Genomic DNA, 45,177 nt, shown 5'->3' on the forward strand with positions numbered 1-45,177 from the left:
GCCGCCCGGTATCTCGGTGATGGGGGAGCGGCACGACCTCGACCTCGTCCGCATCGCCGAGGCGGCCGGCGAGCGACTGTTCCCCGTGCATCGCATCGACAAGGCGACCTCGGGCCTGATCCTGTTCGCCCGCGAGCTGCGCTTCCACGGCGACCTCACCCGCCAGTTCGCCCGGCGCACCGCCGGCAAGCGCTACCTGGTCCTCACCCGCACCCGCGGCCTGCCCGTCGCCGGCACCATCGACCTGCCGCTCAGCGTCGGCCGCAAGAACCGCGTCCGCGTCGCCGCGAACCGCGCCGACATCGCCGCCGACCGTTCTTCCGATTCCGGGGAGGGATGCTGGTCGGTGCCGGCGGGCGCGGTGTTCGACCATGTGCCGGTGTACCCGTCGGTGACGACGTTCGTCCGGCTCTGGGAAGGCGGCGAGTTCACCCTGCTCGCCGCGACGCCGGTGACCGGCCGGCGCCACCAGATCCGGGTGCACCTGGCCTGGATCGGCCACCCGGTCGACGGCGACCCGCTGTTCGACCGCGCCGCAACGTCGCGCACCCTCCTGCACTCCTGGCGTCTGGCGATCTACGACATCGCCGGCGAGCGCCTGCGCCTCGAGGCCCCGCCAGGCCCCGGCTTCTGGACACCCGCCGCCGCCCTGATCCCCGCAGGCATCCCCGCCACTCTGCCGGACCTCGTCCCCTGGGATCCGCCCGCGTCGGACTGTGCCCCGGGAACGCCAGAAGACGGGCGCACGTCGTCGCTGCCGTCGTCGCCGCGCCCCGCTGCCGCGAGGCGGCGTCGATCGGGTGGACGAGGGCTGGGGCGCTGACGGCGTCGCGATCCCCGGGCGCCCGTTCGCCCGGATCGCCGGCGTCCCCGCGGCCACGGAGAGCCACCATCACCGCGGCCCTCCCCGCAGTCCCGCCGGCGGTCTCACGCACCGCGACCCGACACCGTACAAGCATGATCATCGACGGTGTGGGCGTCGACCAGAAGGGACGGTGTGGGCGTCGACCAGAAGGCCGAGGGCGGCGCGGACTTCCCGCGGAGGGGAAGAGCCTGCGGGGGACGGCGGTGCCGTGTCGCGAACTCGGGGCGTCGTGTCCGGTTTGCCCCCTACTTCGCGACACGGGCCGCTGTGACGTTGTCGGAACGCTGTCACGACACGCCGCGGCAGCGCGGCAACGCGGCATGAAGATCAGAACTCGAGGCGCCGCCTAGCCAGTGGGGCCGTAGGCGGCGGCGTTGAGGTCGCCGTAGACGCGGGCCAGGTCGGGGAGCTGGTAGTGGGCGTTGAGGCCGCTCGGGTTGGGCAGCAGCCAGATGCCGGCGGAGCCCAGGGTCTCGGGCTGGCGGCCGACCTTCGCGGCGCGGCGCCGGAAGCTGACGCGGTAGGCGGCCAGGCCCAGGAACGCGACCCAGCGCGGCGAGATCCGCTCGACCAGCTCGGTCAGCCGGGGGACACCGGCGCGCACCTCGTCGTCGTCGATTTCGTCGGCGCGGGCGGTGGAGCGCTGGACCAGGTTCGTGATGCTGATGCCGCGGCTGGTCAGCTCGCCGGTCTCGCTGGGGTGCAGGCGGCGGGGGGTGAAGCCGGCGAGGTGCAGGACGGGCCACAGCCGGTTGCTCGGCGTGCCGAAGTGGAAGCCGGTCGCCCCGGACTCCAGGGACGGGTTGATCCCGCAGAGCAGCACGACGGTGCGCGGCGCGAGGAGGTCGGGGACGGTGGTGCCGTAGGCGGCCTGCAGCTGTGCCCGGGAGGGCCTCGGCGGGAGGGCGGTGCCGGGACGTTTGGGCGGTGCCTGTTCGCCGACTGCGTCAAACATGTCCTCGAGGGCCTCCGTTGCCGGTATCGTGCTGTCTGGTACAGCGTGCCAGCGTCAGGGCGGCGGTGGTTCCCGGGGTCACCTGGGTTCCAGGGGGTCTGTGGCTCCCCGGCCTCCACTCTGCGGGCCGGAGCGGGGTGCTCGGGCCCGGAGGTTCGTGGTCGAGGTGTCGTCCGCGATCCCGCGGCTGCGCCCCGCTGCCCCGGTGAACGATGTCGCCGCCGGAGTCCGGCCGCCCCGCAGCGCGGGTAGTGATCGTCGGCTTCGGTGTAGGGCATCGGTTTCGGCGGCGCCGTCCGCCTGGTCGGGCCTGATCAGGCGTTGTCGGGCCGCCGCGGGGCTGGGGTTGTCTGCGCGGGAGGTCGGCCGATACCCCGTTCGACACGTGACGCGGCCGTGGAGTACTGTTGATGACCGTGGCCGGAGTCCGCGTGACTCTGGCGTGCGTCTCGCACTTCGATGTGGCGCCGTGGTGTCGGATCGGTTGACGAAAGGTCACCATCCAGCAGCCGTCGGCGACTGTCGGGCTCGGTTTCCGCGAAGCGGCCGGGCGGGCTGACGCGCTCTCCACCGTGGTGGATCTTCGTATCCGGAGATCTGACGGTCGAGATGGCGCGACACGCCCGACCGCGTGGGTCGGAGCAACCGGTCGCGGGTCACCGAGAGTGGCCCGGGTGCGGATCGCAAGCAATGCAGGTAGGCCGGCGTACCGGTCTGGTTGCCCAAGGCAGTACGACGAGGCGTCACAGGAACGGGAGCGGCGTTGCCCACGATCCAGCAGCTGGTCCGCAAGGGCCGGCAGGACAAGGTCGAGAAGACCAAGACCCCGGCACTCAAGGGGAGCCCTCAGCGTCGTGGTGTGTGCACCCGCGTCTACACGACCACCCCCAAGAAGCCGAACTCGGCGCTGCGCAAGGTGGCGCGAGTCCGGCTGAACAGCGGGATCGAGGTCACCGCCTACATCCCCGGTGTCGGCCACAACCTGCAGGAGCACTCGATCGTCCTCGTCCGTGGTGGTCGGGTGAAGGACCTCCCGGGCGTCCGCTACAAGATCGTCCGCGGCGCTCTCGACACGCAGGGCGTCCGTAACCGCAAGCAGGCTCGCAGCCGCTACGGCGCGAAGAAGGAGAAGGGCTGATGCCGCGCAAGGGGCCCGCGCCCAAGCACGCCGTCGTCGTCGACCCGGTGTACGGGTCGCCGCTGGTGACCGCGCTGGTGAACAAGGTGCTGATGAGCGGCAAGAAGTCCGTCGCGGAGCGCATCGTGTACGGCGCGCTGGAGGGCGCGAAGAACAAGACCGGCAACGACCCGGTCGTCACGCTCAAGCGGGCGCTCGACAACGTCAAGCCCACGCTGGAGGTGCGCAGCCGCCGCGTCGGTGGCGCCACCTACCAGGTCCCGGTCGAGGTCCGCGCCGGCCGCAGCACGACACTGGCGCTGCGCTGGCTCGTCGGCTACTCCCGGGCTCGCCGCGAGAAGACGATGACCGAGCGGCTGATGAACGAGCTCATCGACGCGAGCAACGGCCTCGGCGCGAGCGTGAAGCGCCGGGAGGACACCCACAAGATGGCGGAGTCCAACAAGGCCTTCGCCCACTACCGCTGGTAGCTCTCCATGGCATCTGACGATCGTTCCTTGCTGGCCAGGACCCGCAACATCGGGATCATGGCCCACATCGACGCGGGCAAGACCACCACCACCGAGCGCATCCTCTTCTACACCGGTGTGAACTACAAGATCGGTGAGGTCCACGAGGGCGGCGCCACGATGGACTGGATGGAGCAGGAGCAGGAGCGGGGGATCACCATCACCTCCGCGGCCACCACCTGTATCTGGCGCGACCACACCATCAACATCATCGACACGCCCGGCCACGTCGACTTCACGGTCGAGGTCGAGCGGTCGCTGCGCGTCCTCGACGGCGCCGTGGCGGTGTTCGACGCCGTCGCCGGCGTCGAACCGCAGAGCGAGACGGTCTGGAAGCAGGCCGACCGCTACGACGTGCCGCGCATCGCGTTCGTCAACAAGATGGACCGGGTCGGCGCGGAGTTCCACCGCTGCGTGGACATGATGGTCGACCGGCTCGACGCCACGCCTGCCGTCATCCAGCTCCCCTGGGGCGTGGAGTCGGACTTCCGCGGCGTCATCGACCTGATCCGGATGAAGGGCCTGCTCTGGCAGAGCGAGGACAAGGGCGCTTCCTACGAGGCGGTCGACATCCCGGGCGACCACGCCGAGGCCGCGCAGGAGTGGCGCGACAAGCTCATCGAGACCGTCGCCGAGAACGACGACGAGCTGATGGAGCTCTACCTCGAGGGCGAGGAGCCCTCGGAGGAGCAGCTCGTCGCCGCGCTGCGGCGGGGTACGCTGGCGAGCAAGATCAACCCGGTGCTGTGTGGCTCCGCGTTCAAGAACAAGGGCGTGCAGCCCATGCTCGACGCGGTCGTCAACTTCCTGCCGAACCCGCTCGACATCGGCGCCACCGTGGGTCATTCGGTGAGCGACGAGTCCACGGAGGTCCGGCGCGAGCCGACCGAGGACGAGCCGTTCTCCGCGCTCGCGTTCAAGATCATGAGCGACCCGTACGTCGGCAAGCTGACCTACATCCGGGTGTACTCGGGCAAGCTCACCGCGGGCTCGCCGGTCCTGAACTCGACGAAGGACCGCAAGGAGCGCATCGGCCGCATCCTGCAGATGCACGCCAACCACCGGGAGGACCGGGACGGCGTCGGTGCGGGTCAGATCGTCGCCGTGGTGGGCCTGAAGAACACCACCACCGGTGACACGCTCTGCGACCCGAACGCTCCGGTGATCCTGGAGTCGATGACGTTCCCGGCGCCGGTCATCCACGTCGCGATCGAGCCGAAGACCAAGGCCGACCAGCAGAAGCTGGGCACCGCGATCCAGCGGCTCGCCGAGGAGGACCCGACCTTCCAGGTCCGCACCGACGAGGAGACCGGTCAGACGATCATCGCGGGCATGGGCGAGCTGCACCTCGACGTGCTGGTCGACCGGATGCGACGCGAGTTCTCGGTCGAGGCGAACGTCGGCAAGCCGCAGGTGGCCTACCGCGAGACGATCCGCCGCAAGGTGGAGAAGGTCGACTACACCCACAAGAAGCAGACGGGTGGGTCGGGCCAGTACGCCCGGGTGATCATCAGCCTGGAGCCCTCCGGCGGCGACGGCGGTGGCTACGAGTTCCAGAACAAGGTCACCGGTGGCCGCATCCCCAAGGAGTACATCCCCTCGGTGGACGCCGGCTGCCAGGAGGCCATGGAGTTCGGCGTCCTCGCGGGCTACCCGCTGGTCGACGTCAAGGTGACCCTCCTGGACGGCCAGTTCCACGACGTGGACTCGTCCGAGCTCGCGTTCAAGATCGCCGGTTCGATGGCGTTCAAGGACGCGGCCCGCAAGGCGGACCCGGTGCTGCTGGAGCCGCTGATGGCCGTCGAGGTCACCACGCCCGAGGACCACATGGGCGACGTGATCGGCGACCTGAACTCGCGGCGCGGGCAGATCCAGGCCATGGAGGAGCGCGGCGGCTCCCGCATCGTGCGGGCGACCGTCCCCCTGTCGGAGATGTTCGGCTACGTCGGCGACCTGCGGTCGAAGACGTCCGGCCGGGCCAGCTACTCGATGCAGTTCGACTCCTACGCCGAGGTTCCCGGGAACGTCGCCAAGGAGATCATCGCCAAGGCGAGGGGGGAGTGACCGCGCCGTCGGCGTGATCACCACCCCAACCTGACTACACCAGCACGACACCACCCGTCCTTGGAGGGACACCCGTGGCGAAGCAGAAGTTCGAGCGGACGAAGCCGCACGTCAATATCGGCACCATCGGTCACATCGACCATGGCAAGACCACGCTGACCGCTGCGATCACCAAGGTCCTGCACGACGCGCACCCGGACCTCAACCCCTTCACGCCGTTCGACCAGATCGACAAGGCGCCGGAGGAGAAGGCCCGCGGCATCACGATCTCGATCGCGCACGTCGAGTACCAGACCGACGCCCGGCACTACGCGCACGTCGACTGCCCGGGTCACGCGGACTACATCAAGAACATGATCACCGGCGCCGCGCAGATGGACGGCGCGATCCTGGTGGTCTCCGCGACCGACGGCCCGATGCCGCAGACGAAGGAGCACGTGCTGCTCGCTCGTCAGGTCGGCGTGCCGTACATCGTCGTGGCGCTCAACAAGGCCGACATGGTCGACGACGAGGAGATCCTCGAGCTCGTCGAGCTCGAGGTCCGAGAGCTGCTGAACACCTACGAGTTCCCCGGCGACGACGTTCCGGTCATCCGCGTCTCCGCGCTCAAGGCGCTGGAGGGTGACAAGGAGTGGGGCGCCAAGCTGCTCGAGCTCATGGCGGCGGTCGACGAGTCGATCCCCGAGCCGCAGCGTGACATCGACCGGCCGTTCCTCATGCCGATCGAGGACGTCTTCACGATCACCGGTCGCGGCACGGTCGTCACCGGCCGCGTCGAGCGCGGAATCGTCAAGGTCAACGAGACCGTCGAGATCGTCGGTATCAAGCCGGAGACCACCTCGACCACCGTCACCGGTGTCGAGATGTTCCGCAAGCTGCTCGACGAGGGTCGCGCCGGTGACAACGTCGGCCTGCTCCTGCGCGGCATCAAGCGCGAGGACGTGGAGCGCGGCCAGGTCATCGTGAAGCCGAAGTCGATCACCCCGCACACGGTGTTCGAGGCTCGCGTCTACATCCTGAACAAGGACGAGGGCGGCCGCCACACCCCGTTCTTCAAGAACTACCGGCCGCAGTTCTACTTCCGCACCACCGACGTGACCGGCGTCGTGACCCTCCCCGAGGGCACCGAGATGGTCATGCCGGGCGACAACACCGAGATGACGGTCGAGCTCATCCAGCCGATCGCCATGGAGGAGGGTCTGCGCTTCGCCATCCGCGAGGGTGGCCGGACCGTCGGCGCGGGCCAGGTCACGAAGGTTCTCAAGTAGTACGTGCGGGCGGTGGGTCTGCGATCACGGACCCACCGCCCGCATTGCTGCCCGGGACGGCGATCGTCGCCCCGGGTGGCACCGGCTGCCGGTGGTCCCGGCCGCCGACGTGGCAGGCAATCCGGCTCCGACCGTCGATCCGTCGGCGGGGGACCGGCACGAGACAGCGGTGGAACCGGCAGATCCGCACCGCCGGCGGTGGACAGCGCGAAGGCGCGCGGTCCGCGGCGCGCGGATCTACGGGCGGTGACCCGGTAAGCGGTACCGGCCGGACGAGACAGACAGGACAGGCGAAGCCCACCATGGCGGCACAGAAGATCCGCATTCGGCTCAAGGCCTATGACCACGAGGTCATCGACAGCTCGGCGAGGAAGATCGTCGAGACGGTGACCCGGACGGGTGCGCAGGTCGCGGGACCGGTGCCGCTGCCGACGGAGAAGAACATCTACTGCGTCATCCGGTCGCCGCACAAGTACAAGGACAGCCGCGAGCACTTCGAGATGCGGACGCACAAGCGGCTGATCGACATCCTTGACCCGACGCCGAAGACGGTCGACTCGCTCATGCGCCTCGACCTCCCCGCCGGCGTCGACATCGAGATCAAGCTGTAAGAGGGGCCGGCGCAGTCATGCTCATCCGCAACTACAGAGGGCTCCTGGGCACCAAGCTCGGGATGACCCAGGTATGGGACGCGAACAACCGCGTCGTGCCGGTCACCGTCATCAAGGCCGGACCCAACGTCGTCACGCAGGTCAAGTCGCCCGACGCCGACGGCTACTCGGCCGTCCAGCTCGGCTACGGCGAGGTCGACCCGCGCCGGGTCAACAAGCCGGCCCGCGGGCACTTCGCCACCAGTGGGGTCACGCCGCGGCGCCACCTCGCCGAACTGCGCACCGCCGACGCGGGCAACTACCGCCCCGGCCAGCAGCTGACCGGCGAGGTGTTCGCGCCGGGTGTCGTCGTCGACATCACCGGCACCTCCAAGGGCAAGGGCTTCGCCGGTGTCATGAAGCGCCACGGCTTCAAGGGCCTGGGCGCCGGGCACGGCGTCGAGCGCAAGCACCGCTCGCCGGGTTCGGTCGGCGGCTGCGCCACCCCCGGCCGGGTCTTCAAGGGTCTGCGCATGGCCGGCCGCATGGGCCACGCCCGCACGACCACCCCCGGCCTGACCATCCACGCCGTCGACACCGAGCGTGGCTACCTGCTGGTGAAGGGCGCGGTGCCCGGCCCGGACGGCGGGCTCGTCTTCGTGCGCAGCGCGGCCAAGCGCCCGGCGCCCGAGAACTTCGCCCCGGCCGCGGCGACCGGCGCCGCTGAGGAGGTCTCGGCATGAGCCCGGCGGCGATCGCATCCGAGTCGGATGCCATCACCCGCACAGTCGAGGTGCACGGCGGGGACGGCGGCAGCGCCGAACTGCCCGCCGGCGTGTTCGACGTGCCGCTGAACGTCCCGCTGATTCACCAGGTCGTCGTCGCGCAGCTCGCGGCGGCCCGGCAGGGGACCCACGACACCAAGACCCGCGGCGAGGTTCGTGGCGGCGGCCGTAAGCCCTACCGCCAGAAGGGCACCGGCCGCGCCCGGCAGGGCTCGCTGCGCGCCCCGCAGTTCGCCGGCGGTGGCGTCGTGCACGGCCCGACGCCGCGCTCGTACGACCAGCGCACCCCGAAGAAGATGAAGGCCGCCGCGCTGCGCGGTGCCCTGTCCGACCGGGCGCGCAACAACCGGGTGCACGTAGTGAGCTCGCTGGTTTCCGGCGACGCGCCGTCGACGAAGGCCGCGGTCACGGCGCTGCGCGCGATCGCCGACACCCGCCGGGTGCTCGTGGTCGCCAGCCGCTCCGACGAACTGATCTGGCTGAGCCTGCGCAACGTCGCCGCGGTGCACCTGCTCGACCCGGGCCAGCTCAACACCTACGACGTCCTGGTCAGCGACGACGTCGTGTTCACCAAGGAGGCGCTGGCCGCGTTCGTCAACCGTGACAGCAAGCCGGCCCGCGGCAACCAGCCGAGCACCACCGGGGCGGAGGAGGACAAGTGATTCCCGACCCGCGTGACGTGATCCTGCGGCCGGTCGTCTCGGAGAAGAGCTACGGCCTGCTCGATGAGAACGTCTACACGTTCATCGTCCGCCCGGACGCGAACAAGACCCAGATCAAGCTCGCCGTCCAGCAGATCTTCAACGTGCGGGTCCTGCGGGTGAACACCATCAACCGGCAGGGCAAGCGCAAGCGCACCAAGCATGGCTGGGGCCACCGGGCCTCGACCAAGCGCGCGCTGGTGAGCCTCGCGCCCGGTGACACGATCGAGATCTTCGGAGGTCCCGGTGCCTGAGCGCGCGTGCCGCGCGACGACGGCGGCGGGCCAGGGACGGTAGGAAGCCATGGGTATTCGTAGATACAAGCCGACGACCCCGGGCCGTCGCGGCGCGAGCGTGGCCGACTTCGTCGAGATCACGCGGGACCACCCGGAGAAGTCGCTGGTCCGCCCGCTGCACTCCAAGGGCGGCCGCAACGTCCACGGCCGGATCACCACCCGCCACCAGGGCGGCGGCCACAAGCGCGCCTACCGGATCATCGACTTCCGTCGGGACAAGGACGGCGTGCCGGCCAAGGTCGCGCACATCGAGTACGACCCGAACCGCACCGCCCGGATCGCGCTGCTGCACTACGCCGACGGCGAGAAGCGCTACATCCTCGCCCCGGTCCGGCTCAAGCAGGGCGACCAGGTCAGCTCCGGCATCGGGGCGGACATCAAGCCCGGCAACGCGCTGCCGCTGCGCAACATCCCGACCGGTACCGTGATCCACGCCATCGAGCTGCGGCCCGGCGGCGGCGCGAAGATCGCTCGCAGCGCCGGCGCCAGTGTGCAGCTCGTCGCGAAGGACGGCCCCTACGCCCAGCTGCGGATGCCCTCGGGCGAGATCCGCAACGTCGACGTCCGCTGCCGCGCAACGGTCGGCGAGGTCGGCAACGCCGAGCAGAGCAACATCAACTGGGGTAAGGCCGGCCGGATGCGCTGGAAGGGCCGCCGGCCCACCGTGCGCGGTGTGGCGATGAACCCGGTCGACCACCCGCACGGTGGTGGTGAGGGCAAGACCTCCGGTGGTCGCCACCCGGTCAACCCGAAGGGCCGTCCCGAGGGCCGGACCCGGGCCCACAAGAAGTCGTCCGACGCGCTGATCGTGCGTCGTCGCAAGCAGAACAGGCGGCGGTAGTGACCTCACGACACCGGACCCACGCTCCCGTGAGCCACCCGTCGCACCGCGTCAACCAGATCTGAGCAGGAAGGAGGAGACACAGCCATGCCACGCAGTCTGAAGAAGGGCCCGTTCGTCGACGACCACCTGCTCAAGAAGGTGGACGTGCAGAACTCCAAGGGCACCAAGCACGTCATCAAGACCTGGTCGCGCCGCTCGACCGTGATCCCCGACATGTTGGGGCACACGATCGCCGTGCACGACGGCCGCAAGCACGTGCCGGTGTTCATCACCGAGGGCATGGTCGGGCACAAGCTCGGCGAGTTCGCCCCGACCCGGACCTTCCGCGGGCACGTCAAGGAGGACCGGAGGTCGCGCCGTGGCTGACGATCTCGTCGACGGCCTGACCCGGGCCGGCCTGCCCGGCGCCAAGGCCAGCGCGCGCTACGTTCATGTGTCGCCGACCAAGGCCCGCCGGGTCGTCGACCTGGTCCGCGGTCGTTCCGTCACCGAGGCCCTGGACATCCTCCGCTTCGCCCCGCAGTCCGCCAGCGACGACGTGTTCAAGGTCGTCGCCAGCGCCGCGGCGAACGCCGAGAACAACCACAACCTCGACCCCGCCACCCTGTGGGTCGGCGAGGTGTACGTGGACGAGGGGCCGACGCTCAAGCGCATCCGCCCCCGTGCCCAGGGACGGGCCTACCGGATCCGCAAGCGCACCAGCCACATCACCGTCGTGGTGGAGAGCCGGGAACCGGTCGCCGCGGCCGGCCGGGGCGCGAAGACGACTAGGAGGGCCCGGTAGTGGGACAGAAGGTCAACCCGCACGGGTTCCGGCTTGGCATCACGTCGGAGTTCACCTCCCGCTGGTACGCCGACAAGCAGTACAAGGCGTACGTCGGCGAGGACGTGAAGATCCGCAAGATGATGTCACGGGGCATGGAGCGGGCCGGGATCAGCCGGGTCGACATCGAGCGGACCCAGGGACGGCTGCGGGTGGACATCCACACCGCGCGCCCGGGCATCGTCATCGGCCGCCGCGGCGCGGAGGCCGACCGCATCCGCGGCGACCTGGAGAAGCTCACCGGCAAGCAGGTGCAGCTGAACATCCTCGAGGTCAAGAACCCCGAGGTCGACGCACAGCTCGTCGCCCAGGGCGTGGCCGAGCAGCTGTCCAGCCGGGTCAGCTTCCGGCGCGCCATGCGCAAGGCGATGCAGACCGCCATGAAGGGCGGCGCCAAGGGCATCCGGGTGCAGTGCTCCGGTCGCCTCGGCGGCGCCGAGATGAGCCGCTCGGAGTTCTACCGCGAGGGTCGGGTCCCGCTGCACACGCTGCGCGCGGACATCGACTACGGCTTCTACGAGGCCCGGACGAACTTCGGCCGGATCGGCGTCAAGGTCTGGATCTACAAGGGCGACATCGTGCAGAGCCGCGCCGAGCGTGAGGCGCAGGAGGCGCTGCAGCGTCAGTCCCGCCGGGACCGGCCGCGGCGCGGGCCGCGCTCGGGTTCGTCCGGCACCACCCAGGGCGGCACCGACGCCGGCCGCGCGGCGGCGCGCAGCGAGCGCCGGGGACGTGGCGGCGGTGGCGGCGGCAACGCGCCCGCCCCCGAGTCCACCTCGCCCGAGACGGCTCCGGCGGACACGGCTCCGGCCGAGACGGCTCCGGCCGAGACGGCTCCGGCCGAGGCCGCTCCGGTGGAGGCCACGGCGGCGCAGGCGCCCGCCTCGACCGCCCCGGAGTCGACCAGCGCGCCGACCGCGGGCACCGCGGAGAAGGCGGAGGAATAGATCATGCTGATTCCCCGGAAGGTCGCGCACCGCAAGCAGCACCACCCCAGGCGGACCGGCGCGGCCAAGGGTGGCACCAAGGTCACCTTCGGTGAGTACGGGATCCAGGCGCTGGAGTCCGCGTACGTGACGAACCGCCAGATCGAGTCGGCGCGTATCGCGATGACCCGCCACATCCGCCGTGGTGGCAAGGTGTGGATCAACATCTACCCGGACCGGCCGCTGACGAAGAAGCCGGCCGAGACCCGGATGGGTTCCGGTAAGGGCTCGCCCGAGTGGTGGATCGCGAACGTGAAGCCGGGCCGGGTCATGTTCGAGCTGTCCGGTGTCGCGGAGCCCGTGGCCCGGGAGGCGATGCGGCGCGCCATCCACAAGCTGCCGATGAAGTGCCGGTTCGTGGTTCGTGAAGGTGGTGCGTGATGGCTGTCGCTACCGCGGACGAGCTGCGGAGCCTGTCGGGCGACGAGCTCGTTGACAAGCTCCGGGAGGCCAAGGAGGAGCTGTTCAACCTCCGGTTCCAGGCGGCGACCGGGCAGCTGACCAACAACCGCCGGCTGCGGTCGGTGCGGCGCGACATCGCCAAGATCTACACGGTGATGCGCGAACGGGAGCTGGGAATCACCGGCGATCCGGCGCTGGTCGCCGGCACGGCGGACGATGACGCGACGCAGTCGGAACGGGCGTGAGGGCAGTGGCAGACGAGACGGCCTCGCAGCAGGCCAGTGAGCAGGACGGCGCCGCGGGCGCCGACCGCGGCTTCCGCAAGGTCCGTGAGGGCCTCGTGGTCAGCGACAAGATGACCAAGACCGTCGTGGTCGCCGTCGAGGACCGCGTGCAGCACCCGCTGTACGGCAAGACGATCCGCCGGACGAAGAAGATCAAGGCGCACGACGAGCACGGCACCACCGGTGTCGGTGACCGCGTGCTGCTGATGGAGACCCGGCCGCTGTCGGCCACCAAGCGGTGGCGTGTCGTGCAGGTGCTGGAGAAGGCGAAGTAGGTCCTCCGGGCCGCGTGACCCCCCCCGGGGCGCGACCCGACCAGGCAGTACCGGTTGATCAGTAGTACCGGGTGATCAGGAGCAGAAAGTGATTCAGCAGGAGTCGCGACTTCGGGTCGCCGACAACACCGGGGCACGGGAGATCCTCTGCATCCGGGTGCTTGGCGGCTCTGGGCGTCGTTACGCGGGGATCGGCGACATCATCGTCGGCACGGTCAAGGACGCCCTGCCCGGCGCCGGCGTGAAGCGCGGCGACGTGGTCAAGGCGGTCGTGGTGCGCACCACCAAGGAGCGCCGGCGGCCGGACGGCTCCTACATCCGGTTCGACGAGAACGCCGCGGTGCTGATCCGGGACGGCGGCGACCCGCGGGGCACCCGCATCTTCGGCCCGGTGGGCCGCGAGCTGCGGGACAAGAAGTTCATGAAGATTATTTCCCTGGCGCCGGAGGTGCTGTGACCGTGGCCACTCTGAAGATCAAGAAGGGTGACACGGTCCAGATCATCACCGGCAAGGACCGTGGCCTGAAGGGCAAGGTCATCCGGGCGTTCCCGGAGCAGAACAAGGTCCTCGTCGAGGGCGCGAACCGGATCACCCGGCACACCCGTGTCCAGCAGAGCGCGCGAGGCTCGCAGTCCGGCGGCATCATCACCCAGGAGGCGCCGATCCACGTGAGCAACGTGATGATCGTCGATCCGTCGGACGGCAAGCCCACGCGCATCGGCTACCGCGTCAACGAGGACGGCACCAAGGTCCGTATCTCCCGGCGCACCGGCACCGAGCTGTAGGCCGAGCGAGCAGTCGAGCAGTTTGGGAATCGAGATCAGACAATGACTGTGACCACCGAAGACCGGACCACCGGTGACCGGCCCGAGGCTCGTCCCGTCCCCCGGCTCAAGCAGCGGTACCGGGCGGAGATCGCGCCGGCGCTGCGGGAGGAGTTCTCCTACCGCAACGTCATGCAGATCCCCGGCGTCGTGAAGGTCGTCGTGAACATGGGTGTCGGCGACGCCGCCCGGGACGCGAAGCTCATCGACGGCGCCGTGCGTGACCTCGCGGCCATCACGGGCCAGAAGCCGGCCGTGCGCCGGGCGAAGAAGTCCATCGCCCAGTTCAAGCTGCGCGAGGGCATGCCGATCGGCGCGAAGGTGACCCTGCGCGGCGACCGCATGTGGGAGTTCCTCGACCGGCTGGTCTCCATCGGCCTGCCCCGCATCCGTGACTTCCGTGGGCTGTCCCCGAAGCAGTTCGACGGCGCGGGCAACTACACGTTCGGCGTGGTCGAACAGTCGATCTTCCACGAGATCGACATCGACCGGATCGACCGGGTCCGGGGCATGGATATCACGGTCGTCACCACGGCGACCACCGACGACGAGGGCCGGGCGCTCCTGCGAGCGCTGGGCTTCCCCTTCCGGGAGAACTAGACAGATGGCCAAGAAGGCACTGATCGAGAAGTCGAACCGCAAGCCGAAGTTCGCGGTGCGCGGCTACACCCGCTGCCAGCGCTGCGGCCGGTCCCGCTCGGTGTACCGGGTGTTCGGGCTGTGCCGGGTCTGCCTGCGGCAGATGGCGCACCGCGGCGAGCTGCCGGGCATCACCAAGAGCTCCTGGTAGAACCGGAGCTCCTGGTGGACCAGGCGCCACCGGTGGTCTGACCACCGGCATCGCACCACCTCCGAACCACCCCCGCAGTCCACCCGATCGCGGCAGGCCCGAACCCCGGCAGCCAGGGCGCCCAGCCCGGAGCCGATGGGAACCGCCGTGAGAAAGGCGTCAAGCCCATGACGATGACCGACCCGATTGCGGACATGCTCACCCGTGTCCGCAACGCCAGCCGGGCCTACCACGACCGCGTGGTGATGCCCCACAGCAAGATCAAGACTCACATCGCCGAAATCCTCCAGCAGGAGGGCTACATCTCCGGCTGGCACGTCGAGGACGCGACCTTGGCCGGCGGTGTCGGCAGCACGCTGGTCATCGATCTGAAGTACGGCCCGAACCGCGAGCGTTCGATCGCCGGGATCAAGCGCATCAGCAAGCCGGGCCTGCGGGTCTACGCCAAGGCGACGACTCTTCCCAAGGTGCTCGGTGGCCTGGGTGTCGCGATCATCTCGACCTCGTCGGGGCTGCTGACCGACAAGCAGGCGAGCAAGCGGGGCGTGGGCGGAGAAGTCCTCGCCTACGTCTGGTAAGGAGGGCGAGCGATGTCACGGATCGGGCGCCAGCCCATTCCCGTCCCCAGCGGTGTCGACATCACCGTGGAGGGGGCCACCGTCACCGTCAAGGGGCCCAAGGGCACCCTGAGCCACACCGTCGTCGACCCCATCGTGGTCAACAGCGAGGACGGCAAGCTCGTCGTGGTCCGCCCCGACGACGAACGCCGCTCCCGGGCGCTGCACGGCCTGACCCGCACGCTGGTCGCGAACATGGTCACCGGCGTCACTGCCGGGTACTCCAAGACGCTGGAGATCGTCGGCGTCGGGTACCGCGTCCAGGCGAAGGGCTCGGACCTCGAGTTCGCGCTCGGCTACAGCCACCCCGTCCCGGTCAAGGCCCCCGAGGGCATCCGCTTCGAGGTGCAGACCCCGACCCGCTTCGTCGTCCACGGGATCGACAAGCAGCAGGTCGGCGAGGTCTCCGCGAAGATCCGCGGATTGCGCAAGCCCGACCCGTACAAGGGCAAGGGCGTGCGGTACCAGGGCGAGGTCGTCCGCCGCAAGGTCGGGAAGACCGGGAAGTAGGAGATAGATCATGGCAGTGAGCCTTGGCGCCAGCGCGAAGCGACGGACCTCGAAGCTCCGTCGGCACGCCCGCGTGCGCAAGAGGGTGGTGGGCACCCAGTCCCGCCCCCGGCTCGTCGTCACCCGGTCCTCGCGGCACATCTACGCCCAGGTCATCGACGACGCCGCCGGCCACACGCTGGCCTCGGCGTCCACCCTGGACGTGACCCTGCGCGGCGGCGAGGGCGACAAGTCCGCCCTGGCGCGCAAGGTCGGCGAGCTGGTCGCGCAGCGGGCGAAGGCCGCCGGCGTCGACGCCGTCGTGTTCGACCGCGGCGGGCGGACCTACGCCGGGCGGATCGCCGCCCTCGCGGACGCGGCCCGGGAAAGCGGGTTGAGCTTCTGATGACCCGCCGGCACGGATTCCAGGACAGCCAGAACAGGGAGATGTTGTAGATGCCAGGCCAGCAGCGCCGCGGCGGCGGCTCCGGCGGCTCCGACCGTCGGGAACGCCGGGACCGGTCGGGCGGCGGCCCGGCCCAGGAGAAGAACGCCTACGTCGAGCGGGTCGTCGCGATCAACCGCGTGGCCAAGGTCGTCAAGGGCGGTCGCCGGTTCAGCTTCACCGCGCTCGTCGTGGTGGGTGACGCGGACGGGACCGTCGGCGTCGGCTACGGCAAGGCGAAGGAGGTGCCGGCCGCCATCGCCAAGGGTGTCGAGGAGGCCAAGAAGCACTTCTTCAAGGTGCCTCGCATCGGCTCCACGATCCCGCACCCGGTGCAGGGTGAGGAGGCGGCGGGCGTCGTCCTGCTCAAGCCGGCCTCGCCCGGTACCGGTGTCATCGCCGGCGGCCCGGTGCGTGCCGTGCTGGAGTGCGCCGGCGTGCACGACGTGCTGTCGAAGTCGCTCGGCTCGTCGAACCCGATCAACATCGTGCACGCGACGGTGGCCGCCCTGCGCGGCCTCATGCGGCCCGAGGAGATCGCGGCCCGGCGTGGCCTGCCGCTCGAGGACGTCGCCCCGCCGGCCATGCTGCGCGCCCGCGCGGCGGCGGCGGGAGCGGGGGCGAGTGCGTGATGGCGAAGCTGCGCATCACCCAGATCCGTTCGGGCATCGGCGGCACCCACAACCAGCGGGCGACGCTGCGGACCCTCGGTCTGCGCAAGATCAATGCGTCGACCGTCCGTGAGGACCGTCCCGAGGTCCGCGGGATGATCAGGACTGTGACCCACCTTGTCCGGGTCGAGGAGGTGGACTCCTAGCCATGGCCGAACTGACGAAGACCGACGCGGGCGACACCGAGGCGGCGGGGACCGAGCGTGGCCGGGGCCTGAAGGTGCATCACCTGCGCCCGGCCCCCGGGGCGCACCGCAAGAAGATCCGGGTCGGCCGCGGTGAGGGCTCCAAGGGCAAGACGGCCGGGCGCGGCACCAAGGGCTCCAAGGCCCGCAAGCAGGTGCCGGCCCGGTTCGAGGGTGGCCAGATGCCGCTGCACATGCGGCTGCCCAAGCTCAAGGGCTTCAACAACCCAGCCCGCGTCGAGTACCAGGTGGTGAACGTCGCCACCCTCGCGCAGCTGTTCCCCGAGGGCGGCGAGGTCACGAAGGCCGATCTCGTGGCCCGGGGCGCCGTGCGCGCCAAGTCACCGATCAAGGTGCTCGGCACCGGCGACATCGCGGTCGCGCTGCACGTCAGCGCGGACGCGTTCTCGGCCTCCGCGCGTGAGAAGATCGCGGCGGCCGGGGGGAGCGTCACCGAGAGTTAAGACGGCGGACGGGGGTGGCCTTCGGGCCGCCCCCGTCTCGTGCGTCCGCGGACACCCGGGCCGGCGGCCGGTGCGCACCGACACCAGCCAGTCCATCCCGGCTACCGACGCTCACCGGACGTGATGTCCGGACGAGTGGACCGGGTGTCCTGTTACAGTCGCCTAACCGACGTCGGCCACCGGCCGGCATCGGCGCTCCGCACCGGGCAGGATGTCCACTACCCGTCGGTCGCAATCCCAAGCAGGAGGAGCCGTGCTCACCGCCTTCACGCGGGCATTCCGCACTCCTGACCTGCGGAAAAAGCTGCTGTTCACCGTCGGGGTCGTGGTGCTGTTCCGGTTCGGCAGCGTCATGCCCTCGCCCGGGGTCTCGACCCGCGCGGTCAACACCTGCCTGAACGCCGCGAGCGCCAGCAACAGCAACGTCTACTCGCTGATCAACCTGTTCAGCGGCGGCGCACTGCTCCAGCTGTCGATCTTCGCGCTGGGCATCATGCCCTACATCACCTCGAGCATCATCATCCAGCTGCTCGTCGTGGTGATCCCGCGGCTGGAGCAGCTGAAGAAGGAAGGCAGCTCGGGCGAGCAGAAGCTCACCCAGTACACCCGCTACCTGACGATCGCCCTCGGCGTCCTGCAGGCGACCGGGATCGTGGCCCTGGCCCGCAGCGGCCGGCTGTTCCCGAGCTGTACGGCGGCCATCATCCCGGACACGAGCCTGTTCCGGATCACGACGATCGTCGTCACGATGACGGCTGGTACCGCGGTCATCATGTGGATGGGTGAGCTGATCACGGCTCGCGGCGTCGGCAACGGCATGTCCCTGCTGATCTTCACCTCCATCGCGGCCCGGCTGCCCTCGGAGGGCACGAGCATCCTGCAGGTCGCCGGTGGCGTGGTGTTCAGCCTGGTGCTGCTGCTCGGGCTCGCGATCGTGGTGTTCGTGGTGTTCGTGGAGCAGTCGCAGCGGCGGATCCCCGTCCAGTACGCGAAGCGGCTCATCGGCCGGCGGATGTACGGGGGCACCTCCACCTATCTGCCGATCAAGGTGAACCAGGCTGGCATCATCCCGGTCATCTTCGCCTCGTCCCTGCTCCAGCTCCCGCAGCTGGTGGGGCAGGTGTGGAGCAACCAGGGCTTCCAGGACTTCGAACAGCGATATCTCTCCCGCGGTGACCACCCGCTCTACCTGGTCACCTATTTCGCGCTCATCATCTTCTTCACCTACTTCTACGTCGCCATCACCTTCAACCCGACGGAGGTGGCCGACAACATGAAGAAGTACGGCGGATTCATCCCCGGGATCAGACCGGGCAACCCGACGGCGGAGTACCTCAAACACGTCCTGGACCGGATCACGCTGCCAGGCTCCCTGTTCCTGGGAGTGATCACCGTCCTTCCGTTGGCACTGTTGAACCTGACCAAGGACCAGCCGTTCCCGTTCGCGGGCACCTCGGTCCTGATCATGGTGGGGGTTGGGCTGGAGACCGTGAAGCAGATCGAAAGCCAGCTCATGCTCCGCAACTACGAAGGTTTCCTCCGGTAGTGCGAATCGTACTGGTGGGACCGCCCGGTGCCGGAAAGGGTACGCAGGCCGCGTTCATCGCCCAGGCGCGGTCCATCCCCAAGATCTCGACTGGGGACATCTTCCGAGCGAACGTGCGACAGGGAACGGAGCTGGGCGTCAAGGCCAAGACCTTCATGGACGCCGGCGACCTCGTGCCGGACGAGATCACCATCGGCATGGTCCGCAACCGGCTCGCCGAGGACGACGCGGTCAAGGGCTTCCTGCTCGACGGCTTCCCCCGCAACGTCCCGCAGGCCGAGGTTCTCGGCCAGATGCTCGACGGCATGGGGACCCGGCTCGACGTCGTGCTGGAGCTCGTCGTCGACGACGACGAGGTCGTGCGGCGGCTGTCCGGCCGGCGGACGTGCCGCAACTGCGGTCACATCTGGCACCTCGACTTCGACCCGCCGTCGGTCGAGGGTGTGTGCGACCGGTGCGGCGGCGAGCTGTTCCAGCGCGACGACGACCGGTCGGAGACCGTGCGCCACCGGCTGGAGGTCTACGCGGACCAGACGTCCCCGCTGGTGGCCTACTACGCCGAGAAGGGCATCCTGATCGGTATCGACGCCACCGGGCCGGTGGACAACGTCACCGATCGCGCCCTCGACGCGCTGCGCCACTACGGAGACTGACGCCCGAGGGCCCGCCGGCGCCGGGGGCGGAGCCCGGTCACGTCGGTGATCATCCGCGTCGTCGGCGCGGGGGCGGCTAGCATCGGGAAACGGACCAGTACACGGACACAGACCGGGGCGAGAGCGTGGCGCGACGAGAACACGTCCAGATCAAGACGGCGGCGGAGATCGCCAAGATGCGAGTGGCCGGCCTGCTCGTCGCCAAGACGCTGGCCCGCCTGCGCGAAGCGGTCGCCCCCGGCGTCAGCACAGCGGATCTGGACGCCCTCGCCGAGAAGACGATCCGTGCCGACGGTGGCATCCCGTCGTTCAAGGGGTACGCCCAGCCGCCCTATCCGGCGTCGATCTGCAGCTCCGTGAACGACGAGGTGGTCCACGCGATCCCGTCCCGCAAGCGGGTGCTTCGCGAGGGTGACATCATCTCGATCGACTGCGGCGCGATCGTGGACGGCTGGCACGGCGACGCGGCGATCACGGTCCCCGTCGGCGAGGTCGGGCCGGACGTCCTCGCCATGATCGAGACCTGTGAGGGCTCGCTGTGGGCGGGCCTGGCCGCGGCGCAGCTCGGTGGCCGGCTCACCGACATCAGCGCCGCGGTCGAGCGGCACATCAAGCCGCACGACTACGGCATCGTCGACCACTACGGCGGGCACGGCATCGGCACCGAGATGCACCAGCCGCCGCACGTGCTCAACTACGGCCGGCCCGGTCGCGGCATCCGACTGGTCGAGGGCCTCGCGCTCGCCATCGAGCCGATGATCACGATGGGATCGGCGGACACGACGGTGCTGTCCGACGACTGGACCGTCGTTACCCGCGACGGCAGCCTCGCCGCCCACACCGAGCACTCGGTGGCGATCACGCATCGGGGCCCGTGGGTGCTGACCGAGCCGGACGGCGGGGTGGCCCGCCTCGCCGCGCTCGGCGTCGCCTGCGGCCAGCCCGCCGACGCCCCGACCGGCATCGCCTGAGCCTGGTTGGCCCTTGACGACTGGGCCACGTACACTCTTCAGTTGGCGGTCTTCTCACGCCGGTGTGCTCCACCGCGTCGATAGCAGTCCTGTTACGTGGCAGTTGCGGTCGGTGGCAGTGTGGTTGGTCGGTCGGGTCCCCTCAAGGGTGGTCAGGCCGCTGACCTGGGTTGTTCCGGGCTCGTCCCGGACCACTTGACCGGTCGCGGCCGAACCGCCGGCTCAGTCGTCGACGTCAGGACAGCGGAGGACATGCCGAAGAAGGACGGGGCCATCGAGATCGAGGGCCGAGTGGTGGAGCCGCTCCCGAACGCCATGTTCCGGGTGGAGCTCCAGAACGGTCATCGCGTTCTCGCCCACATCAGCGGGAAGATGCGCCAGCACTACATCCGGATCCTGCCGGAGGACCGCGTCGTGGTCGAGCTCTCGCCCTACGACCTGTCCCGTGGTCGCATCGTCTACCGCTACAAGTAGTCGATAACCAGTAGTCGATCACCGCTCGGCGATCGCTACGCTGCATCCATCGCCCTACGTTCACCATCGCCACGCGCGGCCCGCGGCTGCGCAGGAGGTTCGCAACAGCCGTGAAGGTCAAGCCCAGCGTCAAGAAGATCTGTGACAAGTGCAAGGTGATCCGCCGCCACGGGCGTGTCATGGTCATCTGCGACAACCTTCGTCACAAGCAGCGTCAGGGCTGAGGACCTGGCAGGACCCGCACGGCCATACCCGGCCGAGCGGATCCCGACAGTAGTCCTGCTCCTGACGGGTGCCCCGCACCCGCTCACAAGCCGACGCGCGCGGCCCACGCGCCGTCGGCGCCGGGCCCGGTGCGAGGATCACCACCACCACGCGATGCCAGACGTCCCGCGAGGGATGTTTCACCCCCGGTCGGAGGCCGGGGCCCGGCCGGCCCGTTCGCCGGCCGGGGCGGCATCGCCCGAGACCTCCGGTCGCAGGAAGGAAACATCGGTTCATGGCACGCCTTTCCGGCGTCGACCTGCCCCGCGAAAAGCGGGTCGAGATCGCTCTGACCTACATCTTCGGGATCGGCCGCAGCCGCTCGCGAGACACCCTCGCCGCCACCGGGATCAACCCGGACACGCGGGTGCGGGATCTCAGCGAGGAGGAGATCGTCCGGCTGCGCGAGTGGATCGACGCGAACTACCGGGTCGAGGGTGACCTCAACCGGGAGATCAAGCAGGACATCCGCCGCAAGATGGAGATCGGCTGCTACCAGGGTCTCCGCCACCGGCGCAACCTGCCCGTCCACGGTCAGCGCACCCACACCAACGCGCGCACCCGCAAGGGCCCGCGCCGTGCCATCGCCGGCAAGAAGAAGGCCGGCAAGAAGTAGTCAGGGTGCCCGGCGGGCCGGCCAGGTCCGCCCGCGGACGACCCCTGATCGACGACCTCGACCTCGCACACGGAGACCACACGCGAAGATGCCTCCCAAGACGCGCGCAGCCGGCGCCAAGAAGGTCCGGCGCAAGGAAAAGAAGAACGTCGCCCACGGGCACGCTCACATCAAGAGCACGTTCAACAACACGATCGTCTCGATCACCGACCCGACCGGGAACGTGATCTCCTGGGCCTCCGCCGGCCACGTCGGCTTCAAGGGCTCCCGCAAGTCGACCCCCTTCGCCGCGCAGATGGCCGCCGAGAACGCGGCGCGCAAGGCGCAGGAGCACGGCATGCGCAAGGTCGACGTGTTCGTGAAGGGCCCGGGCTCCGGCCGGGAGACCGCGATCCGCTCGCTGCAGGCGGCGGGCCTCGAGGTCGGGGCGATCCAGGATGTCACCCCGACCCCGCACAACGGCTGCCGTCCGCCGAAGCGGCGCAGGGTGTGACCATGCGACACGCCGACCCGGTCCGGGTCGCGGCGTCGCGCTCGAGTTCGCGCCAGGAAACGAGAGAGAAGGAATAGATGGCCCGTTACACCGGCGCGGACTGCAAGCGTTGCCGCCGCGAGAAGACGAAGCTGTACCTCAAGGGCAGCAAGTGCGACACCCCGAAGTGCCCGATCGAGATCCGGCCCTACCCGCCGGGCGAGCACGGCCGGGGCCGCACCAAGGACTCCGAGTACCTGCTGCAGAAGCGTGAGAAGCAGAAGTGCGCCCGGATCTACGGCGTGCTCGAGAAGCAGTTCCGCGGCTACTACGACGAGGCGAACCGCCGCGCCGGCAAGACCGGTGACGAGCTGCTGAAGATCCTCGAGTCGCGGCTCGACAACGTCGTCTACCGAGGCGGCTTCGCGCCGTCGCGGGACGCCGCCCGTCAGGCGGTGCGGCACGGCCACGTCCAGGTCAACGGGCGCAAGGTCGACATCCCGAGCTACCGGGTCAGCGAGAACGACATCGTCGAGATCACGCCGAAGGCGCGCGAGCTCACCCCGTTCGTCATCGCCCGGGAGACCGCGGGCCAGGGCCGGGCGGTCCCGGCCTGGATCGAGGCGATCCCGAGCCAGATGCGGATCCTGGTGCACTCGCTGCCGGCCCGGCAGGTGATCGACACGCAGGTCCAGGAGCAGCTGATCGTCGAGCTCTACTCCAAGTAGGTCTCGGCCGAGCGGCCACGGCCGGCCCGCCGCGACCTCGCGGTGGGCCGGTTCCGTCGTCCCGCCAGAGTGTCCCCGCAACGTGCCGCTTTCCGGTGGCGCCCGCGCGGAGGCACACTGGAGGGGCGTACGGGCGTAATCGCACGGACGGGACGGACCGATGTCCCGTCCGCCGGCTCCCCGGCGGGGAGCCAGCACCACACGGCGTCATATGGCGGGCGCCGTGGGCGGAAGGAATCCACCATGCTGATCGCTCAGCGTCCCACCCTCGTCGAGGACCCGATCTCCGAGTTCCGGTCCCGGTTCGTGATCGAGCCGCTGGAGCCTGGTTTCGGCTACACCCTCGGCAACTCGCTGCGCCGGACCCTGCTGTCCTCCATCCCCGGCGCCTCGGTCACCAGCATCCGCGTCGACGGGGTGCTGCACGAGTTCTCCACCGTGCCCGGCGTCAAGGAGGACGTGACCGACCTGATCCTGAACCTCAAGGAACTGGTCGTCAGCTCCGACAACGACGAGCCGACCGTGATGTACCTGCGCAAGCAGGGTCCCGGTGAGGTGACGGCGGCGGACATCGCCCCGCCGGCCGGCGTCGAGGTGCACAGCCCCGAGCTGCGCCTGGCGACCCTCAACGACAAGGGCAAGCTCGAGATCGAGCTGACCGTCGAGCGGGGCCGCGGCTACGTCAGCGCCGCCCAGAACAAGCAGGCCGGCCAGGAGATCGGGCGCATCCCGATCGACTCGATCTACTCGCCCGTGCTCAAGGTGACCTACAAGGTCGAGGCCACCCGCGTCGAGCAGCGCACCGACTTCGACCGGCTCATCGTCGACGTCGAGACGAAGCCGTCGATCTCGCCGCGCGACGCGATGGCCAGCGCCGGCAAGACCCTCGTCGGCCTGTTCGGGCTGGCGCAGGAGCTCAACGCCGAGGCCGAGGGCGTCGACATCGGCCCGTCCGCCGCGGACGCGGCGCTGGCGGCCGACCTCGCCCTGCCGATCGAGGAGATGGACCTGACCGTCCGCTCCTACAACTGCCTCAAGCGCGAGGGCATCCACACGATCGGCGAGCTGGTCTCGCGCAGCGAGGCCGACCTGCTCGACATCCGCAACTTCGGGCAGAAGTCGATCGACGAGGTCAAGACGAAGCTCGGCGCGATGGGTCTGCAGCTCAAGGACTCCCCGCCCGGATTCGACCCGCGCCAGGCCGTCGACACCTACGGCACCGACACCTACAACGCACCGTTCTCCGACCCGCACGACGACGGCGCGGAGTTCGTCGAGACCGAGCAGTACTGACCAGCACGAGGGCCCCCGCGGGCGACCGCGGGGGCCCTCGACGACCTCCGGTGGCGCACGCCGCCGTCCCTGTGGGCGGGCAGCCTGGCGGGACAGTGAAAGGAACGAGGAGCACTCATCATGCCCACGCCAACCAAGGGCGCCCGGCTCGGCGGCAGCCCCGCACATGAGCGGCTGCTGCTGGCCAACCTCGCCACCGCGCTGTTCGAGCACGGCGGCATCACCACCACCGAGGCGAAGGCGAAGCGGCTGCGGCCCTACGCCGAGCGGCTGGTGACCTTCGCCAAGCGCGGCGACCTGCACGCCCGTCGCCGGGTGATGCGCCAGGTGCGGGACAACTCGGTCGTGCACACGCTGTTCACCGAGATCGGCCCGCGGTACGCCAACCGCAGCGGTGGCTACACCCGGATCATCAAGCTCGGCAACCGCAAGGGCGACAACGCGCCGCTGGCCCGCATCGAGCTCGTCGAGGCGCTGACCGTCGGCCAGCAGGCCGTCGGCGAGGCCGAGCGGGCGCGCGGCACCCGCTTCCAGGAGCGGCGCACCCCGACCGGTGCCACCGCCGAGGCCGCGGAGGACCTGGCCAAGGAGTCCCCGACCGCCGCCGCCGTGGCCGCGCAGGCCGCCGAGGCCGAGGCCGGGACCACGCGGGCCGCGGCCACCGAGCCCGAGGTGGCGACCGGGGCGGACGCGCCCGCGACCGACGAGCAGGGCTCGGGCGGCGCGAGCTCCTGACCCGCTCGGCGGGGAAACACCCGCCGACGAGTAGATCGCTGAAGGCCCGCCGCCCCATGATGGGCGGCGGGCCTTCGACGTTGCTGATCCCGGCCTCGACCCGCCGGGCCGCGTGGCCGTTGCGTCCACGGGATCCCTGTCCCATCGCCCGGGGGAGATGCAGATGTCCGACGATGTGCGAGCCCGCCCGGACCCACCCCGCGCCCTGCCCGCGGTGGCGGGCACCGCCGGGGCGCTGGTGCGGCTGCGGCTGGACATCGCCTACGACGGCACCCCGTTCGCCGGCTGGGCCCGCCAGCCGGGCCGGCGGACCGTGCAGGGCGATGTGGAGGACGCGCTCATCCGGGTGGCCCGGCTCTCGGCGGTCCGACTGACGGTGGCCGGGCGCACCGACTCCGGTGTGCACGCCGTCGGACAGGTGGCGCACGTCGACCTGCCGGCCGAGGTTCCGCTCGGCGGGCTGGCGCGGCGGCTCAACGGCGTGCTCGACCGGTCGATCCGGGTCACCGGCCTCGCGCCGGCGCCGGCCGGGTTCGACGCCCGCTTCTCCGCGCTGTCCCGCCGGTACGCCTACCGGATCACCGACGCCGCCCACGGGGCCGAGCCGCTGCGCCGCTACGACACCCTGGCCTGGCCCCGGCCGCTCGACGTCGGCGCGATGGCGGCGGCGGCGCTGTTGCTGGTCGGCGAGCATGACTTCGCGGCCTTCTGCCGGCGCCGGGAGGGCGCGACGACCGTGCGGACGCTGCTGCGCCTGGACGTGTCCCGCCGCCGCCCGGACGGCGTGGTGGTGGCCGACGTCGAGGCCGACGCCTTCTGCCACTCGATGGTGCGCGCCCTCGTCGGCGGACTGCTGGCGGTCGGCGACGGGCGCCGGCCCGTCGGCTGGCCGGTGGCGGTGCTGCGCCGCGGGGTGCGGGACCCGGCGGTCACGGTCGCCCCGGCACACGGGCTCACGTTGATGGAGGTGCGCTACCCGCCGGACGCGGAGCTCGCCGCCCGGGCCGAGGTGACCCGGGCCGTACGCGTCCCCACCACCCCTTCCGGCTGATCCGTCCGGGCCGTCAGCGGCGTGGGCCGTGGCCGAGGACGGCGCGGTCGCCGATCGGCTCGGTGGCGAGGACCGCCAGGTCGTTCTGCGCGTTGCGCAGCGGCGTGTCGGCGGCCGCGCCCTGCGTGCCGTCGACGTAGGCCACCTGGGTGTAGATGAGGTAGTGGCCGCGGCTGATCGCGCCGCGCCAGGAGTTGTTCCCACCCGGCCCGGTGATCTGGGCGCCGGTCAGGGCGCCCGCCGGAATCGGCAGCGGCATGATGCCGCCGCGCCCCTGGTTGAGCACCTGCGCACCCTGGGTGGCCGTCGTGCTGGTGTCGAGGTTGAAGACGGTGGCGCCGACGAGCACCTGGCGCTCCCCCTGGCGCGGGTTGGTGAGGAACAGCGAGCGCACCACCTGCCGGCAGTGCGCCGCGGTGAACTGGGCCGCCAGATCGCCGGTCAGTTGTGGGCAGCCGGAGTCGAGCCGCTGCGCGATGCGGCGATAGCCGCGCGCGTTGACGTCGACGGACGCCTCGGGAAAGAACTCGTTCGCGACGATCGGATCGGAGTCCGTGGTCACGCTGTCGAGGAAGTTCGGCGGAATCTGCGGCAGGGCCGCCGACGCGACCGGAGCGGGCGCCTGCCCCCCGTCGCCGCCTCCGCCTCCGCCCCGCAGCGCGACCACGGCCACGGCCGCGATGAGCAGCAGGACGGCACCGGCGACGACGACGAGCATCCGCCGCGGCCGCCGGGCGCGATCGCCGGACCGCCCGTCCTCGTGGTCCCCCTCGCCACTCCCGCCGCCACCGCCTCGCGGGGCGCCGTCGTCGAAGGCTCCACCGTCATAGGCCCCACCGTCAGAGGCCCCACCGCCGAAGCGGCCATCCTTGCCGTAGCCGTCGTCGTCGAACCCGTCGTCGTCGAACCTGTCGTCGAACGGATCGTCGGTGCCGTCGTCCGGGGCAGTCTTCGCGCCGCGGCCGGTGGGCAGGGCGTCGAGGTCCGGGTCGTCGAATCCGTCGCCGCCGAAACCGCGTACCCGAGGTAGTGGAGTGATGTCGCCGGGGCCGCCGGGTTCACCCGACCAGCCGCGCAGGCGCCAGCCCTCGCCGGGCCGCGTCGGCCCGACCGGGTCGGGGCCGGTCGGCGGGTCGCCGTCGGCCATGCGTGAGGCCGGGCGCTCGTACCGGCCGGGCCATCCCGGGCCGGTCGCCGCCGCGGCGCGACCCGGGCCGGTGGGCGTGCGGCCAGGGCCCGCCGGAAGTCCCTGACCGGTCGGCGTCCGGCCGGGCCCGGCCGGTGTCCGGCCAGGGCCGGTCGGCATCGCCGAGGTGACGGGCAGGGGGGAGGTGGTCGGCGAGGCCACGGGCGCCGTGAACGCCCCGGTTGACCCGGGCGACGCCGGCCCGGACGGCCGCGGCGAACCCGGAGCGACCGGCGAACCCGCCGCGACCGGCTGGTCATCCGTGCCGGGCGGAACAGCCGACGACCCGCCGGCTGCCAGGGCCGCGCCGGGCCGCGGGGCGGGGTCGTCGCCGTCGTCCGGGGTGAGGTGGTCGAAGGAGAACGAGTAGGTCCGCGGGCCACCGAACAGCGGGTCGTCGGCGGGTGGCGTCCAGCCCTCGTAGGTGACGTGGCGGCCGCGCAGGTCGAGACCCGACGTCAGCGGGCCGCCGCGGGTGGCGGGGCTCGGCGTGTCGTCCGCGGGACCGCCGGACCCCGCGGGCTCCTCGTGTCCCCCGCCATCCAATTCAGTCATCTCGGTCAGAATAGCCAGCGCAGCTGGCTTGGCCAGTCCATCTGGGTGTCCTGGCGGTGGGGAGTCCGCCGCGCGCCGGGGGGAGTGCGCGCTGGTTACACTCAAGGTGGCGAGGTTCCGGAATGCCCGGCCAGGCGCTCCGCGCGTGGTGCGCGGTAGCCGGTCGGCGGTCAGCCTCCATCGCCTGGTAACCTCAAAGACTGCTGCGCGTGACACGTTCCGTCTGCGCGCTCCACATTCTTGACGCGCCCAGCTCGCCGGCTACTCGGGAGCCGCCGGGCAGGCCGTCCGAACGAGAAGGCAGACCTGTGCGCACGTACCAGCCCAAGCCCGCGGACGTTCAGCGCGTGTGGCACGTCATTGATGCCACCGACGTGGTGCTCGGTCGGCTGGCGACCCAGGCCGCCAACCTGCTCCGGGGCAAGCACAAGGCGTACTACGCGCCCCACATCGACACCGGCGACTTCGTCGTCGTGATCAACGCCGGCAAGGTGGCGCTCAGCGGCAACAAGCGCGAGCAGGCGCAGTACCACCGCCACTCGGGCTTCCCAGGCGGTCTGCGCAGCACCTCCTACGGGGAGCTGCTCGACACGCGCCCGCAGGTCATCGTCGAGAAGGCGATCAAGGGCATGCTGCCGAAGAACAAGCTCGGCCGCGCCCAGGGCACCAAGCTGAAGGTCTACGCGGGTCCGACCCACCCGCACCAGGCCCAGCAGCCCACCCCGTTCGAGATCATCCAGGTCGCGCAGTAACCGCGGACCTCCTCCGGCCGGCCGGCGGGCAGCGCCCGCGGGACCGGCTTTGGGAACCACGCATCAACCGAGGAAGGAACGCGACGTGGCTGTCGTGACCGACGTACAGGGCAACCCCCGCGCCACCGGGCGGCGCAAGGAGGCGGTCGTCCGGGTTCGGCTGCTCCCGGGCACGGGGCAGTGGACGCTCAACGGGCGCTCCCTTGAGGAGTACTTCCCGAACAAGGTGCACCAGCAGCTCGTCAACGAGCCGCTGAAGGCGCTGGACCGGGCCGAGTCGTATGACATCGTCGCCCGGCTGCACGGCGGCGGCGTGTCCGGCCAGGCCGGCGCGCTGCGACTCGCCCTCGCCCGCGCGCTGACGCTGGCGGAGGAGGAGTCCCGGCCTACTCTGAAGAAGGCCGGCTTCCTGACCCGTGACGCCCGGGTCAAGGAGCGCAAGAAGTACGGCCTGAAGAAGGCCCGTAAGGCTCCGCAGTACAGCAAGCGTTGATCCCGCGTCCCCGTCCCATGCGCGTCCCGAGAGGGACGCGCGGGGCGGGGACGGACAGCGCCGTCGGCGCGTGCCCGGGTCTCCGCCTGCCACTTCGACACCATGGGAGACCTCAGTGACGAGGCTCTTCGGCACCGACGGGGTTCGGGGCGTTGCCAATGTCGACCTGACCGCGGAGCAGGCGCTCTCGCTCGCCTCCGCGGCCGCGGAGCTGCTCGGCGGGCCCGGCCGGGCCGCCGGATCGGGTGAGCGGCGGCCGCTCGTCGTGGTCGGGCGGGACACCCGGCCGTCCGGCGAGTTCCTGGAGGCGGCGGTCGTCGCGGGACTCGCGGCCTCGGGTGCCGACGTCGCGCGGATCGGGGTGGCACCGACACCGGCCGTCGCCCACGCGGTGGCCAGCAGCGGGGCCACGTTCGGCGTGATGCTGTCCGCCAGCCACAACCCGATGCCCGACAACGGCATCAAGCTGTTCGCCGCCGGCGGCCTGAAGCTCCCCGACGACGTTGAGGACGCCATCGAGCGGCGGATGGCGCAGCCCCCGGGCCATCGGCCGGTCGGCCGGCAGGTCGGGCGGGTCCGGGACGAACCCGGCCTCGTCGACGCCTACGCCCACCATCTGCTCGCCGCGCTGCCCGGGCGCCTCGACGGCCTGCGGGTCGTCGTCGACTGCGCCCAGGGCGCGGCCTCGGCGCTCGCGCCCCGCGTGCTGCGCGCCGCCGGCGCCGACGTCATCGCCCTGCACGCCGACGGCGACGGCAACGCGATCAACGACGGCAGCGGGGCCACCCATCTGGACAGCCTGCGGGCCGCCGTGCTGGCGCAGGGCGCCGATGTCGGCATCGCGCACGACGGTGACGCGGACCGCTGCCTCGCCGTCGACGCGAGCGGGGAGGTCGTCGACGGCGACCAGATCCTGGCCGTCTGCGCCCTCGCCCTGGCCGAGCGCGGCGAACTGGCCCACGACACCGTCGTCGTCACCGTCATGTCGAACCTGGGCTTCCACCACGCGATGCGCGAGGCCGGCATCACCGTCGTCTCCACGCCGGTCGGCGACCGGTACGTGCTGGAGGCGATGCGGGCCGGCGGCTACGTGCTCGGCGGTGAGCAGAGCGGGCACGTGGTCTTCCTCGATCACGCCACCACCGGCGACGGCCTGCTGACCGCACTGCGGCTGCTCGGCCGGGTCGCCGAGACCGGCCAGCCCCTCGGCGAGCTCGCCAAGGCGATGACGCGCCTGCCGCAGGTGCTCGTCAACGTCCGCGGGGTGGACCGCACCCGGGTGGGGGCCTCACCCGAGCTGCACGCCGCCGTCGCCGCGGCCGAGGCGGAGCTCGGTGACGCCGGCCGGGTGCTGCTGCGGCCCAGCGGGACCGAGCCGCTGGTACGGGTCATGGTGGAGGCGGAGACCGACGCCGTCGCCCGGGAGACCGCGCAGCGCCTCGCCGCCGCGGTGCGCGGCGCGCTGCCCGCGGTGGGCTGAGCGAGACCATCCGCGCCCCGCGGGCCACACGAGGACAACTCGTCGTGGGTTCGCACCGGGTGTTTCGGTGTGCCATCCGCAACCTGCGTACGCTGAGCGCATGTGCGGGATCATCGGGTACGTCGGTGACCAGTCGGCCCTGGATGTCGCTCTCGGCGGCCTGAGGCGGCTGGAGTACCGCGGCTACGACTCGTCCGGTGTCGCCGTCGTCGGAGCCGGCGCGCTGCGCACGGTCCGCCGGGCCGGCAAGCTCGCGAACCTCGAGAAGCTGCTGTCCGAGGGCCCGGAACGCGACCCGATGCCCGGGACGACCGGGATGGGGCACACCCGGTGGGCCACCCACGGCGGTCCCACCGACCAGAACGCCCATCCCCACACCGACTGCACCGGCGCGATCGCCGTCATCCACAACGGCATCATCGAGAACTTCGCCGCGCTGCGCGCCGAGCTGGAGGGCATCGGCCACGAGCTGACCAGCGAGACCGACACCGAGGTCGTCGCGCACCTGCTGGAGGTCGAGCTCGGCAACGCCGCGGCGGCGCAGGCCGGCGCGGTGCCCGAGGATGTCGCGCCGGGCGGGCCCGCGGCGTCCGGAGCCGCCGGCGTGCCCGTCGCGCAGCATCCGCTCACCGCCGCGCTGCGGCGGGTCTGCCGCCGGCTGGAGGGCGCCTTCACCCTGGTCGTGCTGCACCGTGACTTCCCCGAGGTCGTCCTCGGCGCCCGGCGCAACAGCCCGCTGGTCGTCGGGATCGGCCAGGGTGAGACGTTCCTCGCGAGCGACGTGTCGGCGTTCATCGCGCACACCCGCGAGGCGATGGAGATCGGGCAGGACCAGATCGTCGAGGCCCGGCGCGACGGCGTCACGGTGACCGACTTCGCCGGCGAGATCGTCGAGGGTCGTCGCTATCACGTCGACTGGGACGCGAGCGCCGCCGAGAAGGGCGGCTACCCGTACTTCATGCTCAAGGAGATCAACGAGCAGCCCACCGCGCTGGCCGACACGCTGCGCGGCCGGCTGTCCGCCGACGGGGCGATCGTGCTCGACGAGGAGCGGCTGTCCGCCCAGGACTTCCGCGACGTCGACAAGGTCTTCATCGTCGCCTGCGGCACCGCCTACCACGCCGGGCTCATCGCGAAGTACGCCGTCGAGCACTGGACGAGGCTGCCCTGCGAGGTCGAGATGGCGTCGGAGTTCCGCTACCGCGACCCGGTGCTCGACCGGTCCACTCTCGTCATTGCGATCAGCCAGAGCGGGGAGACCCTCGACACGCTGATGGCGGTCAAGCACGCCCGCGAGCAGAAGGCCCGGGTGCTGGCGATCTGCAACACCAACGGGTCGACGATCCCGCGCGAGTCCGACGCGGTGCTCTACACCCGCTGCGGGCCCGAGGTGGGTGTCGCCTCGACCAAGACGTTCCTCGGGCAGGTCGCCGCCTGCCTGCTCGTCGGGCTGTACCTGGCGCAGGTGCGCGGGGTGCTCTACGGCGACGAGGTGGCGGCCTACGTCGAGCGGCTGCAGCGGATGCCCGACCTGGTGGGCCGCACGCTGCACCGGCTCGAGCCGATCCGAGAGCTGGCCCGTGGCCTCGCCGACGCGAAGGCGGTGCTCTTCCTCGGCCGGCACGTGGGCTACCCGGTGGCGTTGGAGGGCGCGCTCAAGCTCAAGGAGCTCGCCTACATGCATGCCGAGGGCTTCCCGGCGGGCGAGCTCAAGCATGGGCCGATCGCGCTCATCGAGCCCGGGCTGCCGGTGATCGTCGTCGTGCCCTCGCCGCGGGGGCGGGCGCACCTGCACGGCAAGGTCGTCTCGAACATCCAGGAGGTCCGGGCCCGCGGCGCACGGACGATCGTGATCGCCGAGGACGGCGACGTCGCGGTCGAGCCCTACGCCGACCATCTGATCCGGGTGCCGGCGACGTCGTCGCTGTTCGCGCCGCTGGTGACCACACTGCCGCTGCAGGTGTTCGCCTGTGAGCTCGCGCTCGCCCGCGGCCTGGACGTCGACCAGCCCCGCAACCTCGCCAAGTCCGTCACCGTCGAGTAGCGGGGAGCGGCAGGCAGGCCAGGACGGCCGCGGGCCCGCGGCCTCGGTGACGCCGCCGAGCCTCGACGGTGGCCGCGGTGACACCCGCCACCGTCTCGCCGCTCTCGCCCCGCCCACCGGTCGCGGCTGTCGGCGGCCAGGGACGGCTGCCGGTGGCTGTCGCTCAGGCGGAGGGGGCGGCGCCGTGCTGGCGGCCGTGCCAGGCGACCGTCGCCTCCCACAGCGCGTCGGCGACGGCCTCGTGCTCGTCCGCGGCGTCGAGCAGGGTCTCGACCAGCTCGGCGCGGGGCACCCGGCTGAGGAAGACGCGCATCGCCGCGTGCACCGGGTCGTCGGCGAACAGGGAGCCCTCGACGACGATGCCCTCGCCGTCCTCGTCCCCGTCGTCCTCGGCGAGGCCGGCGGAGCCCGTGGCGACCAGTGCGAGGGCGACGGCGTGCCGGCAGAAGGCGCCCGCGGAGCCCTCGGCGCAGGTACAGCCGGTCCGCGGCTCCTCGTCGGTCGCCTCCAGCCTGACCTCGTGCGGCCCGTCGTCGTCGACGGTGCCGGAGGCGTTGGTGGGTCGGATGCGCAGCTGATCGACCCGGCCGAGCAGTGCCAGGTTCACCCCTTCGAGGAACACGTCCGTGCCCGCGCGCTGCGCGCAGGCACGCTCCTCGAAGGCTGCTTCGAGCGGGGTGACGGCGTCCCCCTCGTGCCCGTTCTCCCCGGACACAGAAATGATCACCGGCCAATCCTACGGAATCGGCGCGCGAACAGTACTGCTCAGGCGTCCGACATCGTCCTGACTGGGTTGCCTGACGTACGCTCGCGATATATCGTGAACGTACGTCAGGGGGTCGGGATGACTCCCGTTGTCAATCTGTAGCTCCCCGGCCGCCACACAGGCGAGGCGGGAGCGACACCCCTCAGTACCGAAAGGAATGATCATTATGACGTCGCAGGCGATTCCGGGCCCCTGGGGCCGCGGAGAGTGGGGCCCGCTCGATCCGGCCCGGTTGGCGCGGTTCTTCGAGGCCGCGGCCGGCTGGATGGAGCGTGAGGGCCTCACCGGCGAGGAGCGCTGTGGGCCGGGCCGTGGATGGACCAGTCGGGCCACCCGTGGCGAGTCCGGCGGGCGGCACGAGCACGGTGGCCGGCACGAGCATGGTGGCCGCGGCGGTCGCGGCGAGCCCGGTGGTCGCGCCGAGGGCCGCGGCCGCGGGCGCCGCGGCGGACCCGGCTGGCCGTTCGGCGGATTCCCCGGTCCGGGCTTCGGCGCCGGTTTCGGCCCGGGTTTCGGCGGCCCGGGTTTCGGCCGGGGGCCACGGGTGGGGCGAGGTGACGTCCGGGAGGCGTTGCTGGCCCTGCTGGCGGAGGAGCCGATGCACGGCTACCAGATGATCCGTGAGCTGGCCGAGCGCAGCGGCGGCACCTGGCGGCCGAGCCCCGGCTCGGTCTACCCGGTGCTGTCGATGCTGGCCGACGAGGGCCTCGTGCGGGCCGAGGAGGCCGACGGCAGGCGGGTCTTCCACCTCACGGACGCCGGGCGCGCGCACGTCGAGTCCCGCGCCGGTCAGCGCAGGCCGTGGGAGACGGCGGCGGACAGCGCCGACGACGACATGGCGAGCCTGCGCTCGCTGGCCTTCGCGGTCGGCGCCGCGATCGTCCAGGTCGCCCAGGCAGGCGACGAGGCGCAGCTCGCGGCGGCCCGCGGGCTGCTCGCGGAGACCCGCCGGGGTCTTTACCGGATCCTCGCCGACGACGGCGAGGATGATGCGGCCGGTACCGGCTCTTCCGGTGACGAGCCGGGCGCCGCGGGCGGCAAGGACGGCGACCGGGGCGGCGTGGAGGGCACCGAGGGAGACGATGGGCCGACCGGCACGCAGGACCCGACGGACCCCTTCACCAAGTCCTGACCGAGGCAGGCGCCGGGCCGGGCCGTCCGGTGCGCGCCGAACCACGGCCATACCGCGCCGCCGGCCGCGTACGCACGCCACCACCGCGCCGCGCGGTGGTCAGCGCGGCGCACCGGCCCCGCATCGTGCCGTCCCCGGCATCCGGGCGTCGGGGCGCGGCCCGGTGTGGGAACCTTGGCCGATGGCGGTGGTGGGCATCGGCGTCGACGTCGTGGACGTCGATCGTTTCGCCGCGACGCTGTCCCGGACGCCGGGCATCGCCATGCGGCTGTTCACCCCCGCCGAGCGCGCGCTGACCCGGCCGGAGCGGCTCGCCGCCCGGTTCGCGGCGAAGGAGGCCGTGGCCAAGGCGCTCGGCGTGCCCCCCGGCCTGGAATGGCATGACGCCGAGGTGATGATCGCCCCCGGCGGCCGCCCGCAGCTGCGGGTCGGCCGGACCGTCGCCGCGGCGGCGACCCGCCTCGGCATCGCGTCCTGGCATCTCTCTCTCACCCACGACGGCGGCGTCGCCATCGCCATGGTCGTCGCCGAGAGCTGAGCGCGCGGCGGGCGCCGCGCGGTGGGCGACGCGCGGGCCCACGCCGGTGGAGCATGGCGGCATGCCGAACGCGCACACGGTCGATCAGGTCCGCGCCGCCGAGGCGCCGCTGCTCGCCGGCCCGCCCCCAGGGATCCTCATGCAACGGGCGGTGTCCGGGCTGGTCGCGTATGTCGCGCGCCGCCTCGGCCGGGTCCACGGCGCGCGGATCGTCGTCCTCGCCGGCGGCGGGGACAACGGCGGCGACGCGCTGTGGGCGGGCGCCCGCCTGGCCGCCCGCGGAGCCCGGGTCGACGCGCTCGCGCCAGGCCGTACCCATCCCGAGGGCAGCGCCGCGCTGCTGGCGGCTGGCGGCCGGCTGCATGGCCCCGACCCGGCGCCCGCCGACGAGGTCGCCCGCGCCCTGGTCGGCGAGGCCGACCTGGTGCTCGACGGCCTGCTCGGGATCGGCGGGCGCGGCGGCCTGCGCCCGGCCCACGCCCGGCTCGCCGCGTTCGCCCCGCCGCGGCGCACGGTCGCGGTCGACGTCCCCAGCGGTGTCGACGCGGACACCGGCGAGGTGGCCGGAGAGGCGGTGCGGGCCAGTGCCACCGTCACCTTCGGCACCCACAAGCGTGGCCTGTGGCTGATGCCCGGGGCGGCCCACACCGGTCCGGTCGAACTCGTCGACATCGGGCTGGTGCTGCCCGAACCCGACCTGCGTGCGCTCGACGACGCCGACGTCGCCGCGCTGCTGCCCGTGCCGGGCGCCGCGTCGTCGAAGTACCGGCGAGGCGTGCTCGGCCTCGTCGCGGGCAGCGACGCCTACCCGGGCGCCGCCGTGCTGGCCGTGGGCGGGGCACTGCGCGGCGGCGCCGGATACCTGCGGGTCATCACCGAGGGCCGGCTCGGCGCGGCGCCCGGCGACCCGCACAGCCGGGCCGCCGACCTCGTCCTGCGGGCACACCCCGAGGCGGTGGTCACCCCGATCGCGCCCGGTGACGGCACGGCGATGCTGGCCGCCGGGCGGGTGCAGGCCTGGGCGATCGGGCCGGGCCTGGCCCCCGGACCGCCGGTCCGCGACCTGCTCGCCACGCTGCTCGGTGCCGACGAGCCGGTCGTCGTCGACGCGGGGGCCCTCGATCCGCTGGGCGAGCTGCTCGGCGCCGATCCCGCGGTGCTGCGCGGACGATCGGCGCCGGTGCTGGTCACCCCGCATGAGGGCGAGTTCGCCCGGCTGACCCGGCTCGCGCTCGGCTGGGATCCGCGGACCACCGACACCGAGCTGGCCCGCGACCGGCTCGGCACCGTGCGCCGCGCGGCCGCCGCGACCGGCGCGACCGTGCTGCTCAAGGGCGCCCGGACGCTGGTCGTCGACCCGGCCGGCGCGGCCTGGGCGAACCTGACCGGTTCTGCCTGGCTCGGCAGCGCCGGCACCGGCGACGTGCTCACCGGCCTGATCGGCTCGCTGCTCGCCGCCGGTGTGCCCGCGACCCTGGCCGGGGCGGTCGGCGCCCACCTGCACGGCCGGGCGGCCGAGCGGGCCGCGCTGCCGCTCGCCGCGAGCGATCTGCCGGACCTGCTGCCGCGGGTCGTCACCGAGCTGCTGGACGGCGAGACAGCGCCGAAGCCCGGTCACTGCCGGTAGCGTTGGGCGGGTGAGCGACGAGGGGACCGCAGGGGCCGGCACGCCGGTCGGAGCCGAGACCCGCACCTACGCGGCCATCGACCTGGATGCCGTGCGCACGTCGGTGGCCGCCCTGGCCCGGCGCGCCGGTGACGCGGCGACGATGGCCGTCGTCAAGGCGGACGGATATGGCCATGGCATGCTCCCGTGCGCCCGGGCGGCCCTGGACGCCGGCGCGAGCTGGCTGGGCACGGCCTTCCTGGAGGAGGCGCTGGCCCTGCGCGCCGCCGGGATCACCGCGCCGGTGCTGTGCTGGCTCAGCGTGCCGGGGGAGCGGTTCGCCGCGGCGATCGACGCCGGCATCGACCTGTCCGCCTCGGCGCCGTGGGCGCTGGCGGAGATCGCGGCGGCGGCGCGGGCGGTCGGCCGCCCCGCCCGGGTGCACCTGAAGGCGGACACCGGCCTCGGCCGGGCCGGGGCGACGCCGGCGGACTGGCCCGCGATGTGCGACGAGGCGGCGGCGCTGCAGGCCGAGGGTGTGATCGAGGCGTTCGGCGTGTGGAGCCACCTGGCGTTCGCCGACGCGCCGGGCCATCCGACCGTGCAGGCACAGATCGGGGTGTTCCGCGACGCCGTCGACATCGCCGAGAAGGCGGGGCTCGCGCCGACCGTGCGGCACCTGGCCAATTCGGCCGCCACCCTGGTCAGCCCGGAGGCGCATTTCGACCTGGTCCGTCCTGGGGTGTCCGTCTACGGGCTCTCGCCCGGCCCGGAGGTCGGCCCGCCGGCGCGGTTCGGGCTGCGGCCGGCGATGACGCTGGTCAGCCATGCGGCGCTGGTCAAGCGGGTGCCAGCGGGCACCGGCGTCTCCTACGCCCACCGCTACACCACCACGCGGGAGTCGACGCTCGCACTGGTGCCGCTCGGCTACGCAGACGGCGTGCCCCGGGCGGCGACGAATGTCGGCGAGGTGCTGTTCGCCGGCCGGCGGCGGCGGATCGCCGGCACGGTCTGCATGGACCAGTTCGTCCTGGACATCGGGGACGACGCGGCGCGCGCCGGCGACGAGGTCGTGCTGTTCGGCCCGGGCGGGCGCGGCGAGCCCACCGCGGACGACTGGGCCGCCGCGCTCGGCACGATCAACTACGAGATCGTCACCCGGATCGGCGCCCGCGTGCCGCGCGTCTACCGCTAGCCCCAGCCGCGGTCACGGGACATCGGCCGCGGCGGGCTGCGGGCCGCCGGGCTGGCGGTGGTCCCGCGGATCAGCCGCAGCCGCCGGAGGAGCAGCCGCCGCCGGTGGGCGCGCTGCCGCCGAAGGCGCCGCGCTCCAGGCGCCGGCGCACGGGCTGGGACGCGGCCAGCGCCGCCTCCCGCTCGGCATCCTCGATGCGCGCACGGGTGGTGAGGGTCAACATCACCGGCCCGGCGGACGCCGGGGCGGGGGCCGCGGGCCCACCGGCGATGTCGAGCCCGCCGGACGTCGCGGCGCCCCCGGCCGCGCTGGGCCCGCCAGCGACGGCAGACCCGCTCGCCACGTCGGAGCCGCCGATGACGTCGGGTTCATCGTCGATGCCGGGATCGTCGGTCATGCCGGGATCGTCGGCCATGCCGAGGGCGGCCGCACGGGCCGGGCCGGTCAGACCGCGGCCCGGGTTCGGCGCCACATCCCCACTCCTGCGCCGCGACAGCAGCTTCATGATTCGCGCCTCCGTGAGGACCATCGAGGGACCTGGTCAGTTGCCTCCACGGTAGAGGACGACGTCCCGAACGGCCCGGCGTGCTGGCACCGATGTGACCGACCCGGGTGGCGGCTAGAATCAGAACGGAGTCGCGACTGGCGCACAGAGGTGGAACTGACCACCGGGGAGCGATGATCGGATCGGTGCCGCGCGTCTGGGTGCCTCCGGCCGAACGTGACGTGCCGGAGGTCAGTGTGCACAATCCGCCCCTTCCCGAACTCGCCGTCGCCGACCCGGAGCTCGCCGGTCTCGTCGAGGCCGAGGCCGCCCGCCAGCACGCGTCGATCAGGCTGATCGCCTCGGAGAACTACGTCTCCACCGCCGTGCTCGAGGCGTCCGGCTCAGTGCTGACCAACAAGTACTCCGAGGGCTACGTCGGCCGCCGTTACTACGAGGGCCAGCAGGTCGTCGACCCGATCGAGACGTTGGCGGTGGACCGGGCGAAGGCGCTGTTCGGCGTCGAGCACGCCAACGTCCAGCCCTACTCCGGCTCGCCGGCGAACCTGGCCGTCTACCTGGCCTTCGCCCAGCCGGGGGACACGGTGATGGGCCTGTCGCTGCCGATGGGCGGCCATCTCACCCACGGCTGGAGCGTCTCGGCGACCGGGAAGTGGTTTCGCAGCGTGCGCTACGGCCTGCGGGCCGAGACTGGTCGAATCGACCTGGACGAGGTGCGTGACCTGGCCCTCGCCGAGCGTCCGAAGATCATTTTTTGTGGTGGGACGGCCATCCCGCGGACGATCGACTACCCGGCGTTCGCGGAGATCGCCCGGGAGGTCGGCGCGGTGCTCGTCGCGGACATCGCGCACATCGCCGGCCTGATCGCGGGCGGCGCGCACCCGTCCCCGGTCGGGCACGCCCCGGTGATCACGACCACCACGCACAAGACGCTGCGCGGCCCGCGCGGCGCGATGATCCTCGCCGACGCGGAGCACGCCACCGCGGTGGACAAGGCGGTCTTCCCCGGCCTGCAGGGCGGCCCGCACAACCACACCACCGCGGCGATCGCCGTGGCCCTGCGGGAGGCGTCGACGCCGGCGTTCCGCGACTACGCCCACGGCGTCGTCGCCAACGCCCGCGCCCTGGCCGAGGCGCTCGTCGAGCGGGGCTTCGACCTCGTCACCGGCGGCACCGACAACCACCTCATCCTCATCGACCTGACCAGCAAGGACATCGCCGGCAAGCCCGCGGCGAAGGCGCTCGACGCGGCCGGGATCGAGCTGAACCACAACGCCGTGCCGTTCGACAGGCGCAAGCCGTTCGACCCGTCCGGCATCCGGCTCGGCACCGCCGCCATCACCACCCGCGGGCTGACGACCGCCCACATGCCGCTGATCGCCGGCTGGATCGACGATGTGGTCAAGGCGGCCGGCGCGAACGACCAGGCCGTCATCAGCCGGGTCCGCGGGCAGGTCACCGAGCTGATCACCTCCTTCCCGATGCCCGGCTTCGCCTGATCCACCCCGTCCGACCCGCTCCCGTCCGCCTGCTCCGGCCGTCCCGGCGGTGCATCATCAGACCAGGGCAGTCCGGACGAGCCGGGCATGGCCGATGCGGACGGAGGCGGCGATGGTGCGGGCGGTCGGCGCGATCGTGGGATCCCGGGCGGGGCGGGCCGTCACGGGCTCGGTCGGGGTGGTCGGCGCGGCGCTCGCCGCCGGGCTCGTCGCCGAGCGGCGGGCGATCCGCCGCCGCCGCGACCAGCCGGACGTCGCGCCGGCGGCGCGGGTGGGGCCGATCGGCGGGCGGCCCACCACGGTGATCGCCGCCGACGGGGTGCCGCTGTTCGTCGAGGAGACCGGGCCGGCCGACGCACCGCTCACGTTCGTCTTCGTGCACGGATTCTGCGTGCGCTCCGACTGCTGGGTCCTGCAGCGGCGGGAGCTGGCCGACCTCGGCCGGATGGTCTTCTTCGACCAGCGGGCGCACGGCCGCTCCGGCCCGTCCGAGGCCGGCCGCTGCACGATCGACGTGCTCGCCGACGACCTGTACCGGGTGCTGTGCGAGCGGGTGCCCAGCGGCCCGGTGATCCTCGTCGGCCACTCGATGGGCGGCATGTCGGTGCTGGGTCTCGCCGACGCCCATCCGGAGCTGTTCGGCGACCGGATCATCGGGGTGGGGCTGCTGTCGACCAGCGCCTCGGAGCTCGCCCGGGCGGCGCTGGGGGTGCCGGCGCTGTTCACCGGGGCGGTGCGCCGAGTGCTGCCCGGCGTCGCCGTCGGGATGCGGCACGCCTCCGGGGCGCTGGAGCGGCTGCGCGGCGGGGGCAGCGACCTGTCCTGGGAGATCACGCGGCGGATCGGGTTCGGCGCCACCGAGCTGCCGCCGTCCATCATCACGTTCCTGGAGGCGATGGTCTCCGACACGCCGGTCGAGGTGATCGGCGCGTTCCTGCCGACGCTGCTCGACAACGACCGCCTCGCCGCCGCGGGCCGCCTCGCCGCCACCCCGACGCTGATCGTCGTCGGGGACGCGGACCTCATCACCCCGGTCGGCCACAGTCGTGCCATCGCCGCGGCACTGCCCGACGCGGAGCTCGTCGTCGAGCCGGGCGCCGGGCACTCCATCATGTTGGAGCGACCCGAGGCGGTGAACGCCGCGCTGCGCCGGTTGGTCGCCCGGGCCCTGGCTGTGCACGACCTGCCCCGGACGTCGGCCGACCACCGGCTGCGCGCCGTCGACGGCACCGCCGCCTAGCCGCCACTGACCGCTACCGTCGGCGTACCGGCCGCGGTGGCGCACCGGAGCGCCGGGCATCGGCTGCGCTGGCGCGGGCGTCCATGGCGCGCGGCGTCGGCGGCGCGGTGGTGGAGCGGTGGCGGAAGGGACGAGCAAGGTGAGGGTATGGCTGTGAACGCGGCGCCGCGGGACCAGATCGTGGTGCCCACCGCGGAGCGGATGCGCGAGCTCGGCACGCGGCTCGCCACGCTGCTGCGCCCCGGCGACCTGCTCGTGCTGTCGGGACCGCTCGGCGCGGGCAAGACGGTGCTCGCCCAGGGCATCGCCGCCGGCCTCGGCGTGCGCGAGACGGTCACCTCGCCGACGTTCGTGCTGGCGCGCGTCTACCCCGGCGGCCGGATTCCCCTCGTGCACGTCGACGCCTACCGTCTCGGCGGCGCGGCCGAACTCGACGACCTCGACCTCGACGCCGACGCCGACAGCGCGGTGACCGTCGTCGAGTGGGGCGCGGGGCTCGCGGAGAGGCTAGCCGGGGACCATCTGGAGGTCGTCGTCGCCCGGCCCACCGCCGGGGAGACGGGCGAGGTCCGGACCGTACGGCTGATCGCGTCCGGACCGGGCTGGGCAGAGCGGCTGCGGGAGCTGCCGCCCGGCTGAGGCGTCCGGCCCGGCGATCCGTAGTCTGGACGAGTGCTGGTGCTCGCCCTTGACACATCGACGGCTGCCTGCGCCGTGGCGCTCGCCGAGCTGACGGCCGCCGATCCCGCGGTGGCGGCGGCGGATGGCGTGGCCTCGCCGCCCGCGGTGCACGTCTGGCCGCGGGGGAGCGTGGTGACGGTCGATGCCCGCCGGCATGGCGAGCTGCTCGCCCCCTCGATGCGCACGGTGCTCGACGAGGCCCAGGCCCGCCCGTCCGACCTGGCGGCGGTGGTGGTCGGCGCCGGGCCGGGGCCGTTCACGAGCCTGCGGGTCGGCATGGTGACCGCCGCCGCCTTCGCCGACGCGCTGGAGATCCCCGTGCACGGCGTGTGTTCGCTTGACGGGATCGGCGCGGCCACCACCGGGCTCACCGCCGTCATCACCGACGCGCGCCGCCGCGAGGTCTACTGGGCCCGCTACGACGGTGGCGTCCGGGTGGGCGAGCCCGCGGTCGGCCGCCCGGCGCGGGTCGCCGAGGCGCTGCGGGCGGCCGGTGTCGGCGCCGTCGCGGGCCCCGGGCTCGCGCTGTACCCGGAGGCGTTCGCCGGTTTCGACCCGGTCGCGCTGCCCGCCGCCGACGGTGATGCGACCGCCCCCGAGGCCGGCTACCCGCGCCCGGAGCTGCTCGTCGGCCTCGCCGGCCCGGACCTGCTGGCCGGGCGCGTCCCCCGCCCGCTGGCCCCGCTGTACCTGCGGCGGCCGGACGCGGCCGAGCCACACGCGCCGAAGCCGGTCAGGGTGTGATCCCCGGCGCGGGGCCGAGCGCGGACCGGGAGGTGGACCTGGTGCTCGTGCCGATGCGCTGGTGGCACATCGAGACGGTCGCGGCCCTGGAGCCGAGCGTCTTCGCGGCCGACCCGTGGAGCGCGGAGCTGTTCTGGTCCGAGCTCGCCCAGGGCGTCCAGCGGCGCTACCTGACAGCGCTCGCCGGGCCGTCCGCCCAACCCGGCTCGGTCGGTTCCGACGAACCCGGCGGGCCGGGGACGTGGGACGTCGCGTCGATCGTCGGGTATGGGGGTCTCGCCGTCGCCGACGACGGTGCCTACATCCAGACGGTCGGCGTGGTGCCCGCGATGCGGGGGCGCGGCATCGGCGCCCGGCTGATGATCGCGCTGCTGCGGCATGCCCGGACGGTCGGCGCGCGTTCCTGCGGGCTGGAGGTCCGCACCGACAACCACGCGGCCCGGGCGCTGTACGCCCGCCTCGGCTTCGTCGACATCGGGATGCGGCGGGGCTACTACCAGCCCTCCGGCGGTGACGCGTACGTGATGCGGGTCCGCCCCATCGACACCGTCGGCTACGCCACCCTCCTCGACGGCATGGAGCGGGATCTTCCCGGCCGGGTGCGCCTGGCACCCTGACCGGGTCGTCCCCTCAGCGCGGGCTCAGGCCGCGGCCCGCGCCCGCGCGGCGGCCTCGCCGGCGGCCAGGCTGCTCTCGAACAGCTCGGTGAACTGCGCCAGCGCCGGGTTGACCGGGGCGAGCGTCATCTCCACCCGGATGAGCTCCACGTCGGACGCCCCGAGGGACTCCAGGACGTGCGCGACGTAGGGGAGCTGGTGGTCCCAACCCTCCTTGGGGGTGCCCGCCCCGTAGGAACCGCCCTGGGTGGCGATGACGGTGGCGCGGCGCCCGGTCATCGCCGACCGCTCCGGCGGCTGCCGCAGGGTGCGCCCGACGAGGATCACCTGGTCCACCCAGGCCTTGAACGTGGACGGCACCGAGAAGTTGTACATCGGCAGTGACAGCAGGTACTCGTCCGCCGTCTCCACCTCCCCGATCAGCTCCTCGCGGAGCTTGACCGCGTCGTTCTGGCCGGGCGTGCGCTGCTCGGGCGGGGTCGCCGCCGCCGACACGGCCGTCCAGTCCAGGTGCGGGGGTGGCGTGAGGGCGAGGTCGCGATAGGTGATGGTGCCGCCGGGATGAGCGGCGCGCCAGGCGTCGACGAACGTGGCGCCGAGAGCCCGGGAGGTCGAGCCCTCCGGGGCGAAGCTCGCGTCGACGTGCAGCAGATGAGCCATGCGTCGGTCCTCCGACCAGATCGTCGTCTCTGATGATCTTCTTTGCATAGAAGATCTGTAGGAAGACTATCGTAAGAAAAGATAGTCTGCACGAGCACTTATCTCGGGAGGTGATTGATCTGATCGAGAGGGGTAGGCTGGTCCGGTGAGCGACGCCACGGCGTCCGCGTCGCGCGGCGCCGAACCAGACGGGTTGCCCGAGGACCTCGGGTGGGACCTGGGCTGGCTGCTGGGCCAGGTGCAGTACGGCTACCTGGCCGCGGCCGCGGCCGCCGTCAGTCAGCTGCCCGGCGGACTTCGCGCGCTGCACGTGCTCGGGGCGGCGGTCGGGCCGCAGGCGCGCAACCAGATCGAGGTGGCCCGCCGGTTCGGCATCGACCGCACGGTGATGGTGCGCATCGTCGACGAGCTCGAGCGGGACGGTCTCGTCCAGCGCCAGCCCGACCCGGCCGACCGGCGGGCGCGCATCATCACCGCGACCGCCAAGGGTGCGCGGCTCCACGCCACCGCCCAGCAGTCGCGGCAGCTGGTCGACCAGCACGTGCTCGGCGGGCTCTCGCCCACCGAGCGGGAGGTCTTCGTCGATCAGCTGCGCCGGATCACCGCCCGGCTGCTCGCCGTCGACCCGACCCACGGCGCCGCGGCCTGCGACGCCGCCCGCCGGGAGATCGACGCGCACGAGGCTCCCACCGCCCCGAGCGAGGCTTCCGTCGACCCATGCGACGGGCCCGCCGACCTGTGCGAGGCTCTCGCCGGCCCATGCGAGCTTCCCTCCGCCGCGGGTGAGGCTCCCTCCGCGTGTGAAGCGCCCGCATCCACGCACGAGGCTCCCTCCGCGGCGAGTTGAGCGCCCGCCGACCGACGTCGGCGCCGCGCGTGGGTCCTGGCTGGGCCGCGTCTCGAGTTGCGATCTTCGTGCACCGTCGTCGCGGCGGGTCGTGGCAGCGTTCTGGCAACGTCGCGGCGGCCCGTGTCGCGGTGACAAAACGGACACGACACGGGGAGTTCGCGACAGGACCCGTTCCCGCGCACGGCCCAGGAGTCTGCGTAACCATCTGTGATATCGGCCCTCGCCGGGGTGATGGGCACCGGGTCGGCCCGAGCCGGTCGCCTCCCGCGTCAGCCACCTCCGAGGACGCACTCCAGGCCGCCATCCATCGCAGCCGGACGCTGGCCGCGGAGCGGGGCTCAGTGCGCCGGGTGGACCTGGCGGAAAGGCCAGGCGTGCGCGGCGCCGGCGAGCAGGTCGGCCGGGGGCGTGGGAAAGGGCGGCCCGTCGGGCTCGTCGGTCCCCTGTCCGGTGCCGGTGCCGGTGCTGGCACCGGAGTCAGTCCCATGTCCGGGACCGGTGCCCGGAACGGACCCATGTCCGGGGTCGGCGCCAGCGGGGGCGGGGGTGCGGTTCGGGGG

General features: G+C 72.2%; 56 protein-coding genes, 1 pseudogene and 1 riboswitch. Of the genes and pseudogenes, 51 read left to right on the plus strand and 6 right to left on the minus strand.

Annotation, left to right across the window (positions count from 1 at the left end; translation table 11 throughout):
• On the plus strand, nucleotides 1–823 hold an 823-nt coding region (locus tag C1A33_RS18125; RefSeq protein WP_101832665.1), incomplete at its 5' end, for an RluA family pseudouridine synthase.
• A gap of 388 nt (nucleotides 824–1,211) precedes the next feature.
• Here the strand turns inward: C1A33_RS18125 and mug are convergent.
• Complete coding sequence (gene mug / locus C1A33_RS18130; RefSeq protein WP_101832666.1) at nucleotides 1,212–1,820, minus strand: G/U mismatch-specific DNA glycosylase; 609 nt, start codon at nucleotides 1,818–1,820, stop codon at nucleotides 1,212–1,214.
• Nucleotides 1,821–2,583: 763 nt separating this feature from the next.
• Here mug and rpsL point away from each other — a divergent pair.
• From rpsL to truA, 36 genes are all read left to right on the plus strand, one after another.
• On the plus strand, nucleotides 2,584–2,958 hold the full coding sequence (rpsL, locus tag C1A33_RS18135) for a 30S ribosomal protein S12 (RefSeq protein WP_009740532.1): 375 nt from the start codon (nucleotides 2,584–2,586) through the stop codon (nucleotides 2,956–2,958).
• Nucleotides 2,958–3,428, plus strand: a complete 471-nt coding sequence (gene rpsG, locus C1A33_RS18140) for a 30S ribosomal protein S7 (RefSeq protein WP_101832667.1) — start codon at nucleotides 2,958–2,960, stop codon at nucleotides 3,426–3,428. Before rpsL ends, rpsG begins: the two co-directional genes overlap by 1 nt.
• Before the next feature lie 6 nt (nucleotides 3,429–3,434).
• Nucleotides 3,435–5,531 (plus strand): elongation factor G, encoded by a 2,097-nt coding sequence (gene fusA, locus C1A33_RS18145; protein WP_101832668.1) that lies wholly within the window; start codon nucleotides 3,435–3,437, stop codon nucleotides 5,529–5,531.
• Between the two features lie 74 nt (nucleotides 5,532–5,605).
• Entirely contained in the window at nucleotides 5,606–6,799 is a 1,194-nt protein-coding gene (gene tuf / locus C1A33_RS18150; protein WP_101832669.1) for an elongation factor Tu, read from the plus strand.
• Between the two features lie 302 nt (nucleotides 6,800–7,101).
• On the plus strand, nucleotides 7,102–7,410 hold the full coding sequence (gene rpsJ, locus C1A33_RS18155; RefSeq protein WP_007514815.1) for a 30S ribosomal protein S10: 309 nt from the start codon (nucleotides 7,102–7,104) through the stop codon (nucleotides 7,408–7,410).
• Nucleotides 7,411–7,427: 17 nt separating this feature from the next.
• Nucleotides 7,428–8,132, plus strand: coding sequence for a 50S ribosomal protein L3 (rplC, locus tag C1A33_RS18160; RefSeq protein WP_101832670.1), 705 nt, complete (start codon nucleotides 7,428–7,430; stop codon nucleotides 8,130–8,132).
• Nucleotides 8,129–8,836: a 50S ribosomal protein L4 gene (rplD, locus tag C1A33_RS18165; RefSeq protein ID WP_101832671.1), complete on the plus strand. Its 708-nt coding sequence runs from the start codon at nucleotides 8,129–8,131 to the stop codon at nucleotides 8,834–8,836. Before rplC ends, rplD begins: the two co-directional genes overlap by 4 nt.
• Nucleotides 8,833–9,129, plus strand: a complete 297-nt coding sequence (rplW, locus tag C1A33_RS18170; protein WP_101832672.1) for a 50S ribosomal protein L23 — start codon at nucleotides 8,833–8,835, stop codon at nucleotides 9,127–9,129. The genes rplD and rplW overlap by 4 nt, the downstream gene beginning before the upstream one ends.
• 49 nt (nucleotides 9,130–9,178) lie before the next feature.
• The gene (gene rplB, locus C1A33_RS18175; RefSeq protein ID WP_101832673.1) at nucleotides 9,179–10,012 is read left to right on the plus strand and encodes a 50S ribosomal protein L2; all 834 of its coding nucleotides are present in this window, start codon (nucleotides 9,179–9,181) and stop codon (nucleotides 10,010–10,012) included.
• Between the two features lie 87 nt (nucleotides 10,013–10,099).
• Nucleotides 10,100–10,381 (plus strand): 30S ribosomal protein S19, encoded by a 282-nt coding sequence (gene rpsS / locus C1A33_RS18180; protein WP_009740524.1) that lies wholly within the window; start codon nucleotides 10,100–10,102, stop codon nucleotides 10,379–10,381.
• On the plus strand, nucleotides 10,374–10,799 hold the full coding sequence (gene rplV / locus C1A33_RS18185; RefSeq protein ID WP_101832674.1) for a 50S ribosomal protein L22: 426 nt from the start codon (nucleotides 10,374–10,376) through the stop codon (nucleotides 10,797–10,799). The genes rpsS and rplV overlap by 8 nt, the downstream gene beginning before the upstream one ends.
• Nucleotides 10,799–11,785 (plus strand): 30S ribosomal protein S3, encoded by a 987-nt coding sequence (gene rpsC / locus C1A33_RS18190; RefSeq protein WP_101832675.1) that lies wholly within the window; start codon nucleotides 10,799–10,801, stop codon nucleotides 11,783–11,785. The genes rplV and rpsC overlap by 1 nt, the downstream gene beginning before the upstream one ends.
• 3 nt (nucleotides 11,786–11,788) lie before the next feature.
• The gene (gene rplP / locus C1A33_RS18195) at nucleotides 11,789–12,205 is read left to right on the plus strand and encodes a 50S ribosomal protein L16 (RefSeq protein ID WP_101832676.1); all 417 of its coding nucleotides are present in this window, start codon (nucleotides 11,789–11,791) and stop codon (nucleotides 12,203–12,205) included.
• Entirely contained in the window at nucleotides 12,205–12,471 is a 267-nt protein-coding gene (gene rpmC, locus C1A33_RS18200) for a 50S ribosomal protein L29 (RefSeq protein WP_207770364.1), read from the plus strand. Before rplP ends, rpmC begins: the two co-directional genes overlap by 1 nt.
• Nucleotides 12,472–12,476: 5 nt before the next feature.
• On the plus strand, nucleotides 12,477–12,785 hold the full coding sequence (rpsQ, locus tag C1A33_RS18205; RefSeq protein WP_207770365.1) for a 30S ribosomal protein S17: 309 nt from the start codon (nucleotides 12,477–12,479) through the stop codon (nucleotides 12,783–12,785).
• Nucleotides 12,786–12,873: 88 nt separating this feature from the next.
• On the plus strand, nucleotides 12,874–13,242 hold the full coding sequence (gene rplN / locus C1A33_RS18210; protein WP_009740518.1) for a 50S ribosomal protein L14: 369 nt from the start codon (nucleotides 12,874–12,876) through the stop codon (nucleotides 13,240–13,242).
• Nucleotides 13,243–13,244: 2 nt separating this feature from the next.
• On the plus strand, nucleotides 13,245–13,571 hold the full coding sequence (gene rplX / locus C1A33_RS18215; RefSeq protein ID WP_101832708.1) for a 50S ribosomal protein L24: 327 nt from the start codon (nucleotides 13,245–13,247) through the stop codon (nucleotides 13,569–13,571).
• A gap of 42 nt (nucleotides 13,572–13,613) precedes the next feature.
• Nucleotides 13,614–14,210, plus strand: a complete 597-nt coding sequence (gene rplE / locus C1A33_RS18220; RefSeq protein ID WP_101832679.1) for a 50S ribosomal protein L5 — start codon at nucleotides 13,614–13,616, stop codon at nucleotides 14,208–14,210.
• Nucleotides 14,211–14,214: 4 nt separating this feature from the next.
• Nucleotides 14,215–14,400 (plus strand): type Z 30S ribosomal protein S14, encoded by a 186-nt coding sequence (locus tag C1A33_RS18225; protein WP_101832680.1) that lies wholly within the window; start codon nucleotides 14,215–14,217, stop codon nucleotides 14,398–14,400.
• Between the two features lie 167 nt (nucleotides 14,401–14,567).
• Nucleotides 14,568–14,978 (plus strand): 30S ribosomal protein S8, encoded by a 411-nt coding sequence (rpsH, locus tag C1A33_RS18230; protein WP_101832681.1) that lies wholly within the window; start codon nucleotides 14,568–14,570, stop codon nucleotides 14,976–14,978.
• A 12-nt stretch (nucleotides 14,979–14,990) separates the two neighbouring features.
• Complete coding sequence (gene rplF, locus C1A33_RS18235) at nucleotides 14,991–15,527, plus strand: 50S ribosomal protein L6 (protein ID WP_101832682.1); 537 nt, start codon at nucleotides 14,991–14,993, stop codon at nucleotides 15,525–15,527.
• Between the two features lie 10 nt (nucleotides 15,528–15,537).
• Nucleotides 15,538–15,912, plus strand: a complete 375-nt coding sequence (gene rplR / locus C1A33_RS18240) for a 50S ribosomal protein L18 (RefSeq protein WP_101832683.1) — start codon at nucleotides 15,538–15,540, stop codon at nucleotides 15,910–15,912.
• 50 nt (nucleotides 15,913–15,962) lie between these two features.
• A complete protein-coding gene (gene rpsE / locus C1A33_RS18245; RefSeq protein ID WP_101832684.1) occupies nucleotides 15,963–16,583 on the plus strand; it encodes a 30S ribosomal protein S5 in 621 nt (206 codons plus the stop codon).
• Complete coding sequence (gene rpmD / locus C1A33_RS18250) at nucleotides 16,583–16,768, plus strand: 50S ribosomal protein L30 (RefSeq protein WP_101832685.1); 186 nt, start codon at nucleotides 16,583–16,585, stop codon at nucleotides 16,766–16,768. The genes rpsE and rpmD overlap by 1 nt, the downstream gene beginning before the upstream one ends.
• Before the next feature lie 2 nt (nucleotides 16,769–16,770).
• Nucleotides 16,771–17,271 carry a 50S ribosomal protein L15 gene (gene rplO, locus C1A33_RS18255; RefSeq protein ID WP_101832686.1) on the plus strand — a complete coding sequence of 167 codons (501 nt, stop codon included), beginning with the start codon at nucleotides 16,771–16,773 and terminating at the stop codon, nucleotides 17,269–17,271.
• 253 nt (nucleotides 17,272–17,524) lie between these two features.
• Nucleotides 17,525–18,817: a preprotein translocase subunit SecY gene (gene secY, locus C1A33_RS18260; protein WP_101832687.1), complete on the plus strand. Its 1,293-nt coding sequence runs from the start codon at nucleotides 17,525–17,527 to the stop codon at nucleotides 18,815–18,817.
• Complete coding sequence (locus C1A33_RS18265; protein ID WP_101832688.1) at nucleotides 18,817–19,470, plus strand: adenylate kinase; 654 nt, start codon at nucleotides 18,817–18,819, stop codon at nucleotides 19,468–19,470. Before secY ends, C1A33_RS18265 begins: the two co-directional genes overlap by 1 nt.
• A gap of 125 nt (nucleotides 19,471–19,595) precedes the next feature.
• On the plus strand, nucleotides 19,596–20,441 hold the full coding sequence (gene map / locus C1A33_RS18270) for a type I methionyl aminopeptidase (RefSeq protein ID WP_101832689.1): 846 nt from the start codon (nucleotides 19,596–19,598) through the stop codon (nucleotides 20,439–20,441).
• Between the two features lie 252 nt (nucleotides 20,442–20,693).
• Nucleotides 20,694–20,915, plus strand: a complete 222-nt coding sequence (gene infA / locus C1A33_RS18275; RefSeq protein ID WP_006541558.1) for a translation initiation factor IF-1 — start codon at nucleotides 20,694–20,696, stop codon at nucleotides 20,913–20,915.
• A gap of 110 nt (nucleotides 20,916–21,025) precedes the next feature.
• Complete coding sequence (gene rpmJ, locus C1A33_RS18280) at nucleotides 21,026–21,139, plus strand: 50S ribosomal protein L36 (RefSeq protein ID WP_003956441.1); 114 nt, start codon at nucleotides 21,026–21,028, stop codon at nucleotides 21,137–21,139.
• A 275-nt stretch (nucleotides 21,140–21,414) separates the two neighbouring features.
• The gene (gene rpsM / locus C1A33_RS18285) at nucleotides 21,415–21,795 is read left to right on the plus strand and encodes a 30S ribosomal protein S13 (protein WP_101832690.1); all 381 of its coding nucleotides are present in this window, start codon (nucleotides 21,415–21,417) and stop codon (nucleotides 21,793–21,795) included.
• A gap of 88 nt (nucleotides 21,796–21,883) precedes the next feature.
• On the plus strand, nucleotides 21,884–22,288 hold the full coding sequence (rpsK, locus tag C1A33_RS18290; protein WP_009740503.1) for a 30S ribosomal protein S11: 405 nt from the start codon (nucleotides 21,884–21,886) through the stop codon (nucleotides 22,286–22,288).
• 77 nt (nucleotides 22,289–22,365) lie between these two features.
• Nucleotides 22,366–22,995, plus strand: a complete 630-nt coding sequence (rpsD, locus tag C1A33_RS18295) for a 30S ribosomal protein S4 (RefSeq protein ID WP_101832691.1) — start codon at nucleotides 22,366–22,368, stop codon at nucleotides 22,993–22,995.
• Between the two features lie 243 nt (nucleotides 22,996–23,238).
• Nucleotides 23,239–24,288 carry a DNA-directed RNA polymerase subunit alpha gene (locus tag C1A33_RS18300; protein WP_101832692.1) on the plus strand — a complete coding sequence of 350 codons (1,050 nt, stop codon included), beginning with the start codon at nucleotides 23,239–23,241 and terminating at the stop codon, nucleotides 24,286–24,288.
• Nucleotides 24,289–24,408: 120 nt separating this feature from the next.
• A complete protein-coding gene (rplQ, locus tag C1A33_RS18305) occupies nucleotides 24,409–25,023 on the plus strand; it encodes a 50S ribosomal protein L17 (RefSeq protein ID WP_101832693.1) in 615 nt (204 codons plus the stop codon).
• A gap of 163 nt (nucleotides 25,024–25,186) precedes the next feature.
• Nucleotides 25,187–26,074: a tRNA pseudouridine(38-40) synthase TruA gene (truA, locus tag C1A33_RS18310; RefSeq protein ID WP_243407695.1), complete on the plus strand. Its 888-nt coding sequence runs from the start codon at nucleotides 25,187–25,189 to the stop codon at nucleotides 26,072–26,074.
• A 13-nt stretch (nucleotides 26,075–26,087) separates the two neighbouring features.
• Here the strand turns inward: truA and C1A33_RS18315 are convergent, their stop codons facing one another.
• Nucleotides 26,088–27,815, minus strand: coding sequence for a hypothetical protein (locus C1A33_RS18315; protein WP_133150712.1), 1,728 nt, complete (start codon nucleotides 27,813–27,815; stop codon nucleotides 26,088–26,090).
• 308 nt (nucleotides 27,816–28,123) lie between these two features.
• Here C1A33_RS18315 and rplM point away from each other — a divergent pair, with 308 nt between their 5' ends.
• The 4 genes from rplM (at nucleotide 28,124) to glmS (ending at nucleotide 32,584) form a co-directional block, all read left to right on the plus strand.
• Nucleotides 28,124–28,567 (plus strand): 50S ribosomal protein L13, encoded by a 444-nt coding sequence (gene rplM, locus C1A33_RS18325; RefSeq protein ID WP_101832696.1) that lies wholly within the window; start codon nucleotides 28,124–28,126, stop codon nucleotides 28,565–28,567.
• A gap of 85 nt (nucleotides 28,568–28,652) precedes the next feature.
• Complete coding sequence (rpsI, locus tag C1A33_RS18330; protein ID WP_101832697.1) at nucleotides 28,653–29,060, plus strand: 30S ribosomal protein S9; 408 nt, start codon at nucleotides 28,653–28,655, stop codon at nucleotides 29,058–29,060.
• A 115-nt stretch (nucleotides 29,061–29,175) separates the two neighbouring features.
• Complete coding sequence (gene glmM, locus C1A33_RS18335) at nucleotides 29,176–30,540, plus strand: phosphoglucosamine mutase (RefSeq protein ID WP_101832698.1); 1,365 nt, start codon at nucleotides 29,176–29,178, stop codon at nucleotides 30,538–30,540.
• A gap of 100 nt (nucleotides 30,541–30,640) precedes the next feature.
• Nucleotides 30,641–32,584, plus strand: a complete 1,944-nt coding sequence (glmS, locus tag C1A33_RS18340) for a glutamine--fructose-6-phosphate transaminase (isomerizing) (protein ID WP_101832699.1) — start codon at nucleotides 30,641–30,643, stop codon at nucleotides 32,582–32,584.
• Nucleotides 32,585–32,747: 163 nt separating this feature from the next.
• On the opposite strand, the gene C1A33_RS18345 is transcribed toward glmS, so the two are convergent.
• Nucleotides 32,748–33,311 (minus strand): SWIM zinc finger family protein, encoded by a 564-nt coding sequence (locus tag C1A33_RS18345; RefSeq protein WP_101832700.1) that lies wholly within the window; start codon nucleotides 33,309–33,311, stop codon nucleotides 32,748–32,750.
• A 205-nt stretch (nucleotides 33,312–33,516) separates the two neighbouring features.
• Here C1A33_RS18345 and C1A33_RS18350 point away from each other — a divergent pair, with 205 nt between their 5' ends.
• The 4 genes from C1A33_RS18350 (at nucleotide 33,517) to alr (ending at nucleotide 37,821) form a co-directional block, all read left to right on the plus strand.
• Nucleotides 33,517–34,482 carry a PadR family transcriptional regulator gene (locus tag C1A33_RS18350; protein WP_101832701.1) on the plus strand — a complete coding sequence of 322 codons (966 nt, stop codon included), beginning with the start codon at nucleotides 33,517–33,519 and terminating at the stop codon, nucleotides 34,480–34,482.
• Between the two features lie 181 nt (nucleotides 34,483–34,663).
• Complete coding sequence (locus C1A33_RS18355) at nucleotides 34,664–35,020, plus strand: holo-ACP synthase (protein ID WP_101832702.1); 357 nt, start codon at nucleotides 34,664–34,666, stop codon at nucleotides 35,018–35,020.
• Nucleotides 35,021–35,081: 61 nt separating this feature from the next.
• Nucleotides 35,082–36,647 carry an NAD(P)H-hydrate dehydratase gene (locus C1A33_RS18360; protein WP_101832703.1) on the plus strand — a complete coding sequence of 522 codons (1,566 nt, stop codon included), beginning with the start codon at nucleotides 35,082–35,084 and terminating at the stop codon, nucleotides 36,645–36,647.
• 10 nt (nucleotides 36,648–36,657) lie between these two features.
• The gene (gene alr / locus C1A33_RS18365; protein ID WP_101832704.1) at nucleotides 36,658–37,821 is read left to right on the plus strand and encodes an alanine racemase; all 1,164 of its coding nucleotides are present in this window, start codon (nucleotides 36,658–36,660) and stop codon (nucleotides 37,819–37,821) included.
• Between the two features lie 70 nt (nucleotides 37,822–37,891).
• Here the strand turns inward: alr and C1A33_RS36715 are convergent, their stop codons facing one another.
• Entirely contained in the window at nucleotides 37,892–38,326 is a 435-nt protein-coding gene (locus C1A33_RS36715) for a hypothetical protein (RefSeq protein ID WP_243407696.1), read from the minus strand.
• Between the two features lie 123 nt (nucleotides 38,327–38,449).
• Nucleotides 38,450–38,535: riboswitch (ZMP/ZTP riboswitch) on the plus strand.
• 27 nt (nucleotides 38,536–38,562) lie between these two features.
• On the opposite strand from C1A33_RS36715, the gene C1A33_RS18375 reads away from it, so the two are divergent.
• The 5 genes from C1A33_RS18375 to C1A33_RS18395 all read left to right on the plus strand — a co-directional run bounded on the left by C1A33_RS18375 (nucleotide 38,563) and on the right by C1A33_RS18395 (nucleotide 43,107).
• Entirely contained in the window at nucleotides 38,563–39,825 is a 1,263-nt protein-coding gene (locus C1A33_RS18375) for a serine hydroxymethyltransferase (RefSeq protein WP_101832710.1), read from the plus strand.
• 94 nt (nucleotides 39,826–39,919) lie between these two features.
• Nucleotides 39,920–41,065: an alpha/beta fold hydrolase gene (locus C1A33_RS18380; protein ID WP_243407697.1), complete on the plus strand. Its 1,146-nt coding sequence runs from the start codon at nucleotides 39,920–39,922 to the stop codon at nucleotides 41,063–41,065.
• A gap of 147 nt (nucleotides 41,066–41,212) precedes the next feature.
• Nucleotides 41,213–41,704: a tRNA (adenosine(37)-N6)-threonylcarbamoyltransferase complex ATPase subunit type 1 TsaE gene (tsaE, locus tag C1A33_RS18385; protein ID WP_243407698.1), complete on the plus strand. Its 492-nt coding sequence runs from the start codon at nucleotides 41,213–41,215 to the stop codon at nucleotides 41,702–41,704.
• Between the two features lie 33 nt (nucleotides 41,705–41,737).
• Entirely contained in the window at nucleotides 41,738–42,490 is a 753-nt protein-coding gene (tsaB, locus tag C1A33_RS18390; protein WP_101832705.1) for a tRNA (adenosine(37)-N6)-threonylcarbamoyltransferase complex dimerization subunit type 1 TsaB, read from the plus strand.
• Nucleotides 42,491–42,543: 53 nt separating this feature from the next.
• Nucleotides 42,544–43,107, plus strand: coding sequence for a GNAT family N-acetyltransferase (locus tag C1A33_RS18395; protein ID WP_101832713.1), 564 nt, complete (start codon nucleotides 42,544–42,546; stop codon nucleotides 43,105–43,107).
• A 24-nt stretch (nucleotides 43,108–43,131) separates the two neighbouring features.
• Here C1A33_RS18395 and C1A33_RS18400 read toward each other — a convergent pair whose 3' ends face one another.
• The gene (locus C1A33_RS18400) at nucleotides 43,132–43,767 is read right to left on the minus strand and encodes an FMN-dependent NADH-azoreductase (protein ID WP_101832706.1); all 636 of its coding nucleotides are present in this window, start codon (nucleotides 43,765–43,767) and stop codon (nucleotides 43,132–43,134) included.
• A 145-nt stretch (nucleotides 43,768–43,912) separates the two neighbouring features.
• On the opposite strand from C1A33_RS18400, the gene C1A33_RS18405 reads away from it, so the two are divergent.
• The gene (locus C1A33_RS18405; protein ID WP_101832707.1) at nucleotides 43,913–44,614 is read left to right on the plus strand and encodes a MarR family winged helix-turn-helix transcriptional regulator; all 702 of its coding nucleotides are present in this window, start codon (nucleotides 43,913–43,915) and stop codon (nucleotides 44,612–44,614) included.
• Between the two features lie 341 nt (nucleotides 44,615–44,955).
• Here C1A33_RS18405 and C1A33_RS35795 read toward each other — a convergent pair.
• Nucleotides 44,956–45,177: pseudogene (locus C1A33_RS35795) on the minus strand (hypothetical protein); the annotation flags it as partial.

This window comes from Frankia canadensis (assembly GCF_900197875.1).
In the GTDB taxonomy this organism is placed as follows: Bacteria; Actinomycetota; Actinomycetes; order Frankiales; family Frankiaceae; genus Frankia; species Frankia canadensis.

Excerpts from the sequence above, each read along its gene's own strand:
- C1A33_RS18300 (WP_101832692.1), top strand. The coding sequence starts at position 23,239 with ATGCTGATCGCTCAGCGTCCCACCCTCGTCGAGGACCCGATCTCCGAG.
- rpsK (WP_009740503.1), top strand. The coding sequence starts at position 21,884 with ATGCCTCCCAAGACGCGCGCAGCCGGCGCCAAGAAGGTCCGGCGCAAG.
- infA (WP_006541558.1), top strand. The coding sequence starts at position 20,694 with ATGCCGAAGAAGGACGGGGCCATCGAGATCGAGGGCCGAGTGGTGGAG.
- rpsS (WP_009740524.1), top strand. The coding sequence starts at position 10,100 with ATGCCACGCAGTCTGAAGAAGGGCCCGTTCGTCGACGACCACCTGCTC.
- C1A33_RS18350 (WP_101832701.1), top strand. The coding sequence starts at position 33,517 with ATGACGTCGCAGGCGATTCCGGGCCCCTGGGGCCGCGGAGAGTGGGGC.
- rpsG (WP_101832667.1), top strand. The coding sequence starts at position 2,958 with ATGCCGCGCAAGGGGCCCGCGCCCAAGCACGCCGTCGTCGTCGACCCG.
- rplQ (WP_101832693.1), top strand. The coding sequence starts at position 24,409 with ATGCCCACGCCAACCAAGGGCGCCCGGCTCGGCGGCAGCCCCGCACAT.
- tsaE (WP_243407698.1), top strand. The coding sequence starts at position 41,213 with ATGGCTGTGAACGCGGCGCCGCGGGACCAGATCGTGGTGCCCACCGCG.
- fusA (WP_101832668.1), top strand. The coding sequence starts at position 3,435 with ATGGCATCTGACGATCGTTCCTTGCTGGCCAGGACCCGCAACATCGGG.
- rpsJ (WP_007514815.1), top strand. The coding sequence starts at position 7,102 with ATGGCGGCACAGAAGATCCGCATTCGGCTCAAGGCCTATGACCACGAG.
- C1A33_RS18225 (WP_101832680.1), top strand. The coding sequence starts at position 14,215 with ATGGCCAAGAAGGCACTGATCGAGAAGTCGAACCGCAAGCCGAAGTTC.
- C1A33_RS18360 (WP_101832703.1), top strand. The coding sequence starts at position 35,082 with ATGCCGAACGCGCACACGGTCGATCAGGTCCGCGCCGCCGAGGCGCCG.
- C1A33_RS18355 (WP_101832702.1), top strand. The coding sequence starts at position 34,664 with ATGGCGGTGGTGGGCATCGGCGTCGACGTCGTGGACGTCGATCGTTTC.
- C1A33_RS18380 (WP_243407697.1), top strand. The coding sequence starts at position 39,920 with ATGCGGACGGAGGCGGCGATGGTGCGGGCGGTCGGCGCGATCGTGGGA.
- mug (WP_101832666.1), bottom strand. The coding sequence starts at position 1,820 with ATGTTTGACGCAGTCGGCGAACAGGCACCGCCCAAACGTCCCGGCACC.
- rplF (WP_101832682.1), top strand. The coding sequence starts at position 14,991 with ATGTCACGGATCGGGCGCCAGCCCATTCCCGTCCCCAGCGGTGTCGAC.
- C1A33_RS36715 (WP_243407696.1), bottom strand. The coding sequence starts at position 38,326 with ATGAAGCTGCTGTCGCGGCGCAGGAGTGGGGATGTGGCGCCGAACCCG.
- rplE (WP_101832679.1), top strand. The coding sequence starts at position 13,614 with ATGACTGTGACCACCGAAGACCGGACCACCGGTGACCGGCCCGAGGCT.
- rpsE (WP_101832684.1), top strand. The coding sequence starts at position 15,963 with ATGCCAGGCCAGCAGCGCCGCGGCGGCGGCTCCGGCGGCTCCGACCGT.
- rpsM (WP_101832690.1), top strand. The coding sequence starts at position 21,415 with ATGGCACGCCTTTCCGGCGTCGACCTGCCCCGCGAAAAGCGGGTCGAG.
- rplR (WP_101832683.1), top strand. The coding sequence starts at position 15,538 with ATGGCAGTGAGCCTTGGCGCCAGCGCGAAGCGACGGACCTCGAAGCTC.
- rplB (WP_101832673.1), top strand. The coding sequence starts at position 9,179 with ATGGGTATTCGTAGATACAAGCCGACGACCCCGGGCCGTCGCGGCGCG.
- rplD (WP_101832671.1), top strand. The coding sequence starts at position 8,129 with ATGAGCCCGGCGGCGATCGCATCCGAGTCGGATGCCATCACCCGCACA.
- C1A33_RS18395 (WP_101832713.1), top strand. The coding sequence starts at position 42,544 with ATGCGCTGGTGGCACATCGAGACGGTCGCGGCCCTGGAGCCGAGCGTC.
- C1A33_RS18315 (WP_133150712.1), bottom strand. The coding sequence starts at position 27,815 with ATGACTGAATTGGATGGCGGGGGACACGAGGAGCCCGCGGGGTCCGGC.
- rplO (WP_101832686.1), top strand. The coding sequence starts at position 16,771 with ATGGCCGAACTGACGAAGACCGACGCGGGCGACACCGAGGCGGCGGGG.
- truA (WP_243407695.1), top strand. The coding sequence starts at position 25,187 with ATGTCCGACGATGTGCGAGCCCGCCCGGACCCACCCCGCGCCCTGCCC.
- rpsH (WP_101832681.1), top strand. The coding sequence starts at position 14,568 with ATGACGATGACCGACCCGATTGCGGACATGCTCACCCGTGTCCGCAAC.
- C1A33_RS18400 (WP_101832706.1), bottom strand. The coding sequence starts at position 43,767 with ATGGCTCATCTGCTGCACGTCGACGCGAGCTTCGCCCCGGAGGGCTCG.
- rplC (WP_101832670.1), top strand. The coding sequence starts at position 7,428 with ATGCTCATCCGCAACTACAGAGGGCTCCTGGGCACCAAGCTCGGGATG.
- rpmC (WP_207770364.1), top strand. The coding sequence starts at position 12,205 with ATGGCTGTCGCTACCGCGGACGAGCTGCGGAGCCTGTCGGGCGACGAG.
- rpsD (WP_101832691.1), top strand. The coding sequence starts at position 22,366 with ATGGCCCGTTACACCGGCGCGGACTGCAAGCGTTGCCGCCGCGAGAAG.
- glmS (WP_101832699.1), top strand. The coding sequence starts at position 30,641 with ATGTGCGGGATCATCGGGTACGTCGGTGACCAGTCGGCCCTGGATGTC.
- rpmD (WP_101832685.1), top strand. The coding sequence starts at position 16,583 with ATGGCGAAGCTGCGCATCACCCAGATCCGTTCGGGCATCGGCGGCACC.
- rplP (WP_101832676.1), top strand. The coding sequence starts at position 11,789 with ATGCTGATTCCCCGGAAGGTCGCGCACCGCAAGCAGCACCACCCCAGG.